At 71.9% G+C, this 53781-nt stretch carries 53 protein-coding genes, 1 pseudogene and 1 riboswitch; of the genes and pseudogenes, 23 read left to right on the top strand and 31 right to left on the bottom strand.

Annotated elements, in window-relative coordinates; translation table 11 throughout:
- A partial coding sequence (locus ACWD4B_RS19815) for a hypothetical protein (protein WP_451421952.1) occupies nt 1-274 on the top strand: 274 nt, incomplete at its 5' end.
- Here ACWD4B_RS19815 and ACWD4B_RS19810 read toward each other — a convergent pair.
- Complete coding sequence (locus ACWD4B_RS19810; RefSeq protein ID WP_451421951.1) at nt 271-750, bottom strand: hypothetical protein; 480 nt, start codon at nt 748-750, stop codon at nt 271-273. The genes ACWD4B_RS19815 and ACWD4B_RS19810 overlap by 4 nt on opposite strands.
- A 162-nt stretch (nt 751-912) precedes the next feature.
- On the opposite strand from ACWD4B_RS19810, the gene ACWD4B_RS19805 reads away from it, so the two are divergent.
- Nucleotides 913-1332 carry a YchJ family protein gene (locus ACWD4B_RS19805; RefSeq protein ID WP_451421950.1) on the top strand — a complete coding sequence of 140 codons (420 nt, stop codon included), beginning with the start codon at nt 913-915 and terminating at the stop codon, nt 1330-1332.
- On the opposite strand, the gene ACWD4B_RS19800 is transcribed toward ACWD4B_RS19805, so the two are convergent.
- The 9 genes from ACWD4B_RS19800 to ACWD4B_RS19760 form a co-directional block, all read right to left on the bottom strand.
- Complete coding sequence (locus tag ACWD4B_RS19800; RefSeq protein WP_451421949.1) at nt 1325-1780, bottom strand: C40 family peptidase; 456 nt, start codon at nt 1778-1780, stop codon at nt 1325-1327. The genes ACWD4B_RS19805 and ACWD4B_RS19800 overlap by 8 nt on opposite strands.
- Before the next feature lie 4 nt (nt 1781-1784).
- Nucleotides 1785-1938: riboswitch (cyclic di-AMP (ydaO/yuaA leader) on the bottom strand.
- A 201-nt stretch (nt 1939-2139) separates the two neighbouring features.
- Nucleotides 2140-2994, bottom strand: coding sequence for an endo alpha-1,4 polygalactosaminidase (locus ACWD4B_RS19795; protein ID WP_451421948.1), 855 nt, complete (start codon nt 2992-2994; stop codon nt 2140-2142).
- Entirely contained in the window at nt 2991-3662 is a 672-nt protein-coding gene (locus tag ACWD4B_RS19790; RefSeq protein WP_451421957.1) for a spherulation-specific family 4 protein, read from the bottom strand. The genes ACWD4B_RS19795 and ACWD4B_RS19790 overlap by 4 nt, the downstream gene beginning before the upstream one ends.
- Nucleotides 3663-3667: 5 nt before the next feature.
- Entirely contained in the window at nt 3668-4582 is a 915-nt protein-coding gene (locus ACWD4B_RS19785; RefSeq protein WP_451421947.1) for an NAD-dependent epimerase/dehydratase family protein, read from the bottom strand.
- Nucleotides 4583-4591: 9 nt separating this feature from the next.
- Complete coding sequence (locus ACWD4B_RS19780; protein WP_336410973.1) at nt 4592-5305, bottom strand: nucleotidyltransferase family protein; 714 nt, start codon at nt 5303-5305, stop codon at nt 4592-4594.
- Between the two features lie 77 nt (nt 5306-5382).
- On the bottom strand, nt 5383-6384 hold the full coding sequence (locus ACWD4B_RS19775; RefSeq protein WP_451421946.1) for an SDR family NAD(P)-dependent oxidoreductase: 1002 nt from the start codon (nt 6382-6384) through the stop codon (nt 5383-5385).
- 69 nt (nt 6385-6453) lie between these two features.
- Nucleotides 6454-7899, bottom strand: a complete 1446-nt coding sequence (locus ACWD4B_RS19770) for a hypothetical protein (RefSeq protein ID WP_451421945.1) — start codon at nt 7897-7899, stop codon at nt 6454-6456.
- The gene (gene pelF, locus ACWD4B_RS19765) at nt 7896-9413 is read right to left on the bottom strand and encodes a GT4 family glycosyltransferase PelF (protein ID WP_451421944.1); all 1518 of its coding nucleotides are present in this window, start codon (nt 9411-9413) and stop codon (nt 7896-7898) included. Before pelF ends, ACWD4B_RS19770 begins: the two co-directional genes overlap by 4 nt.
- A 65-nt stretch (nt 9414-9478) precedes the next feature.
- Nucleotides 9479-11671: a hypothetical protein gene (locus ACWD4B_RS19760; RefSeq protein WP_451421943.1), complete on the bottom strand. Its 2193-nt coding sequence runs from the start codon at nt 11669-11671 to the stop codon at nt 9479-9481.
- Between the two features lie 873 nt (nt 11672-12544).
- On the opposite strand from ACWD4B_RS19760, the gene ACWD4B_RS19755 reads away from it, so the two are divergent.
- Nucleotides 12545-13435, top strand: a complete 891-nt coding sequence (locus tag ACWD4B_RS19755) for a carbohydrate-binding protein (protein ID WP_451421942.1) — start codon at nt 12545-12547, stop codon at nt 13433-13435.
- A 71-nt stretch (nt 13436-13506) separates the two neighbouring features.
- On the opposite strand, the gene ACWD4B_RS19750 is transcribed toward ACWD4B_RS19755, so the two are convergent.
- Together ACWD4B_RS19750 and ACWD4B_RS19745 are read right to left on the bottom strand one after the other, a co-directional pair.
- Complete coding sequence (locus ACWD4B_RS19750; protein ID WP_451421941.1) at nt 13507-13770, bottom strand: hypothetical protein; 264 nt, start codon at nt 13768-13770, stop codon at nt 13507-13509.
- A gap of 141 nt (nt 13771-13911) precedes the next feature.
- Nucleotides 13912-14268: a DUF805 domain-containing protein gene (locus ACWD4B_RS19745; protein WP_451421940.1), complete on the bottom strand. Its 357-nt coding sequence runs from the start codon at nt 14266-14268 to the stop codon at nt 13912-13914.
- 345 nt (nt 14269-14613) lie between these two features.
- On the opposite strand from ACWD4B_RS19745, the gene ACWD4B_RS19740 reads away from it, so the two are divergent.
- Nucleotides 14614-15822 carry a multidrug effflux MFS transporter gene (locus tag ACWD4B_RS19740; protein ID WP_451421939.1) on the top strand — a complete coding sequence of 403 codons (1209 nt, stop codon included), beginning with the start codon at nt 14614-14616 and terminating at the stop codon, nt 15820-15822.
- Here ACWD4B_RS19740 and ACWD4B_RS19735 read toward each other — a convergent pair.
- The 4 genes from ACWD4B_RS19735 to ACWD4B_RS19720 all read right to left on the bottom strand — a co-directional run bounded on the left by ACWD4B_RS19735 (nt 15794) and on the right by ACWD4B_RS19720 (nt 19861).
- The gene (locus tag ACWD4B_RS19735; protein WP_451421938.1) at nt 15794-16702 is read right to left on the bottom strand and encodes an aminoglycoside phosphotransferase family protein; all 909 of its coding nucleotides are present in this window, start codon (nt 16700-16702) and stop codon (nt 15794-15796) included. The genes ACWD4B_RS19740 and ACWD4B_RS19735 overlap by 29 nt on opposite strands.
- A 167-nt stretch (nt 16703-16869) precedes the next feature.
- On the bottom strand, nt 16870-17799 hold the full coding sequence (locus tag ACWD4B_RS19730; RefSeq protein WP_451421956.1) for an NADP-dependent oxidoreductase: 930 nt from the start codon (nt 17797-17799) through the stop codon (nt 16870-16872).
- Nucleotides 17800-17923: 124 nt separating this feature from the next.
- Nucleotides 17924-18778 (bottom strand): SDR family NAD(P)-dependent oxidoreductase, encoded by an 855-nt coding sequence (locus ACWD4B_RS19725; protein WP_451421937.1) that lies wholly within the window; start codon nt 18776-18778, stop codon nt 17924-17926.
- Between the two features lie 180 nt (nt 18779-18958).
- Nucleotides 18959-19861 (bottom strand): SGNH/GDSL hydrolase family protein, encoded by a 903-nt coding sequence (locus ACWD4B_RS19720; RefSeq protein ID WP_451421936.1) that lies wholly within the window; start codon nt 19859-19861, stop codon nt 18959-18961.
- 188 nt (nt 19862-20049) lie between these two features.
- Between ACWD4B_RS19720 and ACWD4B_RS19715 the strand changes: the two genes are divergently transcribed.
- Nucleotides 20050-21252, top strand: a complete 1203-nt coding sequence (locus ACWD4B_RS19715) for a PucR family transcriptional regulator (RefSeq protein WP_451421935.1) — start codon at nt 20050-20052, stop codon at nt 21250-21252.
- 1 nt (nt 21253) lies between these two features.
- On the opposite strand, the gene ACWD4B_RS19710 is transcribed toward ACWD4B_RS19715, so the two are convergent.
- Nucleotides 21254-22531: an RICIN domain-containing protein gene (locus ACWD4B_RS19710; protein WP_451421955.1), complete on the bottom strand. Its 1278-nt coding sequence runs from the start codon at nt 22529-22531 to the stop codon at nt 21254-21256.
- Nucleotides 22532-23129: 598 nt separating this feature from the next.
- Between ACWD4B_RS19710 and ACWD4B_RS19705 the strand changes: the two genes are divergently transcribed.
- Both ACWD4B_RS19705 and ACWD4B_RS19700 read left to right on the top strand, forming a co-directional pair.
- Nucleotides 23130-24347 (top strand): DNA/RNA non-specific endonuclease, encoded by a 1218-nt coding sequence (locus ACWD4B_RS19705; protein WP_451421934.1) that lies wholly within the window; start codon nt 23130-23132, stop codon nt 24345-24347.
- A 31-nt stretch (nt 24348-24378) separates the two neighbouring features.
- The gene (locus ACWD4B_RS19700) at nt 24379-25413 is read left to right on the top strand and encodes a hypothetical protein (protein ID WP_451421933.1); all 1035 of its coding nucleotides are present in this window, start codon (nt 24379-24381) and stop codon (nt 25411-25413) included.
- Between the two features lie 537 nt (nt 25414-25950).
- On the opposite strand, the gene ACWD4B_RS19695 is transcribed toward ACWD4B_RS19700, so the two are convergent.
- Both ACWD4B_RS19695 and ACWD4B_RS19690 read right to left on the bottom strand, forming a co-directional pair.
- Entirely contained in the window at nt 25951-26493 is a 543-nt protein-coding gene (locus tag ACWD4B_RS19695) for a flavoprotein (RefSeq protein WP_451421932.1), read from the bottom strand.
- Nucleotides 26490-27737, bottom strand: coding sequence for a helix-turn-helix domain-containing protein (locus ACWD4B_RS19690; RefSeq protein WP_451421954.1), 1248 nt, complete (start codon nt 27735-27737; stop codon nt 26490-26492). The genes ACWD4B_RS19695 and ACWD4B_RS19690 overlap by 4 nt, the downstream gene beginning before the upstream one ends.
- A 518-nt stretch (nt 27738-28255) precedes the next feature.
- On the opposite strand from ACWD4B_RS19690, the gene ACWD4B_RS19685 reads away from it, so the two are divergent.
- From ACWD4B_RS19685 to ACWD4B_RS19660, 6 genes and pseudogenes are all read left to right on the top strand, one after another.
- Nucleotides 28256-28594 carry a hypothetical protein gene (locus ACWD4B_RS19685; protein ID WP_451421931.1) on the top strand — a complete coding sequence of 113 codons (339 nt, stop codon included), beginning with the start codon at nt 28256-28258 and terminating at the stop codon, nt 28592-28594.
- The gene (locus ACWD4B_RS19680; protein WP_451421930.1) at nt 28591-28800 is read left to right on the top strand and encodes a hypothetical protein; all 210 of its coding nucleotides are present in this window, start codon (nt 28591-28593) and stop codon (nt 28798-28800) included. Before ACWD4B_RS19685 ends, ACWD4B_RS19680 begins: the two co-directional genes overlap by 4 nt.
- 248 nt (nt 28801-29048) lie before the next feature.
- Nucleotides 29049-29816: a DUF2334 domain-containing protein gene (locus tag ACWD4B_RS19675; protein ID WP_451421929.1), complete on the top strand. Its 768-nt coding sequence runs from the start codon at nt 29049-29051 to the stop codon at nt 29814-29816.
- 10 nt (nt 29817-29826) lie between these two features.
- The gene (locus ACWD4B_RS19670; RefSeq protein WP_451421928.1) at nt 29827-30921 is read left to right on the top strand and encodes a glycosyltransferase; all 1095 of its coding nucleotides are present in this window, start codon (nt 29827-29829) and stop codon (nt 30919-30921) included.
- A gap of 319 nt (nt 30922-31240) precedes the next feature.
- A complete protein-coding gene (locus ACWD4B_RS19665) occupies nt 31241-32512 on the top strand; it encodes a serine/threonine-protein kinase (protein ID WP_451421927.1) in 1272 nt (423 codons plus the stop codon).
- Nucleotides 32479-33177, top strand: a pseudogene (locus tag ACWD4B_RS19660) (DUF6777 domain-containing protein); the annotation flags it as partial. The gene ACWD4B_RS19665 and the pseudogene ACWD4B_RS19660, both read left to right, overlap by 34 nt.
- Here the strand turns inward: ACWD4B_RS19660 and ACWD4B_RS19655 are convergent.
- The 5 genes from ACWD4B_RS19655 to ACWD4B_RS19635 all read right to left on the bottom strand — a co-directional run bounded on the left by ACWD4B_RS19655 (nt 33117) and on the right by ACWD4B_RS19635 (nt 38386).
- Nucleotides 33117-33584 carry a hypothetical protein gene (locus ACWD4B_RS19655; RefSeq protein ID WP_451421958.1) on the bottom strand — a complete coding sequence of 156 codons (468 nt, stop codon included), beginning with the start codon at nt 33582-33584 and terminating at the stop codon, nt 33117-33119. The pseudogene ACWD4B_RS19660 and the gene ACWD4B_RS19655 overlap by 61 nt on opposite strands.
- 80 nt (nt 33585-33664) lie before the next feature.
- Nucleotides 33665-34825, bottom strand: coding sequence for a ferritin-like domain-containing protein (locus ACWD4B_RS19650; protein ID WP_451421926.1), 1161 nt, complete (start codon nt 34823-34825; stop codon nt 33665-33667).
- On the bottom strand, nt 34822-36744 hold the full coding sequence (locus tag ACWD4B_RS19645) for a GMC oxidoreductase (protein ID WP_451421925.1): 1923 nt from the start codon (nt 36742-36744) through the stop codon (nt 34822-34824). Before ACWD4B_RS19645 ends, ACWD4B_RS19650 begins: the two co-directional genes overlap by 4 nt.
- Nucleotides 36741-37208: a hypothetical protein gene (locus tag ACWD4B_RS19640; RefSeq protein WP_451421924.1), complete on the bottom strand. Its 468-nt coding sequence runs from the start codon at nt 37206-37208 to the stop codon at nt 36741-36743. Before ACWD4B_RS19640 ends, ACWD4B_RS19645 begins: the two co-directional genes overlap by 4 nt.
- 206 nt (nt 37209-37414) lie before the next feature.
- Nucleotides 37415-38386, bottom strand: a complete 972-nt coding sequence (locus ACWD4B_RS19635; RefSeq protein WP_451421923.1) for a serine/threonine dehydratase — start codon at nt 38384-38386, stop codon at nt 37415-37417.
- A gap of 24 nt (nt 38387-38410) precedes the next feature.
- Here ACWD4B_RS19635 and ACWD4B_RS19630 point away from each other — a divergent pair, with 24 nt between their 5' ends.
- Both ACWD4B_RS19630 and ACWD4B_RS19625 read left to right on the top strand, forming a co-directional pair.
- Entirely contained in the window at nt 38411-39046 is a 636-nt protein-coding gene (locus ACWD4B_RS19630) for a TetR/AcrR family transcriptional regulator (protein WP_451421922.1), read from the top strand.
- Between the two features lie 579 nt (nt 39047-39625).
- Nucleotides 39626-39793 (top strand): hypothetical protein, encoded by a 168-nt coding sequence (locus ACWD4B_RS19625; protein ID WP_451421921.1) that lies wholly within the window; start codon nt 39626-39628, stop codon nt 39791-39793.
- Nucleotides 39794-39805: 12 nt separating this feature from the next.
- Here the strand turns inward: ACWD4B_RS19625 and ACWD4B_RS19620 are convergent, their stop codons facing one another.
- Complete coding sequence (locus ACWD4B_RS19620) at nt 39806-40396, bottom strand: TetR/AcrR family transcriptional regulator (protein WP_451421920.1); 591 nt, start codon at nt 40394-40396, stop codon at nt 39806-39808.
- A gap of 96 nt (nt 40397-40492) precedes the next feature.
- Here ACWD4B_RS19620 and ACWD4B_RS19615 point away from each other — a divergent pair, with 96 nt between their 5' ends.
- Both ACWD4B_RS19615 and ACWD4B_RS19610 read left to right on the top strand, forming a co-directional pair.
- Entirely contained in the window at nt 40493-40888 is a 396-nt protein-coding gene (locus ACWD4B_RS19615) for a nuclear transport factor 2 family protein (protein WP_451421919.1), read from the top strand.
- 128 nt (nt 40889-41016) lie between these two features.
- Complete coding sequence (locus tag ACWD4B_RS19610) at nt 41017-42000, top strand: DUF6528 family protein (protein WP_451421918.1); 984 nt, start codon at nt 41017-41019, stop codon at nt 41998-42000.
- 7 nt (nt 42001-42007) lie between these two features.
- Here the strand turns inward: ACWD4B_RS19610 and ACWD4B_RS19605 are convergent, their stop codons facing one another.
- From ACWD4B_RS19605 to ligD, 4 genes are all read right to left on the bottom strand, one after another.
- Nucleotides 42008-43159, bottom strand: coding sequence for a hypothetical protein (locus ACWD4B_RS19605; protein ID WP_451421917.1), 1152 nt, complete (start codon nt 43157-43159; stop codon nt 42008-42010).
- A 43-nt stretch (nt 43160-43202) separates the two neighbouring features.
- Nucleotides 43203-43394 carry a hypothetical protein gene (locus ACWD4B_RS19600; protein ID WP_171079496.1) on the bottom strand — a complete coding sequence of 64 codons (192 nt, stop codon included), beginning with the start codon at nt 43392-43394 and terminating at the stop codon, nt 43203-43205.
- Between the two features lie 199 nt (nt 43395-43593).
- A complete protein-coding gene (locus tag ACWD4B_RS19595; protein ID WP_451421916.1) occupies nt 43594-43974 on the bottom strand; it encodes an SH3 domain-containing protein in 381 nt (126 codons plus the stop codon).
- A 74-nt stretch (nt 43975-44048) separates the two neighbouring features.
- The gene (ligD, locus tag ACWD4B_RS19590) at nt 44049-45053 is read right to left on the bottom strand and encodes a non-homologous end-joining DNA ligase (protein ID WP_451421915.1); all 1005 of its coding nucleotides are present in this window, start codon (nt 45051-45053) and stop codon (nt 44049-44051) included.
- A gap of 90 nt (nt 45054-45143) precedes the next feature.
- Here ligD and ACWD4B_RS19585 point away from each other — a divergent pair, with 90 nt between their 5' ends.
- Complete coding sequence (locus tag ACWD4B_RS19585; RefSeq protein ID WP_451421914.1) at nt 45144-46208, top strand: ATP-dependent DNA ligase; 1065 nt, start codon at nt 45144-45146, stop codon at nt 46206-46208.
- Nucleotides 46209-46338: 130 nt separating this feature from the next.
- Entirely contained in the window at nt 46339-47346 is a 1008-nt protein-coding gene (locus ACWD4B_RS19580) for a glycoside hydrolase family 6 protein (protein WP_451421913.1), read from the top strand.
- 6 nt (nt 47347-47352) lie between these two features.
- Here the strand turns inward: ACWD4B_RS19580 and ACWD4B_RS19575 are convergent, their stop codons facing one another.
- Together ACWD4B_RS19575 and ACWD4B_RS19570 are read right to left on the bottom strand one after the other, a co-directional pair.
- A complete protein-coding gene (locus ACWD4B_RS19575; RefSeq protein ID WP_451421912.1) occupies nt 47353-49272 on the bottom strand; it encodes a galactose oxidase-like domain-containing protein in 1920 nt (639 codons plus the stop codon).
- A 12-nt stretch (nt 49273-49284) separates the two neighbouring features.
- Nucleotides 49285-51102 (bottom strand): glycosyltransferase family 2 protein, encoded by a 1818-nt coding sequence (locus ACWD4B_RS19570; RefSeq protein WP_451421953.1) that lies wholly within the window; start codon nt 51100-51102, stop codon nt 49285-49287.
- A 395-nt stretch (nt 51103-51497) separates the two neighbouring features.
- Between ACWD4B_RS19570 and ACWD4B_RS19565 the strand changes: the two genes are divergently transcribed.
- The 4 genes from ACWD4B_RS19565 to ACWD4B_RS19550 form a co-directional block, all read left to right on the top strand.
- Complete coding sequence (locus ACWD4B_RS19565) at nt 51498-51707, top strand: hypothetical protein (RefSeq protein WP_336411012.1); 210 nt, start codon at nt 51498-51500, stop codon at nt 51705-51707.
- 2 nt (nt 51708-51709) lie between these two features.
- Nucleotides 51710-52132 (top strand): ArsR/SmtB family transcription factor, encoded by a 423-nt coding sequence (locus ACWD4B_RS19560; RefSeq protein WP_451421911.1) that lies wholly within the window; start codon nt 51710-51712, stop codon nt 52130-52132.
- Between the two features lie 236 nt (nt 52133-52368).
- Nucleotides 52369-52695, top strand: a complete 327-nt coding sequence (locus tag ACWD4B_RS19555) for a DUF6233 domain-containing protein (RefSeq protein WP_336411014.1) — start codon at nt 52369-52371, stop codon at nt 52693-52695.
- 105 nt (nt 52696-52800) lie between these two features.
- Nucleotides 52801-53781, top strand: a 981-nt coding sequence (locus ACWD4B_RS19550) for a hypothetical protein (protein ID WP_451421910.1), incomplete at its 3' end; no start/stop codon positions are given.

Here is a 53781-nt window from a genome sequence, read left to right as displayed (position 1 = left end):
GGTCGTCACGGGCTGCGTCAACCCCATCGAAAGCTTCGAGGCCAGCCGGAAGTACGTCTGGAACACGGGTGACTCCAGCACCGCCGACATCGCCGGCAGCAGCACGGTCGTGGCCGGCCAGGTGGTCACCCCGGCCACCGGCACTGTCACCAACGGCCGTTTCCGGGGCCGGAAACTGCTCCAGCTCATCCCCATCCTCCAGCCGAACGCCCTGCAGTGCCTCGGGGAGGGCCTCACCCACGCAACCGGGGCGACCACCTTGACGATCTCCTAGGCCCCCGGCAACAACTTCGGCACCGACACCAGCAACGCCCGCTGGTCGGCGAGCACCGCCGCCACCCCCGCCGTGACCCCGGCCGCGTCCTCCGCCCCCACCGCCGTCCGCAACGCCGTCGCGTCGTCGTCCAGCTTCTTCAGCTGCGCCGGCACCTCCGCAGCGCGGTCCGTCGCCTTGACCGACCGCTGCAACCGCCCCGACGCAGCGCGCAGCCGTCGTTGCAGCTCCTGCATCTCCACCGTGTCCGGCGTCTTCGCGCGGGCCTCCGTCCCGATCCGGGACCCGAGCAGCAGCGTCTCGCCGAGGCTGCCGACCGTGTCGAGCGGGCCCGCCGCATCCGGCGCGGGTGCCTCGGCGGCAGGGGGCGGTGCGGAAGGCGGTCCGTCCGACGCGAGTGCGGGACCGGCGATCAGCAAGGCGAGCGAGCCGCACACGGCGGCCGCGGCAGTGGAGGGAATCGTGTTCAGGCGCATGCCGTCACCCTTGGCGGGCACCCGCCGGCCCGCAACCGGCGGGCGCCCCCGCGGGGGCCTCCCGGCACGCCCCCGCGCTAAACCTGACCTGCGAGTACGTCAAGCCGGGGAGCCGCGGGCCGGCGTGCGGCCGAACGGGTTCCCGTCCGGCACAATCGGGGGATGTCCAGATCCAGCGCACGCCCCCGGCCGGCCGTCGGCCCCGACTCGCCCTGTCCCTGCGGGCTCGGCGACACCTACCAGAACTGCTGCGGCGCCTTCCACAGCGGGCAGAAGTCCGCGCCCACGGCCGAACGCCTGATGCGCTCGCGCTACAGCGCCTTCGTCGTCCGCGACACCGCGTACCTGCTGCGCAGCTGGCACTCCAGCACCCGGCCCGGGCACCTCGACCTCGACCCCGGGATGCGCTGGACCGGGCTGGACGTCCTGGCCACGACGGGCGGCAGCGCGTTCCACCAGGAGGGCACCGTCGAGTTCCGGGCCCACTACAGCGAGCGCGGGCACCAGGACGTCCTGCACGAGGTGAGCCGGTTCGTCCGCGAGGACGGGCAGTGGGTCTATCTGGACGGCGCCATCAGCTGACCCGGCCGTACCAGACGCTGCCGGTCCAGATCTTCTCCAGGCGGACGGTCGTGCCCGGCTTGGGGGCGTGCCAGATCTTGTTGTTCCCGGCGTAGATGCCCACGTGGTAGACGTTGCTGCCGGAGTGGAAGAACACCAGGTCGCCGGTCTGGCGGGAGCCCGCGGAGAGGTGGCGGGTCGCGTTGTACTGATCGGCCGCGGTGCGCGGCAGGCGCTTGCCGATCCGCTTGAACGAGTAGAGCGTCAGGCCCGAGCAGTCGAAGCGGTTCGGGCCGGTCGCGCCGTACTGGTAGGGCGATCCCTGCTTGGCGGCCGCGACCTTGAGGGCCTGTTCGCCGGGGGTGGCGGCCTGGGCGCCGGGGGCCATGCCCGGCAGGAGGACCGATGCCGCCACGGTGGCGGCGGCAAGTACGGGGATGCGCGCAGGTATTCGAGGCATTGCAGACATGCCGAAGCCCTTCGTCAGCCGCCTGCGAAAGATGACCTGTCGGGTTCGGGCTGGACGAAGGTGCCCGGCCACGGTCGTGGCTTCACCCCAAGGACCACCGCCATCGTGGTCCGTCGTGCTCGGGTCTCCCGCTCCTGCCGGTCCGTCGAATCGGTTCCGCACCCGGTGCAGTGGCAGGACTCGGCGTCCGCCCGGGTGGCCCGCCTCGGTGACGGGGTCTCATGTTCGAGGGACGATCCTGCACCACCGGCCGCGCGAATTCAGCGTCGAATGGGGCTTCTGTGAACTTCTTCACTTCCGTCCTGTAACTGCAACCACGCCCGTATCTGCCGCCCCATCAGCACGGTGTCAGCATGGTGTCAGCACGGCTTGCGCCATGCGTCCAGGCCCAGTCGCTTCTGCATCGAGCTGAGTCCGAGCCGGGTCGTCCTGTCGCAGAACTCCCCGGTTTTCAGGTCGTATTCGACATGGAAGACCGCTTTGTCCGCCTTGATGAAGGGCGTCAGCCGCGCGCACTCGTCGTACTGCGCGCACTGCTCGTTCACCGCGAAGTCGAAGTCGCCCACCAGCTGCGGGATCTGTTCCAGGTCGTTCTTCAGTCCCACCGACATGCCCCGGTCGTGGGCGAGTTTCGCCAGCATCCGGTTGAAGGCCAGCTGATCGTCGGCGGTCAGCTTGAAGCCCGTCGAGTTGCGGAATCCCTCGGTCAGGTCCGGCTCCACGGCGTCGAAGCCCTTCTTCCGGCACATCTCGATCCGGGCCGCCATGATCGGCTTCAGGACGTCGAGACGGCGGATGTCCACCCACTTCTCGCCCTCCCAGCCCTTGTTCTTCGCGCCGAGGACGCCCTTGGGGAAGGCGTTCTTGTCGGGCCGGAAGTCCTCCCACGCACCGGCGTTGAAGTAGCAGATCACCTTCCGGCCGCGGGCGTGCAGCCCGGCGACCGTCGCGGCATCGTTCTCGAAGCCGTCGATGTCGTAGACGGGGACGTCCACCGAGGTGTCGACCTTGCCGTCGAGCTGCCACTGCCAGCGCGTGCCCGGCTTCGGCTGCCAGCGTTTCCCGGAGGCGGGCGGCTGTGCATCACCGGAACCGCCGGAGGGCGGAGCGGACTGCTGCTCGTCCGGATCGGCCCCCTCGTCCGAGGAGGACGAGCAGCCCGCGAGGGCGAGCAACGACAACACGGCAGCCGCCCCCGCCCGTATCCGCCTCATCGCACCGCTCCCGTCGTCAGGGGCGCGCTCTGCCAGGGGTTGGCACCGTCGCCCGGCACCGCGCAGTGCACCCCGGCGCCGCGCCGCTCCGCCGTGCGGGCCACCTGTTCCGCGCAGCCGTCCGGGACCGCGTAGACGAGGTGGCAGAACCGGCCCGGCGGATGGTCCGCTGTCCAGGCCGGCACCCCCGCCCGCCAGTACTCCTCCCAGCTGCCCTCGAAGGTGACCAGGAGGTCGGCGAGCCGTGCGTAGCCCGGGTCCGGATGGGTCCCCGGGTTGAGTGCGACGGTCCGCGCGCCCAGCGTCCGGGCGATCAGGACCAGCCGCCGGTAGTACGGCAACACCGCCGCCCCGGAGGGGACTTGGTCGAGGAAGACGCCGTCCACGTCGTACCACCGGCGGTGCCGGCGGATGTCCGCGGCCACGGCGCGCGGGCGGCGGCGGCCGTACCCGGTGTCGGTGTAGCCCAGCATCCGCACCCCGGCGCGGCGCAGCCGGCCGGCGGCCTCGGTGAAGGCCGGGTCGGGGCGGTGGCCGGGGCCGTCCGCGGCGTTGAGCACGACCCCGTACACCTGCGGGGCCGCCGCCTGCAGTTGCGCCCAGGCCTCCGGGTGGGTGGCCGGGTGGGCGTAGAGCGGGACGAGCAGCCGCCGTTCGCCGTGCGGCATGTCCGTCATCGATGGGTCCCCTCTGTTTCCGGTGCTTCCGCGCGGATCGCGCACCACATGTCGGAGAGACTCTCGGCCAGCGGGTACCGCGGTGTCCAGTCCAGGGCGCGGGCGGCCGCGGTGATGTCCGCCTGCTGCCAGGGGACGGCGGCCGAGCGGGGCGATCCGTCGCCGTCCTCCTCGATGGTGCCCCGGAAGCCCGCGGCGCGGGCGAGGCCTTCGGCGAGGTCGCGGACGCGGCGTGCCGTGCCGCTGCCGATGTTGAGGACGGGAGGGAGCGGCCCGGTCGCGGTGACGGTGCGGACGACGGCTGCCGCAACATCCCGTGCGTCGACGAAGTCGCGGTAAGAAGACAGGTCCCCGGTCCGGATCACGCCGTCGGGAGCGGCGCGGCGCAGCTCGGCGGCGAGCCGTCCGGGCAGGGAGGCGAGGGGCTGGCCCGGTCCCACGGGGTTGAACACCCGCAGCACGACGGCGTCAAGGCCGGAACCGGTCACCGCGAGGGTGCCGGCCAGCTTGCTCGCGCCGTACAGGCCCAGCGGGCGGGCCGGGCCGGACTCGGCGGCGGGGCGCTGCCCGTCGGCGGGTCCGTACTCGGCGGCCGAGCCCAGGTGGACCAGGCGGGCCCGGGGCGCGGCCTGGTGCAGGGCCGCGCACAGGACGGCGGGGCCGAGCGCGTTGGCGGCGGTGAGCTCCACCGCGCTGCCGCCCACGGCGCCCGCGCAGTTGACGACCGCGTCGGGGGCCGCCGAGCGCAGGACGGACGCCAGCCGTTCGGCATCACGAGTGGCGATGTCGAGAGGGAGGTCCGCGGCGGGCGACCGGCCCGCGCAGAGCACCCGCGCGCCCGGGAGGGCGCGCAGCTGCCCGGTGGCGTGCCGGCCGAGGAAGCCGGTGGCGCCGAGAACGAGGATGCGCATGCGGGCCGTTCACGCTCCCTTGATCAGCAGGTCGCGGCGGAGGGAGAACTCGGCGTTGGCCCGGTCGTAGTCGTCGGGGCGGCCGATGTCGAGCCAGTAGCCCTCGAACTCGTAGGCGTGCGGCGGGGTGTCGTCGCGCAGCATGTCGAGGACGAGCTCGTCGAAGCCGAGCGGGAGGCCGGGGGTGTAGCGGGCGAGGGCCTCGCGGGAGACGCCGTAGACGCCCATGGAGACGCGGTAGTCCATGCTGGGCTTCTCGGCGAAGCCGACGACGCGGCCGGAGTCGGTGGTCAGCACGCCGAAGTCGATGCTGACGCGGCGGGGGTAGGTGGCGATGGTCAGCGGTGCCGCGGAGGCGATGTGCCGCTGGAGGACGTCGCCGAAGTCGAGGTCGGTGAGCACGTCGCCGTTCATCACCAGGAAGTGCTCGGGCAGCCGGTCGCGCATGGTCAGCAGCGGGCCCATGGTGCCCAACGGGCTTTCCTCGGTGGTGTAGTCGACGCGTAAGCCCCACTGGGATCCGTCGCCCACATAGGCTCTGATGATGTGGCCGAGGTGACCGATGGCCAGGGTGCAGCTGGTGAATCCGGCGCCGGCCAGCTGGCGCATCACGATTTCGAGGATGGCGTGCTGGTCGCCGATCGGCACCAGCGGCTTGGGCAGGGCGGTGGTGTACGGGCGCAGCCGGACGCCCTTGCCTCCGGCCAGGATGACTGCGTGCATGGTGCCGTTCCTCTCTGCTCCCGGTCCGGGAGCGGTGGGCGGTGGAACGTCAGCTGTGGAACGTAAGCGGTGGAACGTCAGACGTTGTAGATGCCGGTCTTGTAGCGGGTGAGGTTGGCGGGGTCGCGGAAGAAGGCGACGGTGGCGGCGAGTCCCTCGTCGAGGGTGTGGGCGGGGGCCCAGCCGGTGGCGGCCCGCAGCCGGGAGGCGTCGGCGAGCAGCCGCATCACCTCGGAGGCGCCGGGCCGGACGCGCTCCCGGTCGGTGCGGATCTCCAGGTCGGCGTCCATGAGCTTGCCGATCAGGTGCACCAGGTCGCCGACGGAGATCTCCTCCCCCGTACCGGAGTTGAAGGTGCGGCCGACGACGTCGGCGGCGGGCGCGGTGCCGACGGCGAGGAAGGCGGCCACGGTGTCCTTGACGTAGCTGAAGTCCCGGGTGGGCCGCAGGTCGCCGAGGGTGATGGTGCGCTGCCCGGCCGCCACCTGCCCGATCACCGTGGGGATCACGGCGCGCATGGACTGGCGCGGCCCGAAGGTGTTGAAGGGGCGCAGGGTGACCACGGGGAGCCCGAAGCTCGCGTGGTAGCTGTCGGCCAGCCGGTCGCCGCCCGCCTTGGACGCGGCGTACGGGGACTGGGTGTTGATGGGGTGGTCCTCGGTGATGGGCACGGTCTGCGCGGTGCCGTAGGTCTCGCTGGTGGAGGTGTGCACCAGGCGCGGGATGCCCAGGTGGCGCACGGCCTCCAGGACGTTGAGGGTGCCGGTGACGTTGGTCTCCACGTAGCTGTGCGGGGCGCGGTAGGAGTACGGGATCGCGATGAGCGCGGCCAGGTGGTAGACGGTGTCGGCACCGGTCACCAGCGACTGGACGGAGCCGGGGTCGCGGACGTCGCCGAGGACGACCTCGACGTGGTCCATGACGTCCTCGGGCAGGTCCTCCAGCCAGCCGAAGGACGAGAAGGAGTTGTACTGCACCATGGCGCGGACCCGGTGGCCGCGCGCGACGAGCGCCTCGACCAGGTGCGAGCCGATGAATCCCTCGGCGCCGGTGACGGCGACGGGTGCAGGTGCGGACATGCGCGGTTCTCCCCTTTTTCAGGAACGCTCTCAGGAGCGTTCTCGGCAACGGGCGTTCTGGTGCGGTGCTCAGCGGTGCGTGGTGATCCGTCCGAGCAGTGCGGTGGCGACGGCCAGCAGGGCGGCCGCCGCGCAGGTACACGTGACGAGCTGGTCCTGGGCGGGTGCGGAGATGCGCAGGACGAGGGCGGTGGTCTCGGTCCCGGCCGCGGCGAGGCACAGCAGGGCCGGGGTCCAGGCGATGCCGTAGGCCTGGAGCATCAGTCCGGTCCACAGCACCGCACCGAGCGCGAGCAGCGCCGCGGTGCGGGTGGGGTCCGGCAACGAGGCGTGGGGCCACAGGAGGGCGACGGCCAGGGCCAGCAGGGCCAGTGCGGCGAGATAGGCGGCGACGCACAGGGCGAGCACGCGGGCTGCGCCGAGCAGCATGCCGGGGAAGGTCGTCGCCCGGGCGAGAGCGTCGAGGGCTCTGCCCCGGCAGCGGTAGAGCAGCCATTCGGCAACACCCATGCTGAGGGTGAGGGCGAGGACGGCGGGTCCGGCGGTCCCGGTGCCGCCGGTGTGCCGCAGGGCGTCGCCGAGTGCGGCGACGGTCGTCAACACCCCGCAGCCCAGGCCGAACAGGCCGTACGGGAGCGAGGCGAGCGGCGAGAGCGACGGTGGCTGGCCCTCGGTGCCGCGGGTCTGCAGGACGGTGCGGACGGCGGCGGCGACGGCGCCCCCCGCCGTGCCGAGCAGCAGCGCGACCCCGGCCACGACCGGCGGTTTCTCCACCAGGGTCGCGGCTCCCCCGGCGGCGGTGGGCAACAGGGCGTACAGCAGCAGCCGTTCACGCCCCAGCACCAGCAGCGTGGTGGCCGCCGCCAGGTACAGCGCCTGGCCCGCAGCGAAGGCGTGCGCCCCGGCCGGGCCCGGCAGCAACAGGGCTGCGGCGGTGGCGAGCAGTGCGCCGAGCGGTGCGCCGACGGCCAGGCAGCGCCCGGCCGCGGGGCGCCCGCCGGCGGCCAGCCGGAGATAGGCGCGGTGGGCGAGGCCCTGGTTCCAGGCCCAGGCCAGCAGGGCGGAGGCGGCCAACGGGCCGGTGCCCGCGGGCAGTCCGCCGTCGTGCCGGCCGCCGGTGATGAGAGGTGCGGCGAGGGTGTAGCCGAAGCCGGGCAGAGTGAACACCAGGGAGCGCAGCAGGCAGGCGCCGGGCGACACCCGCCAGGGGTCTGTGCGGGGCGGGGGCTCGGGGTGGCTGCGCGGCACCCGGGCGAAGAGCTCCGCGGCCAGCTCGAACGCGTCGTTCCTGCCGTAGCGTTCGGTGATCTGTTCGCCGGTGAGGCCGCCGGCCTCCAGGACGGCGGCGATCTCGTCGGGGTGCACGGCCGTCGCGCAGACGTCGGCCATCTCCTCGGCGAGGTCGTCGAGCGGGTCGGCCGCCCAGCGCGGCCGGTGCCGTGGCGGGGCGGGGTCGGCGAGCTGGTGCGCGGGTTCGGGCTCGTCGGGCGGTACGAGGCGTAAGACTCCGCTCATCCCGCACCCCCGGCGGCCATGGCCATGACGGGGGCGGACTCCCGGCGCTGCCGGGGCAGTTGCTGCACCGGGCGGAGGCCGCCGAGGTCACGGTAGATGTCGCGGAAGGCGCTGATGGTCTGGCGGAGGGTGAACTGCTCGACCACGCGCAGCCGTGCGGACTCCCCCATCCTCGCGCGGGTCTCGGGGTCGCCGAGCAGCTGCAGTGCGGCCTCGGCCATGCTCTCCGGGTCGCGGGGCGGTACGACGATCCCGCTGTCGCCGACGGCCTCGCGGACGCCGCCGACGTCGGTGGAGACGGTGGCGCGGCCGCAGGACATAGCCTCGATGAGGGTGAAGGGGAAGCCTTCGCTGATGCTGGAGAGCATCACCACGTTGCCCGCCGCGTAGGCGTCGCGGATGTCGTCGACGCGCCCCTCGAAGGTGACGGACCCGCCGACGCCCAGGTCCGCGGCGAGCTTCTCGCAGGCGGTGCGGTAGCCCTCGCCCCCGCGCGGGGTGCCGCCGAAGAGGCGCAGCCGCGCCTCGGGTATCTCCCGGTGCACCAGCGCGAACGCCCGGATCAGGGTTTCCAGGCCCTTGATGGGGTCGACGCGCCCGGCCCAACTGAGCGTCGGCGTCTCCGGTTCCGGCCCGGCGGGCGGGAACGCCGCCGGGTCGACGCCGTTGTAGACGGTGCGGATCCGGTCGGGCGGGGTGCCCCCGTGCTCCTCCCAGCGCCGGTTGTAGCGATTGCCGGGGGTGACGAGGGCGGCGCACCGGTAGCTCTCGATCGCGAGCATCCGGAACAGCCCGAGCATCAGTGCCTTGACCGGCCAGCGGTAGGGCTCGCTGCGGAAGCCCAGGTAGCGCTCGCGCAGATAGATGCCGTGCTCGGTGAGCAGGAACGGGGTGCCGTGCCGGTGGTGGGCGACCAGCCCGGGCACGGCGGCCAGGCCCCCGCTGACCGCATGGGTGATCCCCTCGGCGGGGACCCGTGCGGCGAGCGGGCGCAGGGCGTGCTCCAGCAGGTCGGTGGCGGTCAGTGCGTCGTGCAGGGTGGGGCGGGCGGCGGCCGTGCCGAGGCGGGGCCGGTTCCAGAGCCGGGCCAGGAGGCGGGCCGCCGCCTCCCCGCGCAGCGCGGGGAAGAGGGTGCCTTCGGTGGCGTGGTCGGCCAGCCGGTGGAAGGTACGGGCGAAGTGCTGTTCCTCGCCGGGGTCGAGCAGGGCCAGGAGGAACTGCTCGTAGCAGGTGAGGAATTCGCGCAGGGCCCGGCCGCGGGGGGCGCGGCCGGCGGGCGGCGGTCCCCACAGCGGCAGGGTGTCGACCTCCCGGACGTGCCGGGGCAGTTCCCAGGCGAGCTGCTCCCGGCCGGTTCCGGTGACGGCGATGACCCGGAAGTCGACGTCCGGCATCCCCTGGACCAGCTGGTCGCACCACACGCTCACCCCGCCGTGACTGTGCGGGTAGGTCCCTTCAGTGAGGAGGGTCACCGAAGGGATGTCGGATGCCCTTGCGGCATGCGGTCCGTGCATGAAAGTCGGTTTCTCCAGAGACATCAGGACTTGGGCGGAATCTGCACGGAAGTACGGACGCCGGGTCAGCGCCGGGCGGTTGCAGCGGGCCCGTAGGGAACCGGGGGGCGCACGCCACGCGGCACGGGCAGGGCGGCTGCCGGTGCCGGCACGGCGGCTGCAGTACCACCGGCCTTGTGGTGAGCGGGAGTTGCCCCGGCGGGCAGGGTGAAGTCGAGCCGGTTCTGGCCCGCGACCGGTGCGACCCAGGCCGAGCGGCTGCCGGCGTAGGCGGTACCGAAGGCGGTGCCGCCCTGCAGGGTGCCGTCGGGCAGGGTGGCGAGGGCCTGAACCCCGGCGGGTGCGGTGACGGTGACGGCGTTGCCGATGCGGTAGGCGGTCACCTTGCCCGCGGCGAGGGCGGTGTTCCAGGCGGCGCGCTTGCTCAGCTCCGTACCGATGTCCCGCATGCGGAGGTTGACGATCGGCGTGTTGTCGGCGAACAGCCCGGCGTAGTCGGAGAGGACGCTCTCCAGGACCTTGTAGCCGATCCGCTCCTCGGAGAGGTTGGACTGGTGCATGAAGTGCGGCCGCGGGTCGTTGGCGAGGACGTGGCTCAGGGCGATGCGGGTCTCCAGCGGCGTGATGTACGTGCCGAACCCGGTCTTCACGTCGAGCGGCTTGGGCAGGCAGGTGGTCACCTTGGAGTTCTCACAGGTTCCGCTGCCGCCGTCGGACTTCTTGGTGTAGAGCCAGTTGTACTCGTCCGTCTCCTCCTGCGCCGTACCCGCGTTGTAGAAGACGTTCATGGGGTAGCGGGGCACGGTGAGGGCGGGGCCCACCGGGCGCTGCTGGGGTTCGCGCGAGGTGTCGCTGCCGGTCCAGGCGATGCCCAACTTGGCGTAGACCGGTCCGAGTTCCGGGTTGTCCTGGGTCTGCTGCGGAAGCATCTTCAGACCGGAGTGCTCACCGGTGATGAGCTCGTCGTTGTCGACGGCCAGGCCCTCGCGGGCGGCCCAGGCACGGTTGTTGGTGATCTCGTCGCTGATCTCCTTGCCGCTGACCCACTGGGTCTTCCCCGCGGCGTCGGTGGCGCACTTCCAGGGCACGACGGTGGTGTTCTGCTCACAGCCCAGGAAGGCGTGCGTATAGGTGTGGTTGATCCACCGGAAGGACTTCTGGTCGGCGGTGAGCTGCTGGAGCAGCGGGTCGGGCAGGCCGCCGTGCTCCGAGCGGTACTCCTCGCTGCCGACGCCGTTGAAGGCGAAGTCCAGCGGGAGACGATGGCTCTGCGACCACTGCTTGGCGTACTGCGCGTCGGCGGCCGTCATCCGCAGCGGCGGGTGCTCGGGGCTGGGGTTGCCGGGGCAGTCGACGTCACCGGGCGTGCACTTGAGCTTCGTGTCCCAGCGGTCGTCGGAGGCGAAGACGTCGTCGACGTGCACGCCGAAGTAGTTGCGGGAAGCACCCAGGTGGACGCCCTGGGTGAGCCACTCCATGATGCCCCGGGACACCAGCCGGTACTGCGACTGGTACTGGTTGGCGACGAAGGTGACGACCAGCTCGCTGCGTCCGTCGTGGTTGTACTGGCCGATCAGCGACCCGCGCCCGGTGCCGCCGGGGACGGCGGCGTCGAGGAGGGTGGTGTAACCGGCGCCGTCGGGCTGCTGGGCCAGCGGCGCGGAAATGTATCCGTAACTCTCGCTGATGTTCGGGTCGTTGTCCTCGAACGGAACGTTTTTTCGGAGGTAGCCGAAGGGACCGGCGGCCCCCGCCGAGGTGACCTGGGCCGTCTTCCCGTCCAGGGTGCCCGCGTAACCGGAGTCGGCGGGAACGTTCAGGCCGACGGCCGGACGGGCGTAGGTGTAGGCGTCGACCTGGCGGATGCCGAATCGTTTCTCGTAGCCGGCCAGCGCGGCCATCTCGGCCGAACCCCCGCCGAAGGGGTTGTCGTTGGGCAGCACGATGCCCTGGTACTTGGCCCGGGCCCGCCCGTCCACGGTGTCGGCGAGGAAGGCGTCGTCGACCTTCTGCCGCGCGGGGTCGGTGAGATCGACCGTGGTGTACGGGGTCCCCGCGGCGTCCAGCGTGCTGCGGATGGCCTCCACCGAGGGCCCGCCGTCGTCGACCACCAGCACCTTCAGGTCGATGCGCGGCGCGGCGTCGGCGTCGGCCGCGTGCACGGCCCCGGCCGGCAGGGCCATGCCGAGCAGAACGGCCGCCGCCCCCGCCGCGACCGGACGCGCACTGCGTCTGCTTCCCGTTCTTCCCGTTCTCATGACGTCAACTCCCCCCGGGACGCAGGCCACGCACGGGGTGCGCGCCGCCTTGTCGTCCAGGACAAGTGCGAGCAGCGCCGGGCTCGTTCCGGATGCCGCACGCACAGCGAATGATCCCCACCATTCGGCCCCGCATCAGCCGGACTCCCCATACCGGCTGCGACCGCTCCTGCCCTGAAACGGAAGCGGACGCCGATTGCCCGGATCCGGGCCGCGCGGGCGGAGCCGGGACCGCGCGGCAGCGATGCGGCACCGGGGCACGGCCGCGCCCCGGTTCCGGAGGCTCCACCGCCTCCCGACCGCTCAGCCATATAGTGCGCCATGCCCGGAGGCCGCGCGGGGCGCACTGGGCAGGTGCCCAGGGGCGTTCATGAATTCCTGTCCTGTTTTCGCTGTAACCCCTCGCGGCTCTTTGCCGTCCGCGCTTCGCTCGTATGCCCGGGCATCGCCAGGGTGACCTGTGTCGACATTGGTATACAACGCCTCTGGACCATCTCTGCCGGAACCCCGTCGCACCTGCCCTTCCCGTATCCGGACGCCCCGAGATCGGCCTGATGCGAGCTGTCCGATATGCCTGTTGCGCACCGCATGCGGCGAGAGCGTCTGGCATCTGCCGTTACCGGAAGGCGAATTGGGGCCGTCCGGAGACCGGACCGGTGATGTCGACCCCGTGAGCCCCATGCGAACCGGACGACTCCGAGGGGCGGTTGAGTTCTGCTGCGGCAGCTCTTGACCGAAAGTCAGGGGACATGGACGTTGAGATTTGTCATGAGCACAACGTCACATGGCATTGGCGCTCCCACCCCCCATGATCCCCGGAGGAGCCACGTGAGAAGACGTCGAACTCCCCTTGTCGCACTGGTGACGACAGCCTTGGCCGTTCTGACTGCCCTGCCCGTTCTGGGTGCCGGTCCCGCAGCGGCCCACGGCGCCGGCACCGCCCCCTCGCCCGACGCACCCCACCGCGGAGTCGTCACCGCCGCGCACGCCCCCGGCCACTCCCCCGGCCGTGACCGCGCGGTCCGCGCCTTCGCCGAGGGCCGCCGGGAACGCAGCGCCGCCGGCTGGACGCACCGGCCCGGGACCGCGGCGGACCTGACCCACAACTGGTGGGGCATCTTCCCGCAGCCCGGGACGTACGACGGCATCACGGCCACCCACTCCGTGGACCCCTCCTACCGGGTCTCGGCCTCCGACAACTTCACGTACGCGCCCACGACCAAGGCCCAGAACTCCTGCATGGAGGTCGTCACGGCGTACTCGAACAGCGGCAACGAGATCTGGGCCTGGGACTGGTGCAGCGACCCCGGCGGCCCGGCGAAGGTGCTCGCGATCAACGCGGACTTCCTGGCGAAGTACACGGCGAACAGCGGTGGCCGCACGGTCTACGGCGTGCAGCTGGCCCGCGACGACGCCGGAACGAACAGCTGGTCGTCCTACCTCTACAACTACCGGACGGCAGCCTGGGAACTGCTCTTCCGCCAGTCGGGGCAGGACCGGAGCGGGCTGGCCCACGGCTGGGACATGTTCGAGATCTACGCGAGCACCAACCCCGCGACGGGCACGGGCTATTACTGCACGGAGGCGGCGAACACGATCTTCGACAGCTCGTCGATACAGCTGCGGAGCGAGGGCGCATGGAAGGCGGCGAGCCCGTCGGACTCGCCGTGGACGGAGCCGAACCCTGACGGCGCCGCATTCCTGTGCCCGGGGCTGAGGTTCGTCCAGGCGGGGGCGAACGACCACTGGACGGTGCGGCAATAGCCGGCCACAAACGCACCGGCCCCCGCCGGAGGTGGCGGGGGCCGGTGGTTGCCGTCATGTGTAGGGACGCCCTACGAAAGGCACTTCTCCATCCACATCACCGAAACCTTGCGCCACTGCGCTGTGTTCGCGTTGTGGTGGTCCAGCCAGTTCTTGAGCGATTCGCAGGAGAACGCCGGAGACTTGGGGTGCGCGGCAGTGGCCGTGACCGTGACCGCTTTCGGTTCGGCCGACGCGCCGACGGCCTGCGACGCCGCTCCGGCCGAGAGCAGCAGGAAGGGCGTGGTCATGACGGCGACCAGCGCCCGGCGCCCGTGACCAAGAGAATTCGACATGATGCAGCTCCCAGCGGAAAGACGCCCTGGCGCCGCATACGTCGGGGGGCTGCCCTCAACCGTCAACGGCACCCGTTTTCAGACTGGCGCCGCGATATCCGGCTGTCAATGCCGCCTGCCGGCCCGCCGGCCTTTGCCGGCTCAGTACGTCGGAAGCTGCTTGGGGCTGAGGCCGTACTTGTTGTGCTGCGGGACGGTGTCCAGGCACATGAACACCAGCAGGACGATCCAGCCCACGACCGGAATCAGACCGAACAGCACCCACCAACCCGAACGATCAGTGTCGTGCAGACGCCGGACGGTGACGGCGAGCGAGGGAAGGAGTATGGCCAGGCTGAACACGGTCCCGATGACCGAGTTCGTGCCGAGCACGGCGTCGGCGACGGTCAGCACGATGCTGATGACGATGCTGATCAGGGTGAACATCCAGTACTCCTGGCGGCGCGCACGCCCGCTGAACACCGCGTATTTCTTGAGTACATCCACGAACCAGTGCACTGGGTCTCCCAAAGCAATGGGCCCCGGAGGGCCCGTTTGTTACGTAAAGCCGGAGTAAAAACTACACCATGTCGGTGGGGTGTGGATACCAGGGGGGAGTACGTCGCAATTCACCCGCGCAACGCGACCGAGGTCCTGCGGCCCACCGCTCAGCGCCGTCGGCCCTAAGGCCATCGGAGGGCTGGATTCCGGACTGTGGGCCGACGCGGGAATCGGGTCCGTTTCCTAGGTTCGTAAACCAGGCGCCGCACGAGGATCAACCGCCACAGGAAAGCGCAGCCCAGGCTGTTGACGTGCGGTGCTCGCTGCGCGAGTTCTTCTGTGGAGTTTCCCGCAATGCCGGTGATGACGGCAGCCCTCGTGCTGCTTGCCTTCGTGACGCCTCTGGCCACGGACATGTATCTTCCTGCGTTCCCCCGCATGACGGGGGACCTGGGCACCGACGCCTCCGGTGTCCAGCTCACCCTCACCTCGTTCCTGATCGGCATGGGCCTGGGCCAGTTGATCCTCGGACCGCTCTCCGACCGGTTCGGGCGGCGCAGGCCGATCCTGATCGGCTCGGCGGCCTGCGTCGTCGTCACGGCGCTGTGCGCGCTCACGCCCTCGCTCGGCTGGCTGGTTGCGCTGCGCTTCCTCCAGGGCTTCACCGGTGCCGCCGGTGTCGTCATCGGCCGAGCCGTCATCTCCGACGTCGCAACGGGCAAGAAGGCGGCGAGGCTGCTCGGCATCCTGATGTCCCTGCTGGGCGTCGCCCCCGCCGTCGCACCGGTCCTGGGCGGCGTCGTGATCGAAGCCGCCGGCTGGCGCGCGGTGTTCTGGGCCCTGGCCGCCACCACGCTCCTCGCGCTCGTCGGCGCACTCTTCGCAGTGCCTGAGACCTTGCCGGCCGAACGACGGCAGGCGGGAGGAGCCCGGTCAACTGCCCGGGCGGTGCGCGAGGTTCTCACCAACCGGCCCTACCTCGGACACACGCTCTGCTTCGGAATGTCCCTGGCCGTGCTCTTCTGCTACCTGGGCGGCGCGTCCTTCCTGTTCCAGAATCTGCTCGGCCTCAGCATCGGTCAGACCTCCGCAGCCTTCGGCTCCGTCGGCGCCGTCAGCGTCGTATCCGGCCTCGTCATCACCCGGCTCGTCGGCCGCTTCGCTCCCCGGGCACTGCTGCGCACCGGCCTCGGGGTGATGCTCGCCGGCTCGGCCGCCCTGTGCGTGCTCGCACTGGCCGGCGGGCTGAAGCTGCCGGTGGTGCTGGCCCTGTTGTACGTCACCTTCGTCGGCATCGGCCTGGTCAGTATCAACGCGGCCGCACTCGCCCTGGAACGCGTACCCCGGGCCGCCGGAACCGGCTCCGCCCTCCTGGGCACCGTGCAGAGCGTCCTGAGCGCCATCGCCGCCCCTCTTGTCGGCCTCGGCGGCGAGCACACCGCCCTGCCCATGTTCGCGGGCATGACACTTTCCGCCGCTCTCGCCGTCCTCGTACTGGGGCTGACGAAGCAGCCCGTCCAGCGCGCAAGCCTGATCGGCGGCCTCAACTCTCCCCCAGCACCGCCCGGATGACGTGCCGGGCGGTGCGCGCCATCGCCGGGTTCGTCGTCCGGTAGTACGGCAGCGCGATCAGCGCCTGCGAGAGCGTCCGCCCCCGGCCGCGCCGCCACGTCGCGTCGTCCACGCCGAGCGCCTCGCGGAAGATCTCCCGCGCACCGGCGGGGAGCAGGTTCCATGCCGGGAAGAGGTCGCAGGCCGGGTCGCCCACTCCCGTGCACCCGAAGTCGATCACCGAGGTCAGTCTGCCGTCGCCGTCCACCAGCAGGTTGCCCGGCATGAGATCGGCGTGCAGCCACACCGACGGCTCGTCCCGGACCGGGGCCCGCAGCGCGTCCTCCCAGACGGCGGTCACGGCGTCGCAGTCGATGTCCTCCTGCGGGATCCTGCGCAATTCCCCGATCGCCGCCCGGGTCTCCGCGTCGAGCGAGGCGACCGGCCCACCGCGGTGTGCCGTCGGCGCGCCCGGCAGGGTGATGCTCCGCATCGCCGTCACGAACCCGGCCAGATCCGCGGCAAGTTGCCCGGGCGCACGCAGCGCCCCCGCCTCGGGGTTCTCCCCCGCCAGCCACCGGTACACCGACCACGGCCACGGGTACCCCTCGGCGGGACGGCCGGCCCCGAGCACCTCGGGAACTGCGGTGGGCAACCGGGCCGTCAGGCGAGGCAGCCACTCCCGCTCCAGCTCCACGTCGCCGGCCCCGCCCGCCACCAACGGCAGCCGGACGACCATGCGGTCGCCCAGCCGGTACATGGCGTTCACCGTCCCGCCGGACGGAAACCGCTCGACCGTCAGCCCCGCCCATTGCGGGAACTGCCCGGCGACCAGCCGGCGTACGAGGTCGTCGTCGATGGGGTGCATACCGGGATGCATCTGCATCTGCCCTGTGCTCATGGGGCGCCAGTCGACCGCCGGGGCGGAGGGGCGTCAATCGCTTTTCTCACTGCAGTGCATAACGGCACGTGAGGCCCGGCGAGTGAGGCCTCGTGAGCCCGCTCGGCAGGTGCACGGTACGCCCGTACCGGCTCGTACCGCCCCCTCCAGTACGTCCGTACCACCCCTCACACCACCGCCAGCACGATCTTCCCGGTCAGATGCCCCCGCTCGCTCTCCCGCTGGGCCTCCGCCGCCTCCGACAGCGGGTAGAGGCGGTGGATCGGGAGTTGCAGGATGCCCGACTCGAAGAGGCCGAGGGCCGCCGTGAGGGCGGGCACCGTGCGGGACGCGCCCGGTTCGGCGCCGGAGGAGAAGTGGACGCCGTGGCGCAGGGCGCCCTCGCTGTCGGCGATCGTCACGACGCGGTCGGGGCCGCCCGTCAGCTCGACCGAGACGGCGACGGCGTCGCCCTTGCCCGACGCGTCCAGGGCCGCGTCCACCCCGTCGGGGGCCAGCGCGCGGACCCGGTCGGCGAGACCCTCGCCGTAGGTGACCGGGTGGGCGCCGAGCCCGCGCAGGTACTCGTGGTTGGCCTCGCTCGCGGTGCCGATGACGTGGACGTCGCGGGACCGCGCGAACTGTACGGCCATCGTTCCCACTCCCCCGGCCGCGCCGTGGATCAGCAGGGTCTCGCCCTCGCGGAGCTGCAGCGGTTCCAGTGCCCGCCAGGCGGTCTCGGCCGCGACCGGCAGTCCGGCGGCCTCCTCCCAGGGCATCGAGACGGGCTTGGCGGCCAGCCGGCTCGCATCCGCCAGGGCGCGCTCGGCGTACGCGCCCGTGACCGTGGGGCCGAGCACGGCGTCCCCGGCCCGGACCCCGGTGACGCCGTCGCCCACCGCTTCCACCACACCGGAGGCCTCCCGGCCGGGGACGCAGGGGAACTCGACCGGGAAGAACCCGGCCATGTCACCGCTGCGGATCTTGTGGTCGATCGGGTTGACCCCGGCGGAGCGTACGGCGATCCGCACCTGACCCGGCCCCGGGACGGGCAGGTCGAGTTCGACGGGCTGCAGCACGTCGGCGGATCCGTAGGTGCCGAAAGCAATGGCCTTGATCTTGGTCATGGGTTCACGATGCCTTGAAGAGGGTGATTCCGCGCCTCGAGCCCGCGCCTGGGCGCCCTACTGTACACCTGTACAGTAAGGGCCGTTGCCGGTACTCCGCCGAGGAGTTGAACCCTCAGCCCTGCGGCTGCGCGACGGCGCACTCGGCGGCGCGGCTGACCTCCTCCCAGCCCTGCCAGGTCGCGATCCGGTCGCGGCAGATCGCGAGCGCCCCGTCGAACACGGCGCTGCCGAGGATCAGCCGGAGCGGCGGCTCCTCGCTGTTCACCAGCTTCAGCAACGCCTCGGCGGCGAGCCGCGGTTCACTGTCGACCGAGCCCTCGGCGTGCAGCTTCGCCAGCTCGGCGCGCATCGGCTCGTAGGCCTCCATGGGGGCTGCGGTGGTCATGTTGCTCCACAAGTCGGTCCAGTAGCCGCCGGGTTCGACGATGGTGGTCCTGATGCCGAAGCGCGCGGCCTCCATGGCCAGCGCCTCGCTCATCCCCTCCAGCGCCCACTTGCCGGCGTTGTACATCCCCGAGGACGCGTGGGCCGCGATGCCGCCGATGCTGGAAATCTGGACGAGGTGACCGGAGCCCTGGGCTCTCAGGTGCGGCAGGACGGCCTGGCTCACCCACAGCGGGCCGAAGAAGTTGACGTCCATGTGGGCCCGCGCCTCGGCCTCCGTGAACTCCTCGACGGCGCCTGCAGCAACGGTTCCCGCGTTGTTGACGACGACGTCGAGTCGGCCGAACGCGGCAACGGCCTGCTCGACTGCCGCGAAGACGGCGGCCCGGTCGGTGACATCGACGCGCACCGTGACGAGTCGGCCGGGGTGCGCGGCGGCCAGGTCGTCGAGAAGCTCGATGCTGCGGGCGGCGCCGACGACGCGGTCACCCGCGTCGAGGGCGGCCTGAGTGAAGGCACGGCCGAGGCCGCGGGTGGCGCCGGTGATGAACCAGACGCGGGAGGAGGGTTCGGGGACGGACATGAAAAGCGGTCTCCCTTCGGACGGTGCACGACTCTCGCGAACGAGACGGTTCGTCTCGTATCACTGTCATGAGTGTGCACCGCCCCATCCCGAAGATCAAGGGAATAAAAGGAATAGGGGAATTGCGATGCCGCCCGGCCGGAACCCCGGCCGGGCGGCACGCACACACCGGCAACTGCCTCAGCCGCGCAGCGCCTTCATCACCGCATCGGCCATCACCCGTTCACCCGTGGCGTTGGGGTGCAGCGACAGGGCCGGCTTGGTGGGCAGGATGCCCTCGATCCAGCGGTCCGAGGAACAGGCGTCGTGTCCCTTGGTCGCGCTGAGCGTGTCGACGTACGTGGCTCCGTTGGCGGTGGCGGTCGTGGAGACCATGTCGTTCAGCTTGCCGATGACAGAGCGCAGGTAGGTGAGGTCGCCGGTCGTGGCCGGCATCTTGAACAGGCACGTCCTCGCGTCGTCGGGGAGCACCGCCGGGTAGCCGGGGACCAGCACCTTCGCCCGCGGCGCCTTCGCGTGGATCCGCTGCAGCGCGGCGGCGAGTTGGGGGGCGGCGGCGTCGAGGCGCTTGTCGAGCGTGTCCCCGTAGTGGTCGCGGCACGGGGCGCCGAACGGGTTGGTCACGGAGAGGGTGGCGCAGACGGCGACGACGTCGACGAAGCCGAGGTCCGTGGTGCCGAGGTTGTTGCCGCCGATGGTGAGGGTGACCAGACCCGTGTCCCGTGTGACGGCGTCGAGTTGGGGACCGTTGACGGGGATCCCGGCGTCGGTCTGGGTGGAGGTGAGCGCGCCCACCTTCGCGGCGGCGCAGGTCACATCCTTGTACGAGGACACGGACGCGGCCGACGAGGCGTCCCGCGCGAGTGTCTCCGCCACGATGTGGCCGTAGTTGCGGGACGAGCGCATGCACAGGCCCGCCGACTGTGCGGGGACTCCGGCCCCGGCGGCGTAGGAGTCGCCGAGGGCCACGTACGTACCTGCCGGGACACCGTCGGCGTCCGCGGCGTGCGCGGGGGCGGCCACGGTGACCAGGGAAGCGGCGAGGAGAGCACAGGCGGCGGTCGTCGGGACGGCTCTGGACACGGTTCCTCCCGTAAAGGGGCAGCCCGTAAACGGGCAGAGGGGGTGAGGGAACGATTTCGAAACCGGCCGGTAACGTTGCCGGTATCGTCGCCGCCCGCCACCGCGCAGGCCATGTGCCGGCACACAACAGACCCGGAGGCGCATTGTCCCCGGGCACAACACCCGAACTGGTCGGTAACCTGCCGGACATGAGCCGCGCCCCGTCACCACCCGCCGAAGTCGCCCCCGTGGCGGCCCTGCTGCTGCAGCGCACGCAGGAACTGGGCGACCGCATGGCCAAGCGGATACGGGCCGAAGTGGCCTACTACACCAGCGAGGAGCGCGTCTCCTCCGCGCTGCTGGGCGACTCGTGCCGGCGCAACGCCGAGCTGGTCTTCGGGCACCTCGCCGAGGGCTGCGTGCCCGGCATGGCCCAGGCGCAGGACACGGGCCGCGAAGCGGCCCACATGGGCACCCCGCTGGCCGAGTTGCTGCACGCCTACCGCGTCGGATCCGAGTTCCTGTGGACGGAGCTGGCCGCCGCGGCGGGCGCCGCCGACGGGGTCAGCGCGGACACGATCGTGGCCCTGGCCGGCTGGTGGGTGAACCAGGGGCTGGCGGCGGCGGCCGGCGACGCCTATCGCGAGGCGGCCGCCGAACTCGCGCTCCAGCACGAGCGCGAGCGCTCCGCGCTCGTCGAGGCCCTCTTCACCGGGATGCTCACCGACCACACCACCCTGTGGGAGGCCGCCGACACGCTCGGCCTGCCGACCGAGGGGCCGTACGTCGTGGTGGCGGCCGAGGTGCCCGCGCCGGGCCGGGAGGCGCTGCCCGGCATCGAGTCCCGGCTGCAGGCCGAACAGGCCCGCTCGGCCTGGCGGTTGCTGCCCGACCTCCAGGCCGGCGTGGTCGCGGCCCGCGGCCCGGCCGCCGAGGAGACGGTCCTGCGCCTGCTGGAGAAGTCCACCGGCTGCCGCATCGGCGTCAGCCCTGCGTACCGCACGCTCCAGGGCACTCCGCGGGCCCTGCGCCACGCGCGCCTCGCCCTGGCCGGGCTGCGCGGCCGCCCGGCGGGCGTCGCACGCTTCGACGACAGCCCGGTGGCGCTGCTGGTGGCGGCCTCCCCGGACGAGGCCGTCCGCATCGCACGGACGGCACTCGCCCGGGTCCTGGAGCTGCCGTCCGACGAACGGGCCCGGCTGCTGGACACGTTGGAGCAGTGGTACGCGGCCGGCGGCTCCGCGGCCGGGGCGGCGCAGCTGCTGTACTGCCACCGCAACACGGTGCGGTATCGCCTGCGGCGGCTGGAGGAGCTGACGGGCCGCTCCCTCCAGGACCCGCGCGCGGTCGCGGACTTGGCGGTGGCGCTGCGGGCGCTGCGGCTGCTGCCGGGGACCGAGGTCAGGCCTTGATTCAGGCCTTGACCAGGACGTAGGTCCCGGTGCCGTCGGGCATGCCCATGCTGTACTGGCGCAGCGGCTGGCCGTCGGCCACGCGCTCCTGGCCGATCATGTAGCCGGTGAACTTGTTCTGGACACCGATCCTGTCCGAGCCGGGCAGGTCCCGGTAGACGTAGAAGCGCTGGAGGTCATCCGTCCTGCAGTCGGCCTGCTGCAGCGGGGCGCCTTCGGCGGCTGCGGTGCTCTCGGCAACGGCCAGGCACTTGTTGCTGGAGCGGTTGATGAAGATGTGCTCGGCGATGCCGCCGCTCTCCGGGCCATGGCACACCTGCCACTGGTTGTCGTAGCCGAACCAGCCGGGGTCCGCGCGCAGTTGGACGCCGTCACCGCCCAGGAAGCCGGGCGACGACCAGAACAGGGAGCGTTCCGGTGTGGCGATCTTGTAGTAGCCGTCGTCGCAGGTGAAGCCCGGGGGCACGGCCGGGCCGGGGGGCCAGCCGATCGGGTCCTTCGCCGTCTTGACCCTATTGGCCGTCTTCGCCGGCGCGGACGCCTTCTTCGCCACCGGCGCATGCGCGGCTGCCCGGGCAGCCGAGGTACCGCAGCCGAGCAGGTCCTGCGCCTTCCTCATGATGCTGTTACCGGGGACGGCGTCCTGGCACCGGACCGCGCCTTCCTCAAGCGTGGTGAAGGTCGTGAAGCTGCCGCTCCCGGGCCCTTCGACCCAGCGGGTGCCGACGGTGCCGCTGCCCAGGTCGACGCGGTTGCAGTTGAGACTGCCGTACTGGCCGGTGACCTTGCGGGTTCCCTCGTAGAGGGCGTAGTAGCCGGGCCTGCGGAAGTCCCAGGTGATGGACTTGGACTCGCTGCTGGTGTGGCTGGAGGACATCTGCACGTTCAGGCCCAGACTCCCGCCCACCTGACCGAGCACTCCGACCTGGAAGTTGCCCTGGATGTTGGCGGAGAGGCCGACCTGGACCGTGACCACGTCCTGCGTGCTGGTCTCGACCGTCTGGGTGGTCGCCGACCCCTCGGTGACGTACCAGCCCTTGAAGTGGGTGATCGTCGGCACTACTTGTGCGCTCTTGATGAACGGGTACCGCTTGCCGAGGTCGGCGGAGGTGCACACGTCGCCGAGCTTCGGGTTGTCGGCCGCTGCGACAGGCTTCGGATGACCGGCCGCAACGGCCGGACCGGCCACGGCAGTCACGGCGGCGAGCGTGGATGTGGCGGCCACTGCGAGGGTGACAAACCCTCTGGTCCAGCGGCCGGGCGATCTTAAGTGTCTCATCATGCCCTTTCCCTGGCCGGTCCCGGATGCGTCGCAGGCCGGAACCCTGCCGATGATGCGGTGGGTGATGGTGCCCAATCGCGGCGAACATAGCGTCGCCAGTGACGACGGGACGATCCCGGAATCAGCCAGGCCCGCCGAACCTGTGGCCCATGCACGGGCATTCGGCATTTCTGCCCGGCTCGGTTTCATCGGAATTTCATGGGCGGAGCCATAATGGTCCACCCCAGCGGACTTCTTGACGGTGCACCCGCTGCCTCAACCCCTCGTGGCCACCGAGTTCGGGCCGGCATCTGATCGTTCACCCGCAATCCGTTTCGCCTCTCTGCCGGGCGCGATTCCGACCGGCCCGGCCGGTTTCCGCCAGGACGGTTGCGACATTCAGCCAAAGTGCGCAGTCCAAATCTGAGTGTCTTCCACGGGTTCTGACATCCCAGCGGATTGAACACCTGCACCAGCAGCCCTATGAAGCATCAGGACGGACAATCACCGAGGCGAAGGAGAGGGAACGAACATGCCCTTACCAGGTTTACGTCGTGACCACGGAGGACGGCACCGAAAGCCGAACAGGCTGCGCCGCGCCCTGTCAGGAGCGACGGTGGCCGCGACGGCAGCCGCTGTCGCATTCAGTGGCGGCACAGCGACGGCGGCCTCCGCGCCCGTGCATCCTGCCGATCGCGGGAGCGCCGTCACGAAGGGCCCGGCGGAACATACCGTCACGTCCGAGATGACCACGGTGCGGGTGACGGAGCTGGTCACCAGAACCCCGGACCACGCGGGCAACGTCACCGTACGGCTGGCCAATGGGAAGACCATTCCCATCCCGGCGGCCGACAAGGACCTCGTGATGCGCCGCGCCGCCCAGCAGACCAAGGCCCACCTCAAGGACACCGACGACGTGTGCGGCCTCGGTGAGATCAGGCTCTACAACAAGTCCAACGACCGCCCGGTCGCCATCCGGACCGGGTTCGCGCTGGACAAAGTGGAGGCCATCGACTTCACCTGGATCGTCACCATCACGGGACCGAGCTACTCCCACGAGTACAGCCCCGTAGGCCCCCATTCCCGCAGCGACAGATGGGAAGGCCGCTACGAGAGTGAGAAGGACCAGGACGATGGAACCTACAGGGCCGTGATCGACGAACGAACCAACGTCGTGCTGTCGAACGGTGAGGTCTGCAACGCCTTCGGGGGGTCGGCCACGCGGTACCTCAGCAAGCCGAAGGCTGCATGCCTGAAGTGGGCGGAGGCCAATTCCGGCGACGGGTGGATCCATAACAGCACCGAGAACGTCGACCACGTCAACAAGGACATCACCCCGAAGGGTCCGGCCGGTACCCGGGCAGCCGGGGCGCAGGCTTGCCTGCGGCAGAAGCTCGGCTCCGGCACCCCGGCTACGAAGAAGGATTCAGTCACCGGCTGGCTGGACGCAAAAGATTTTGTAAGCAAGAACTCGCCTGCAACCACACTCGCCCGGTGCCATCTGATCGCCAGGTCCCTCGGCGGGAAGGGGCAGGATGATGACGGCGGCCTGAACAACCTCGTCCCCTGCTGGCAGGTGGGAATGAACACCGGTCCTAACAACATGTGGACCTTCGAGAAGCAGGTAAAGGACACGGTTGAGGACCCCGCCAAGGTGGGTCCGGATGATGCGGTCTTCTACATGGTGACGCCCCTCTACCGGGACAAGAACAGCACGATCCCCACAGGCGTCACCATGAGCGCCGCGATTCAGCGGGCGGACGGAACGCAGAGTCTGCTGCCCATCACCGGCGTCACCAACACAGAGGCCAGTGGACTCAACCTCGGAAACTGATCCGAACTGACGCGCATCACAGGGAGCCAGGATGAGCCGTACCACCCCGCCGCGGCCGGTCGACGTCACGGCTGTCTTTCCTCAACTGGCCCCGCTGGCACGCACGGCAACCCGGTTGCATCCACACCCCGGGTCGCCGTCACCGCACGACAGCTCGGTCGGCGGGCCGCTGCTGTGGCCCGCCGACGAGCCATGGCCGTACTGCGACGGCCCGCACGTACCGGACGGGAATCCCGCCACATCACCGCAGGACGTGCGACTGCAGCGGCGCATCCGAGCGGCAGCGGCAAGCCGACCGCCCGGCCACCCTCGCGTCACACCCGAGGAGGTGGCGATCCTCGAACGGATCAACGCTGGCCGCCCATGGCTCAAGGACCCGGTCGCCATGCTGCCCGTGGCCCAGCTGTACGTACGCGACATCCCCCTGCTGCGCACGCCCGGGCGGGCCGATCTGCTCCAGGTGCTGTGGTGCCCCTTCGAGCACCCGCCGGAGCCCAAGCCCAGGACCGCGCTGTTCTGGCGGTCCGCCGCCGCAGTCACCGACATCCTCATCACACCTCCGGAGCCAGCCGTGGTTCAGTTCAACGGCTACGTGCCGGAGCCGTGCCTGCTCGACCCGGAGCAGACCACCGAATACCCCGACCCCATGGAGCTGACCAAAGAACTACGGGACCAGATGCAGGACTGGAACACATGGCAGGCAGCCGACGCCGCTCCGGACAGCTCCTACGAGCTCGCCCCGGAGGAGTTCTACGGGCGCGTGCTGTCCATCGCTCCCGGCTGGAAGGCCGACGGCTGGACACGCTGGGGCCTCACCGACCCCGTCCCCCGCATCTGCCCAGCCTGCGACACCGAGATGAACCCGCTGCTGACCATCGCCTCGACCGAATGGGATGCCAGCACCCGCAGTTGGATCGCGTACGACGAGCAAGCCCAAGCCACACCCTCCACCGCCAATCCTCACTCCGTGAACCCGGCCATGGTCGAGATCGCCGGAGGCTACGATCTGCAGCTCTACACCTGCCCGGCATCGCCGGACCATCCGCATACCGACCTGATCCAGTGACACTTTCTCCACGCTAATCACCGCTGGTTCGACCTCATCGACGACGCGCTCCGGAGTACCTGGTTCGGAGAGGTCCGCCTGCACGGCCGCCGTCTCGGCGCCCCGTTCCGTCAGGGACTTGGCGCTGACGTCCGCCGCATCAGCCTCGACGCCCCAAGCCATCCGCGCGTCGTATGGCGTCCAGTACGTGAGGGCGACGTTCCAGCCAGCCTGGGCCAGCTGGCAGGCAATACCCGCACCGATCCCGATGGAGGGGCCGACGCCGGTCACCAACGCAACCGCCCTGGCGACATCGGACAACGGCTTCTCCCCTTCGGTCGTCACAAAATGTCATCGTTCGGCCTGTGGTGCGGGCTTGGCAACTGATACTCCTCCAGCGGATCCACGAGGCTCGACAATTACTCTTCGGTGACCAACAAGAGGGCATAGGCAGCTCACTTGACCCCGTCCGGCTGGTGCCGGGCGAGGTCACCCACTTCCTGTTGACTTGAGGCCCGCATTCCAGCGCTTCCGAAGAGAATCGCCACTGGGGAAGGGCTACATCGAGAGAGCCTCGATGGCAGCCTGCCACGGATACGCGTCGAGATTGCCCTGCCTCGGCTTGTGGGGTACGAATCCGCCTTCCCCGAGCAGGACAGTGACACCCGCGGCGCGCAGGGTCTCGACGTTGCGGGGCACTGCGGGGTGCAACCCTTGGGCGTCGTTCCAGTGCGGCAGAGCGACGATGGGGACTCCCAGACCGATGCCCTCGGTGATGAGTCCGAGGGCAAGGGTGTCGCTGATTCCGGCCGCCCACTTGTTGAGGGTGTTGGTTGTCAATGGCGCGACAAGCATCGCGTCCGGTGCGGGCAGCACGTCCTCTTGCGACGGCAACTTGTACTGGTACCGGACGGGGTGGCCGGTGAGCTCGCTCAGCCGGTCGATCTCCCCCTCGGCGTCCTCTGTCGCCCACCGGTAGGCCGACGGGGTCAGGATCAGGCAGACATCCCAGCCGACCGCCTGCGCAGCGCGGATGGCGACGTCGATCCGGCGGGCGGGCGGGGCGGCACAGGCGATCAGGTACAGGGTGCGGTTGGTCATCCCGGCAGTCCACATCGTTCGGCCAGCGCCCGCAAGCGTCCGTCGGCCGACCCTGCGCCGAGCAGTCGCAGATCCTCGACGAGCGCGCGGGTACGTGGGCGGCAGCGGACCTCTTCGGCTGCTTCCTGCTCGGCCTCGAGCAAGGTGTCCACCGCCTCTGCTCGGCGACCGGCTTGGGTGTACGCACGCGCGAGGTCGGCGAGGTGGTGAGCACGACGTTCACGTGGGAGGGCCGCGCGGGCAGGGTCGGGGATGTTCCGGGCGACGGCCACCGCATCGGTACCTTCGGACAGTTGGACGTGGGAGGCGACGCGGTAGAGGCTGACATTCGTCGGGCCGAAGGCGGTCCACACCGCATTGCCGTCGCCACCCAGGAACACGGCATGCTCGTCGGCTTGGTCGAGCAGAACGGGGACGGCAGCCTTCGCCGAAGCCGCATCCCATGCGCCGGACTCGCCAACCGCGGCTTGTGCCATCGCTGCCTTGAGGTACAGCATGCCGAGCACGCTGAGCCCGTCCGAACCTCGGGTCAGCAATTCTGCCTCCAGCCGGCCTGCCGCCGCCACGGCGAACTCGGCTGCTGCACGAGCCTGCCCGTGATGGGTCATCGCATCTGCAAGGTGGCGGGCCGCTGACGCGATGACCACTGCGTCACCCGACCGCTCAGCGGCCACCACCGCCTGCTGCCCAGCCTGCCACGCCAAGTCGCTCACGCCGTACTTGATCGCGGCAGCCTCGGCCAGCTCCAGCGTCAACGACAGCACTCGATACGCAGCCAGTTGGTCATCCCCCTCGTGCCGTGCTGTCGCCCGGTTGGCGTCGACGAGCAGCTCGGGCACCAAGCGGCCGAGGCTCGCGAAGTGTCCCGCTTGAAAGGCAGTGCGGCTATAGACCAAGTTGCGATGGAGCTGCTCGAGGGGAAGTGGATCGGCCCCGCCGTCGTCGCACGTACCCGTGATGACATCATGGCGCTGCAGAACGGCCCGTAGTGCTTCGATCTCAGCGGTATCGGCGCACTCACCACCACCGGCGTCCGTGTCGGACAGCAGTCGCTCCAAGGGGATTTGGAGCACTTGCGCGGCGCGCTCCACCACTGACAAGCGTGGATCCTGCTGCCGTTGACCGCCCTCAAGGTCCTGAACCCAACGACGTGACTGCCCCATCAGCGCGCCGAAGTCAGCCTGCGTCATGTTCCTGCGCCCGCGCCAGTAGGCAATGCGCCGGCCGATGCCCCTTGTGTCCACCACGCCTCCGGTGAGTTGGGCCCACAACGCACGCACATCGCGTGCCCACTCACTGTTATAGCGCGCCTACGTTGAAGCACCCCCGCGACCGCGCATACAGCCCGGGGGCATGGCCAACGCTGTAGAGGAGCCCCAGCAGTGCATGACCCCATCCGCCGGTTCCTCTCATGGGCGAGAGCAACCTCCCAGCCGGAGACCTCCAGACACGTGCACGTCGGCTGTCGCACCGCCCGCGCGCCACAAACACCTGCACCACACCTCCTCTCGTCCCGGGCGCCGATGCGCCTACGGCATTGCGAGCGAGTCGCTCATCCGCACCTTCCACCAACGTCAACGCTGAAAGCACAGACATGACTTACCCGAACCCCACAGACCCCATTTCTCACCTCCCGGCAGCCCTCTGGCTCGTCTCCCGTGAGCGGCGCCCGAGCGATGCCCGTGAGTCGTGGACGAGGGGAGCGCCGGCCACGCTTATGGTCGGCTTGCATTTCGACGTCGTCCACCTCCCCTCAGGGATCGTGGACAGAGGCATCGACGGCATCACCGACCTGGACGCGATCCACAACCACTTCCGGACGGCCGGTCTCACCAGCGCCGTCATCGCCTCCCGCTCACAGACCCGGTACAGCGTGCTCGTTCCGCCGGGCACCTCCCGTGACTGGGTGGAGCCCGGCATCCCGTGCATCGGGATCGAGTCCCCCATCAACTACGTCGGGGTTCCGGTACCCACGCGCAGGGAACCGCCCGGTTCCTACTGGCTGATGCCGGCCCCGGACGATGCCTGCATGCTGTGCAACCCGGTGAACATTCGCATGCTCATCGGCAAGGCCCGGGCGCGCCAGGGGCGGACGCGATGAGCAGATTCTGTTCGTGGTGCAAGGAGTCCGCGCACCGGGCCACGGTGATCGACGTCGTCGAGGGCGACCACGTGGCCAGGAAGATCTACGCCTGCGCCGAGTGCTGCGAGAAGTACCGCCTTGTGCCGCTGAACAAGAGCAGTAGGGCGACGTCAACCGAGGCTCCCGGGCCCGTCCAGGTCGGCCCCGATGCCTGGAAGCGTTAGGGCGGTCCCAGCCGACCGATTGCCGGCCCAGTACGCCCTGCCCCGCACCCACAAGGTGCGGGGCGGCCTACCTTTGTACGCAGGCGCGCGACGCGCAACACCGCCGTCCCGTGTGCTCCCGTGAGCCTGCCCGTCCGGGAGGGACCCGGCGTACTCGGCCGACGCGCGGGGAAAGTGTGAAACGTGTGTGACAGCGGGCGGCGCACCGCGCCGCGCAAAGGAGCTTGCGTGTTCGCGCAGTTGGCCCGGTGAACGCCTCGCAGAGCGGCAGCGGCGGCCTGGGGGCGCCCTTCGTCGTCTCGGTGCACGACGTCGCCCCCTGGAGCTTCGAGCAGAGCCGGCACTGGCTGCACGACCTGGACGAGCGCGGCGTGCCGGCCACGCTGCTGCTGGTGCCCGGCAGTTGGCGCGGGGCCCGGCTGCCCGACGACCCGGTGCTGGTCGAGTGGCTGCACGGGGCGCGCGGGCGGGGGCACGAGCTGGCCCTGCACGGCTACGTCCACCAGGGCGTGCCCGGCGGGCCGTTGGCGCGCCGCTGGGTGAACGCCGTGGTCTCGCGCGGCTGTGCGGAGTTCTGTGCGCTGGACGAGGAGGCGGCGCGCCGCCGGCTGGAGAGCGGGCTGACCGCGCTGGCCTCGGTGGGGATCGTCCCCGAGGGCTTCACCCCGCCGGGCTGGCTGGCCTCCCCCGGCGCGATGGCGGCCCTGCGCCGGCTCGGACTGGAGTACACCACCAGCCACTTGGGGGTGCACGACCTGCGGACGGGGGCCCGGCACGGGATGGTCGCCCTGTCCAACCGGCCCGGCGGGCTCGGCGAGCGGGCCGGGGCCCGGCTGATGCGGGCGGCGGCCCGCCGCTGGGCGGGGCACGGCAGACCCTTCCGGATCGCCCTGCACCCCGCCGACCTGGCCCGGCCCGGGCTGCGCGCCTGTGCACTGGAGGCCATCGACACGGCCCTGGTGGCGGGCGCGCGGCCGTGCACGTACGCCGGTCTGGTGCGCACCCTGCGAGGGTGAGGCGGGACGGATGCGGATCGTGCAGATCGCCAACTTCTACGGCGCCTCCTCGGGCGGCCTGCGCACCACGCTGGACGCGCTCGGCCGGGGGTATGCGGCCGCCGGGCACGAGCGGGTGCTGGTGGTGCCGGGACGGCGGTACGCGGCCGTGCGCAACCGGGCCGACGGGCTGCGGGTGACGCTGCCGGGCCTGCCGGTCGGCGGCGGCTACCGGATGATGTGCTCGCCCCGCACGCTGCGTCGCCTGCTGCTGCGGCTGGCGCCGGATTCGCTGGAGGTCTCGGACAAGCTCACGCTGGTGCACACCGCCGCGTGGGCCCGGGCGCGCGGGGTGCGGGCGGTGCTGTTCTCGCACGAACGGGCCGATGCGATCCTGGCGCCCCGGCTGCCGGGGTGGGTGCCGCTGGCGCCGCTCGCCGACGGGTGGAACCGGCGGCTGGCCGCGGGGTTCGACGCGGTCGTCGCGGCATCGGCCTTCTCCTGCGCGGAGTTCGCGCGGGTGGCGGCACCCGCTGTGCACCGCATACCGCTGGGGGTGGATCTGCGGGTGTTCGCCCCGGGCCGCACGGGCGGCCCTCCGGGCGGGGGCACGCGGCTGGTGTTCGCGGGGCGGCTGTCGGCGGAGAAGTCCCCCGTGCTGCCGCTGGAGACGCTACGGGTGCTGCGGCGGCGCGGCGTGGACGCACGGCTGGACGTGCTGGGCGACGGCCCGGAGCGGGCCCGGCTGCAGCGGCGGGCGGCGGGCCTGCCGGTCCGCTTCCACGGTCATGTGGCGGACCGCCGGGCGGTGGCGGGGCTGTTGGCGCGCGCGGACGTCGCCCTGGTGCCGTGCCCGGTGGAGGCGTTCGGGCTGGCCGCGCTGGAGGCCCTCGCGTGCGGCACGCCGGTGGTGGTGGCCGATGCGGGGGCGGCGCGCGAACTGCTGGCGCCGGGGGCGGGGTTGGCGGTGGGGGCGTCGCCGGGGGCCGTGGCGGAGGGGGTGAGCACGGTACTGGGCTGGCCGGAACGGGATCGCCGGGCCGCTGCGCGGGCGCGGGCGGAGGAGTTCCCTTGGGCGCGAACCGTGGCCGGAATGCTGGCCGTTCACGCCGGGGGCGCCCCGTAGGGGGGCTCCCCCACGACGCGCCGGCACCGGGCGCCCTGTCAGGGGCGCGGGGAACTGCGCGATCAGCCACGATGCGCCCGCAGTCGACGTCCTCGGGGCTGCGCCCCGAACCTCCGGCGTGGTACGTCGACTGCGGGCCGGTGGGGGCTGGTCGCGCAGTTCCCCGCGCCCCATACAGGGCGCCCGATCGCGCCCACGCGGCGGAGCCGCAAAATGTCACAGCCCCGCGCCCCTTACGGGGCGCATACGCATCCGCGGAACGGAATGACGGCCGCCCCCGTCTCAGCCGGTGTGGCCCGGATGGGGGAGGGCATGCGACGTGGACACGGACGGGCGGGCTCCGTTGCTGGCCGGGCGGTACCGGCTCGTCGCCCGGCTGGGCAGCGGCGGCATGGGCGTGGTCTGGCGCGCCTTCGACGAGGTGCTCGACCGCGAGGTGGCGGTCAAGGAGGTGCGGGCGCCGGACGTGTTGCGCGAGGATGACGTCCGCATCCTCTACGCGCGACTCAAGCAGGAGGCCCGCGCCGCCGCCCGCATCGCCCACCCCAATGTGATCACCGTGCACGACGTGGTCGAACAGCAGGGCCGGCCCTGGATCGTCATGGAGCTCGTGCGCGGACAGTCGCTCGCCGACGTCCTGGAGCACGAAGGAGTGCTCGACCCCAAGGAGGCCGCACGCGTGGGCGCGGCCGTCCTCCGCGCGCTGCAGGCCGCGCACGCGGCCGGAGTGCTGCACCGCGACGTCAAACCGGCGAACGTCCTGCTGGAGGACACCGGCCGGGTGGTGCTGACCGACTTCGGCATCGCCCTGGTCGAGGGCGCGGGCACGCTCACCCGCACCGGGGACCTGATCGGCTCGCCCGACTACCTGTCCCCGGAACGGGCGTTGGGGCAGCGTCCCGGCATCCCCTCGGACCTGTGGTCGCTGGGCACGACGCTGTACGCGGCCGTCGAGGGCGTCTCGCCGTTCCGCCGCACCTCGCCGCTGCTCACCCTGCACGCCGTGGTCCAGGACGAACTGCCCCCGCCGCGGCGCGCCGGTGCGCTCACCCCGGTGCTGGAGGGGCTGCTGCTCAAGGACCCGCAGGCGCGGGCGGGTTCGGCCGAGGTGTTGCGACTGCTGGACGCGGTGGCGGCCGGTACGGTCACGCGGGTGCCGGCGGCGCCGCCGGGATACGTGCCGACGATGCCGGCAGGTGCGGCACCTGTGTTGGTGCCGATGCCGGTGGCCTCGGCTCCGTCGCTCCCGTCCGTCACCACGGCCCCGCCCCCTGCCCCGCCGCCCGTGGCCGTCCCTCCCCCGGAGCCGGAACGGCCGCGGCGCGCCTGGCTGTTCGCCGCCGTGCTGGCCCTGCTGCTCGTCGGCGGCGGAACGGCCGCCGCGGTGATCGCCTCGAACGGCTCCGGGGGCACACCGGGGGGCACGGGGTCCACGACCGATGCCCCCGCCACGAGCCCTCCGGCCACCGGACCGGCCTCGTCCTCACCGTCCACCGTCCCTGCTCCGCCCCTGGGTCCGGGCCCCTCGGACTACCCGACGTCCTACCCGACGTCGACGTGCGGCGGGGGCTGGGTGACCAACTGCGGCTGAACACCGGGGGGTACATCGTGCGAAGGGTTTCTGTCCGGCTCCGTCTCGTATCGCTGCTGGCGGTACCCGTGCTGATCGGCGGCGCGGGGCTCGCGGCCTGTTCGTCGTCCGGGGGGAAGAAGGCTGCGGACGTGCAGCTGGAACCGGTGGGGGTGGCGGGCGACAAACCGTTCCTCGACGCCCCGGGCAGCGACGTCACGAACGTCGACCCCGCCTACCGCAGCGGAGGCACGACCGCGGGGGACGCCCGCGGTGCCTTCGGCGGCACCCGCAACGCGACCCAGTGCGACAAGGCCCAGCTCGTCAAGAACCTCACCGCCGACCCCGTCAAGGCGAAGGCCTGGGCCAAGGTGCACGACCTCGACTACCGCCGGATACCGGAGTACATCAACGGCCTCACTTCGGTGGTGCTGATCCGCGACACGCTGGTGAAGAACCACAACTACGACGGCGGCGGCGTGACGACCGCGTACCTGTCGGTGCTGCAGGCGGGCATGGCGGTGCTCGTCGACGGGTACGGGCAGCCGTCGGTGAAGTGCAACTGCGGCAACCCGCTGCTGAATCCCGACGACATCGACCGCAAGGCCTCGACGTACAAGGGGAGTCACTGGGAGGGGTTCAGCAGCATCGAGGTCACGGTCGTGGTGGCGCGCCCGCAGAGCGAGGGGCCGATGACGAAGATCCCGCTGGTCGACGCCCGGCAGAGCGGGAAGGGGTTCGACCGGGAGGTCGGCAGCGGTGACGGCAAGGGGGACTCGGCCGTGGTGCCGGTCCCCAAGCCGAGCCCGCCCCCGGGGGATTCGCGGAGTCCCGGGTCCGCGCCGCCGGAGTCGGGGTCGCCGGGGTCCGCGTCCCCGGAGACGTCCTCGCCCCCGGCACCGGGCACGCCCTCGACGCCGTCCCCGTCGAAGGGGTCGCACGCGCCCGGGACCACGGCCCCGGCCACGCCCTCGGCTGGCGCGCCCGGCACTTCGCGCACGCCCGCGAAGCCCACGGAACCGGCGGAGCCGACCGCGCCGACCCGGGCGCCCAGGTCCGCCGCCCCGGTGGAGCCGACGGCAACGCACGCCACCGAGCCCGGCGTTACGACCCCCGACCTCCCGTCCGAACACCCCAGGGGCACGACGGCGCACCCCACCGCGTTGTCCTCCCTCACCCCGGGCTCGGCGCCCAGCCGGCCCGCGCCGCCGCGAAATGAGCCTCCGTCACCTCGTATGTCGCCGACGCATGCAGTCCCCGAGCCGCCTTCTCCGTATCCGGGTGCGGATTCCGGTACAGCCGCTCCGACAGATCCCGCAGCTCCAGCATCACCGGAACGGACTCCCGCAGCACCGCCGGACGGCCACCGTACGCACGCTCCAGCACCCACAGCAGCCGCGCATACACCGAGTTGAACCGCTCGGCGGCCTCCCGCACGGCGCTGCCCTCGGGGTAGTGCCGCACCTTCGCCTCGGGGTCGACGGGGTACGCGTCGGCCCAGCTGACCTCCATCGCGGGCCCGCTGGGCCCCGAGGCGGGGGTGTCCTGCGGCCCGTACGTGCGCTGCTGCAGGATCTCGTTGAAGCGGAAGTAGTGTGCGGGCTCGCGGACTTCGCCGAAGAACCGGTCGTCCGTGTTGAAGATCGTCCGGCTGACGCCCTCGCCCTGGTCGGTGATGACCTCGACGGCCTTGAGGGCCGAAGCCAGATCCGTGACGGGGAAGACCTCCCCGCCCGAGTTGTAGAAGTCCTGCGGGCCGACCTGGCGGGCCGGGTCGCCGGTGAAGAGTGCGCACTCCCCCGACGCGCGGGCCAGGCGCACCAGGCCCTCGCGGATGGTCGCGTAGAACTGCCCGACCGAGGTCCAGCCCTCGTCGCCGGCCACCGACGGGTGGCCGGGCGGCTCGGCCACGTATGCGGGGTGCTCGATGCGCAGGAACGTCTCCAGCGCCGTGACGCCGAAGTGGCGCAGGGCGACGGGGAACCGGTCCCGGCTGTAGGGCAGCCGGGCGGGATAGCCGGTCACGAAGCGGGAGTTCGCCACCAGCGGGCGGCCGCCCACCGCGTTGAGCAGGTTGGCGACCAGGGTCATGTGGAGCATCTCCTCCAGCACCACGGCCCGGACGGCGTAGAAGGCGGGCCGGTTGGTGCCGGGCCTGAGGGTGTACATCGCGGTGAGGTACGGCGGGATCGTCAGGTGTTCGAGGGTCAGCGCGGCCTGCAGGAAGAGGTGCAGGTCCGCCGGGTCGCGCGGGACGCGGAACGGCGGCTCGTCGACGACGGCCAGCTCGCCCGCGATGTCGGTGGGCGCCGTGGGCGGTGCGGGTGCGGTCATGTGCGTCCCTCTCCGGTGCGGGCCTGGGCCACGGGGACCGGGCGGATCACCCTCGGCCGGTGCAGTTCCATCAGGTCGCGGTGGATCTGCTCGCAGCTGCGCAGCGCGAGGGCGGCCATGGTCAGCGACGGGTTGGAGGTGCCGACGGAGGGCATGCTGCCGCAGCCGACCGCGTACAGGTTGGAGTGGTCCCAGCAGCGCTGCCAGGAGTCGACGACGGAGGTCTCGCGCGAGTCGCCCATGACGTGCGTGCCGGCGCCGTGGCCCGCGCCGTGGAAGACGAAGTCGCGGCCGTCGTGGCGGAAGTGGCCGGGGGCGAAGGGACCCGGGGCGTAGGAGGTGCGGTCCTCGGCCCCGAGGATGCCGAAGATCCGGTCGGAGACGGCCTTGGCGGCGGCGATGCCCCGCTTGACGTGGTCGGAGAGGTCGTAGGTGATGACGGGCCGCGGGTTGCCGAGACGGTCGCGGAGTCCGGGGTCGACGGTCACCCGGTTGCGGCTCTCGGCGTCCTGCTCCACGGCGAACTGCAGGGAGATCTGGCGCCCGATCTGCCGGCCCAGCGCCTCGCGCAGTGCGGTGCCGAACCGGCCCTTTTCGCGCGGCTGTCCGGAGTCGCCGGTGATGCCGAGCATGCGGGCGACGTCGCCGGAGGGGGAGCCGGTGGGCCAGCTCCAGCCCCAGTTGCTGATCTCGATGCGGAAGGGGGCGCGGTCCCGGCGGGCGGGCCCGGTGCGGAAGCACTCCAGTCCGGACGTCGAACCGGGGCCGCGGAACGGGCCGACGGGCTCGTCCAGCAGTCCCCAGGTGAGCAGGACGGGGTGGTCCATGAGGTTGCGGCCGACCTGTCCGCTGTGGTTGGCGAGCCGGGAGACCAGCAGGAGCTTCGCGTTCTCGACGGCGTGGGCGGCCAGCACGACGATGTCGGCCTCGGCGGTGCGGGTGGTGTGCACGGGGGACGCGGGGTCGTCGTACTGCTGGTACTCGACGCCGAACACACGCCCGTTGGCGTTGGCCAGGACCCTGCTGACCACGGCGCGCGGAACGAGGTCGACCTTGCAGGACCATGTGGCCTGGGTCTTGAGGGGGTTGTACTTGGCCTGCACCGGACAGATGGGCGTGCAGGAGGCGTTGCCGACGCAGCGCTCGCCGTAGTTGGGCAGCCCGGCCGCTCCGGCGGGGCGGTAGCCGCGGCCCCCGTCGTAGCGGAGGTCGGGGGTGCTGTTGCGGGCGTGCGGGGTGGTGACCACGCGCAGCGTGGTGGCCGGGGCGTCGTCCGACTCCCGCACCGGGATGCCGTCGAGCCGGGCGGCCAGGACGTTGTCGAGGTGGCTGCGGGGGATCGCGTGCATGGGGTAGCAGTAGCCCTCGGGGAAGGGCAGGCCGATGGCATCGCGCTGCTCGGCGGCGTCGCCCGCGACGCCCAGGACCCGCTCGGCGGTGCGGTAGTGGCCCTCCAGGTCGGCGTAGCCGAGGGGCCAGTCGCGGCCGTAGCCGAAGGCGGTGCGCGGGGCGAAGTCCTCGGGGTGCATGCGCGGGGTGAGGCCCATCCAGTGCAGGGCGGTGCCGCCGGCGGCACGCAGGTAGTCGCTGGAGTAGGGCAGGTTGCCGTTCTGGACGAAGTAGCCGTTCGCGCGGTATCCGCCGCCGGGCAGGCCTTCGAGGTCCAGGAGGTCGGGCGAGGGGGCGGCGGTGTTGCCGCGGTAGGGCGCGTTGGGCACCTTGGCCAGGGAGCCGTAGTAGGCGTTCATGGCGTCGAGGTGGCCGGGCCAGGTGTCCAGGGTGCGGGTCCCGGCCTCCAGGACGAGGACGCGCCAGCCGTGGTCGCCCAGTTGCTTGGCGACCAGGGAGCCGGCGAGTCCGGCGCCCACCACGATCACGTCGTAGTGGAGTCCGTCGAGCTGTGGCGAGGGGCTGCTCATGCGGCGCCCTCCGCACGGTGGCCGGTGTCCTGCCGCGGCGCGGCGCCGGGCGGCGGGTCGGCCCAGGTGCCGAAGCCGGGGGGCTTGGCGCCGGGGGCGTGGCCGTGGAAGGTGCGCCAGACGAGCCCTTCGGTGTAGGCCTCGGGCGAGACCGTGAAGGCGACGTTGGCCTTCTCGCGCCCGAGTGCGGCGTGCACGGAGCGGGCGAGCTGGGGCCAGACGCCCAGGTACCACAGGTGGGTGATGGCGCGGGCGATGTCGCGCGAGGTCTCGTCGGCGATGCCGTCCGGGTCGCCGCCCGCGGCGGCCAGGTCGTCGATGAACCGCCCGACGGCCTCCCGTCCCACCTGTTCGACGGTGGTGTCGTGGTAGAGCCGCACCATGCCCGTCGCCCTCAGGTCGAACTCGTCGAAGCCGGTGAGGCGGACGGAGATCGCGACGAACCCCCGGCATTCCGGGGGCACTTCAACGGGCTCGGGCGAAGGTGCTGTGTGCCGGGAATCCATCCGTGACCACCCATCTGTGTGACTTCCGCTGTTCTATCGGAGAGTCCACGACGGGAGAAGGAGGCATAAACTCCCTTCACCTGTAAGGGTGTTGTCCGGGAGGTTTGAACCCGGTTCTTCGGTGGAAAGAGGCGTTCCCCGGTATGGGGGAGGGTCCTGCGGCCTCAGTGCTGGACGAGGTCGCCGGGGTCGGTGTTGGCGCCGCAGACCACGACGGCCACGGTCTCCCCGGCCTCGGGGGTGTATCCCCAGGAGCCGTCCGTACAGGTCAGCGCGGCGAGGGCGGCTGCCGCGGCGTGCTCGACGGCGAGCCTGCGGTCGTCCCACAACTGCTGCCGGGCGCGCACGATCGCGGCGTCGGGCACGAGGGCGGAGCGCACGTCCCCGTGCCGGGCGGCGGCGAGCGCGAGCGGGGTGGCGCGCCGGGCGCCGAGCGCGTCGGCGGCCACCGAGTCCACCTCGACGTCCACGATGCGCCCCGCCTGCAGGGCGGCGTGCAGGGCACGGCAGTTCTCGGGCTCGACGGCCACCGTGCGCAGCCCGTGGTGCCGGGCCGCGGTGGCGACCCCGGCGAAGAGCCCTCCCCCGCCGACGGCGACCACCAGGGTGTCCAGCCCCGGCACCCGGGCGCGGATCTCCTCGACGAGTGTGCCCGCCCCGGCGGCGATCAGCGGGTGGTCGTAGGCGTGGCTGACCAGCGCCCCGGTCGAGGCGGCGAACTTCTCGCAGGCCTCCGCGGCTTCGGCGTACTCGCTGCCGACCAGCCGGACGTCGGCCCCGTAGTGGCGCAGCCGGGCCACCTTGACGTGGGGTGCGTTCTCGGGGAGGAAGACGGTGGCCGTGACGCCGTGGTGCTGCGCGGCCCAGGCGCAGGCGAGCCCGGCGTTGCCGCCCGAGGCGATGGTGACACCCGCGCCGGGCAGGGTGCCGACCTCCCGGTGGGCTGCGAGGAAGTTGTGCGCGCCGCGGGCCTTGAAGGAGCCGGTGTGCTGCATCTGCTCCAACGCGAGCCAGAGACCCGGGGTGTCGGTGCCCGCGACGGTGACCGGCCGGACGTGGCCGGCCACGCGGGCGGCGGCCCGCTCGATGTCGTCGTGGCCGAGTCGGTCGCCGAGCCGGTCGTTCCTATGTTCCATACGCTGTACGTTACACTGTCACACATGCCGAGGCACTCTGCGTCCCTGGACCGCGCGACCCCCGACCTCATCGCCCGCACCGCACTGGCGCTCATCGACGAGGAGGGCCCCGCGGCCCTGAGCTTCCGCCGCCTCGCGGAGCGGCTGGGCGTCTCCCACGCGACCATCCACCGCCGCTGCCGGGACCTGAACGGCCTGCTCGACCTCTGCACCGACCACCTGGCCACCCGGCTCCCCGACATCGCACCGGGCACCGACTGGGCCGAGGCCACCGAGACCCGCTTCCGCCGCCTGTACGAACTGCTCACGGCCCACCCCGGCCTGCTCGCCCTCCGCGGCGCCCGCCCCTGGCTGGGCCCCCAGCTCCTGGCCCGCCTGACGGAACCGGCCCTGGCGGACAGCCTCGCGGCGGGCATGACGCCGGAGCAGGCGATCCGCACGTACCGGCGGATGTACCTGCTGACGCTCGGCAGCGCGGCCTTCGTCGACCACCGCAGCCCGCGCGAGACGGTCGCGGCCACGCGCGGGGCGCTGGCCGCGCTGGACCCGGAGGACTTCCCGGTCCTGACGGGCCACCTCGGGGCCATCGCCCCGGTGATGGCGGACCACGAGGTGTACTACGGCGCCCTGCGCCAGCTGATCGCGGCGGCGCGGGGGTGACCGTGCGGGCAAGCCCTCAAGCCCCCGGGCTGAAATGCGGCCGCAGCCGCATCACTTCAGCCCGGTGCCGGGCACTTTCAGCAACCCTCAACCCGCCGGCATGGCGAGCAGCTCCTCCAACGCCCGGGCCGGCACGGCCCGTTCCCGGGGAGTGATCCCGTACCAGGCCGCAACCGCAGGCACCAGCCGGTGGATCTTCGCGCCCCGTCAGGGGCGCGGGGAACTGCGCGATCAGCCGCCGCCGGCCTGCAGCCGGCGCACCGCCCCTGGGGTCCGGGGCGAAGCCCCGAGAACCTCGACTGCGGGCGCGTCGTGGCTAGTCGCGCCCACGCGGCGGAGCCGCAAATCGATACAGCCCCGCGCCCCTGACGGGGCGCCGTGGTGCCGCGTGACGAAGTCCGATGGGCCAGGAAGCAACCGGCGCCCGTGAGCGGATCGTTGCCCGCGATCATGTACCCCTCGTGCGGCAGGATGCGCCGGATCCAGCATGAGCTCTCCGCGTCGAGCTCGGGCACCGAGCACCGAGCACCGGACCGTCTCCACATCCGTCGGCATACGCCCAGCGTGCACGCACCGGCCGTGTCAACCCCCGGGATCCCGGCCGCACTTCTGCCGGCCCTGGGGGCGACGGCACTCCCCCTCGGCCGTGGCCGGTCCCGCACCGGCGAGCGCAGAGACGACGCCGGGATCGACATGCGGAACTGCCGGCACGCCGACTGGCAGATGTGGCACTTCCGCGAGGTCTGATCCGGTGACGGATCAGCACGGCTCCGGCGCCGGGAGGGAGGGCGCCGGGGCCTCCAGCAGCACGCGAGCCGCCTCCCGCGCCTGCCGCGCAGGCAGCACGGTGCCGGAGACCGCCGCCAGCGCGATCGCCCCCTCGGCCAGCAGCGCCAGCTGCTGGCCGAGCCGCTCCGCCGCCGTCCGGTCCACACCGGTCTCGGCCACAAGCCCGGTGAGCCACGCACGAAACGTGTCCTTGTGGGCACGCGCCGCAGCGGCCACGGCGGGCGAACCGGCCCCCAGTTCGCCGAAGGAGTTGACGAACGCGCAGCCCCGGAAGCCGGGTTCGGCGAACCACCGCTCCAGCCAGTCGTAGACCGCCAGGATGCGCTCCCGGCCGGCGGGCACGGCGGCCGCATGGCGCTCCAGCTCCCCGCGCCAGCGCGCGTCCCGGCGCGCCAAGTAGGCCTCGACCAGGGCGTCCTTGGACGGGAAGAGCCCGTAGAGACGCTTGAGCGACACCCCGGCGGCGGTCCGGACCGCGTCCATGCCGACGGCCTGGATCCCCTGCCCGTAGAACAGCTCCTCGGCCGCGCCCAGGACCCGCTCGGTCCACTCCTCCGTCACCGCTACCTCTCCCCTTGCACGAGAACGATCGTTCTCCTAGGCTACCGCACACCCGGGAGAACGATCGTTCTCCCTTGTCGGAGGGAAGAGTTGACCGTGCTGTCGTTCACCGCCGAAACCGCCGAGGCCAAGGTCCGCGCCGCCGAGGAGGCCTGGAACAGCTGCGACCCCGAGCGGGTCGCCCTCGGCTACACCGAGGACTCCGAGTGGCGCAACCGCGACGTGTTCCTCACCGGCCGCGCCGAGATCACCGAATTCCTGCGCGCCAAGTGGCAGCGCGAGCTGGACTACCGCCTGCGCAAGGAGCTCTGGGCGTACACCGGCAACCGCATCGCGGTCCGCTTCGTGTACGAGTGGCACGACACCGCGGGCCGGTGGTTCCGCAGCCACGGCAACGAGAACTGGGAGTTCGCCGACAACGGCCTGATGCGCCGCCGCTACGCGAGCATCAACGACGTCGCCATCACCGAGGCGGACCGCCTCCTGCGCTGACGGTGCACTGACGACGCAATGACGATGCACTCGTTCGCCTGAGTGCCGGGCGTGGCGGCCCGCATCCCGCCCCGGTCCGGCCGATCCTGACGGCCCGTGCAAGGCGTGGACGTCAGGAGCGGTGTGTCGTGAGACGGGTGTGGGTCGTGATGCTCACGGCGATGGTCACGTTGTCGACCCCCGGAACAACCGTCACGGCCCAGGCAGGAGGCCGGGGCGGACGGGTCGCCTCCTCACCGATCGTGGCGGCCGACCAGGCCACCCGGTCCGTGTACGTGCTGGACGCCAAGCGCGCGCAGTGGGACGCCGGGAGCAACGGCGCGGGGGTGCTCTGGTCCTGGAGCGCCGACGGGAACGACGACCTCGCGGACCTCGACCCCGACAGCTCGTGGGCGAATCCGAGCGAGGCCAAGTTCCGTGAACTGGGCGGTCGCCGCTACCTGCTGGCCACGGCCTCCGGCGGGCTGGCGGCCGTGATCGGCTACCCGGGCCGCTCGGTGTACTGGGCGGCCGACACCGGCAAGGGCAATGCCCACAGCATCGAGCTGCTGCCCGACGGCAACGTGGCGGTGGCGGCCAGCACGGGCGGATACCTGCGGCTGTACGCGGCCTCCCTGGGCTCGCGGGCCACCGAGCACGTGCAGGTGCCGCTCCCGGGGGCGCACGGGGTGCACTGGGACCCGCGCACACGGCTGTTGTGGGCGCTGGGCAGCCGGGAGCTGGTCGCGCTCCGGGTGGGCGGCTCGCCGGAGGACCCGTCCCTGACGGTCGTCCACCGCCGCGCCCTGCCCACCCGCAACGGCCACGACCTGGCCCCCGTGCTCACCCGGCCGGGCCGGCTGTGGGTGACCACGGCCTCGGCCGTCTACCAGTACTCGACGACCGAGCAGGCCTTCGTGTCGTACCCGCAGCAGTCGCGGATCAGCGGCCCGGACGTCAAGAGCATCGGCGACGAACCGAGGACCGGCCAGGTGCTGGTCGCCCGGCCCGAGCGGGGCCACGCCTGCAGCTGGTGCACCTCGACGCTGACGCTGTACCGGCCGGACGGCACCCGCACCCTGCTGCACGGCGGGATGTACAAGGCCCGCTGGTGGACCGCCGGCCGCGGCTGACCGGCCGTCACCGCGACGGCGTGCGCGCCGTCTCCCGCATCCTGGCCCGCACGGCGGCGGCGGCCTCGCCGCCGTCGGGGACCTGCTCCCACAGGGCGAGCAGGGCGGGCGCCAGGTGCGGCGCCCGGTCGCCGCTGTGCTGCCAGCAGTAGTGCGCCCGCTTGAGCGCCTCGACCGTCTCGCCGTCGGCGGCCCCGCCCCGGGCCAGCCGGTGGGAGGCGGCGGACAGCCAGAGTTCGGCGGCGCGCGGGTGGTCGCCGGCGAGCCGGGCGAGGTCGGCCCGCACCTCGACCCACAGCCCGGCCTCGGGACTGTGCGAGCCGTGCCGGCGCAGCGTCTGCTGCTCCCAGGCGGCGGCCATGGCCGCCGCCTCGTTGTGCCGGCCGGCCTGGGCGGCGGCCAGGATGCCGGGCAGCGGGTCCTCCTCGGGCGGGGCCGGTGCGGGAGCGGGAGCCGGGGCCGGTTCGGGTGCCCGGGGCGCAGGGGCCGCGACGGCCGGTGCGGCCGGGTTGGCGAGGACGGGGCCGGCGTCGCCCTCCTGCACGCTCAGCGCGCCGTCGGGCAGCGCGGCCTGGGTGAGCGCGAGTTGGTGGAGCAGCACGGGGTCGAGCACGGGCCCCGCGGCGGGGTGGCCGACGGAGAGGGCGGTGAGGAAGGCGCGGGCGTAGGGCCCGGCCTCCGTGGCCGGCTTGTCGGCGGTGGGGCCGACGACCCCGCACACGGGCACGCCCCCTCCGAGGTGCCCCGCGCGGACCGCCGCGGTGACGTGGGGCAGGGCGGCGGCGTCGGCCTCGGCGTCGATCACCAGCAGGGTGGGGCCGGGGTGTTCGCCCAGAGTGCGGGTGAGCCACTCCCAGGGCAGGCCGGTATAGCGGACGGTGGCGGGGGTGCTCTCGCGCAGCGCCAGGTGCAGCTGGGTGCTGCGGCGGGCGGGGATCATCAGGTGGCCCGTCACCCACACCAGCAGCGGGCCGGGCACGGTGACGGCGTCCTGGAGGTAGGCCAGGACGCTCTGCGGGCCTGCCATGGCGGGCAGTTGTACGACATCGGACGAGGCTGCGGCGAGGAAGCGGCGCGGGTTCGCTCCGGCGACTGCGTGCGCGGTCGGGTTCGGCAGGGTGCCCCGCCGCCGGTCCGGGGTACCGTCCAGCAACAGCACGCAGCCATGGTTCGGGTGGTCCAATGCGTTCTTCCTTCTCCGGTCACAGACCTGTGCGGGGCACGCGGGAACGGCGCTCCTCGGTGCGGATCCGGCGCTCCTCCGCGGCCTTCTTCACACCCTCGGCCCGTCGCTCGGCATAGCCGTTGGGCTCGACCACGTGAAAGCACTGGCCGCAGACGTAGCCCCCCTCGGGGCCCTCGATCACCGGGTTCAGACAGTCTTTGCAGAGCATCGCGGCAGCATTCGTCTGGGGGATGTCGGTGCTGTCCATTATTTACCGGCGGCCCCGCAGTTGTTGCACGACCAGCCGCCGTCCGACCCCTGTATCACGGGCGCGCCGCAGCGAGTACAGTTCACCGGCCCTACCTCCCCCTGCGCTCATGATGGCACCCGCCGGATCCGGCCGGAAGGGAGGGGCACTTCGCACTTCGTCACCCCATGGCGGCGCGGGACTCCACACTGTCGTCGAGGGAGCTGTGCCCGAGGTTCCGGCACAGCGGGACCTCGCCGGCGTTGTCGATGTAGCGCGCCGCGATCCAGTCGTTGCGCTCCCGCAGGAGGTACCACAGGGGGTTGCCCCCGACCTCCTGCGCGTGGGCCTTGCAGCGCAGGCCCACCTGGGCGCGGTACTTGAGGACCCCGCGCACGGAGGAGTCGGTGCTCGGGTAGGCGCGCTCGTTGAGCCCCGAGGGGGCGGTGACCGTGCCGTGCGCTCTGGCGGGGGCGGCCGTGGGGACCGCGGAGGCGGCGGGTGCGACGAGGAGCAGCGCTCCGCCGAGTGCGGCGGCGGTGGCCAGGGTGGTGGTGGACACGGTTTTCTCCCTCGGTGCGAAGTGGGTACGGCATTGCCCCAGTTCCACGGGGAATCGCAGGATAAACGCGGCGGTTACTTCTTGGCCCTGCTGGGCTGCACCCGCTTCGGCTCGCCCTTCATCTTGGGGTGTTCGGGCGGGTAGGGCAGGTCGCCCAGGCCGTGGTCGTGCTCGTCGCGGTCGGCCAGTTCCAGCGCGGCCTCCATCCCGCAGGGCCGTTCATCCATGCCGGCGTGGACGTCGCCGAGCGCGGCGAACCGGGCGGGCATGGTGGCCAGGTCGAAGTCCTCGGGCACGGCATCGGGGACCTCCTCCCAGCGCAGCGGTGCGGAGACGGGTGCGTGGGGGCGGGGCCGCAGGGAGTAGGCGCTGGCGATGGTGCGGTCGCGGGCGGTCTGGTTGTAGTCGACGAAGACCTTCGCGCCGCGCTCCTCCTTCCACCAGGCGGTGGTGATCCGCTCCGGGGCGCGCCGTTCGAGCTCGCGGGCCACGGCGATGGCGGCGCGCCGCACCTGGACGAAGGTCCACACGGGCCGGATGGGGACGAAGACGTGCAGCCCCCGTCCGCCGGAGGTCTTGGGCCAGCCGGTCAGCCCCAGTTCCCGCAGCACCTCGCGCAGTTCGAGGGCGGCCCGTACGGCGTCGGCGTAGCCGGTGCCGGGCTGGGGGTCGAGGTCGATGCGCAGTTCGTCGGGGTGCTCGGTGTCCTCGCGCCGCACCGGCCAGGGGTGGAAGGTCAGACAGCCGAGGTTGGCCGCCCAGAGCACGGCGCCGGGCTCGGTCGGACAGATCTCGTCGGCGTGCCGGCCGCTGGGGAAGGAGATCCGGCCGGTGGGGATCCACTCGGGAAGGTTCTTCGGCGCCCTCTTCTGGAAGAACGACTCGCCCTCGACGCCGTCGGGGTAGCGCTCCAGCGTGGTGGGGCGGTTCCGCAGCGCGCGCAGGATGCCGTCGCCGACGCTCAGGTAGTACTCCGCGACGTCGCGCTTGGTGAAGCCGCGCTGCGGAAAATAGACCTTGTCGGGGTTGGACAGCCGGACCGCGCGCCCGCCGACCGTGAGCTCCAGGGCCTCTGTCATGCGCTCACGCTAAGGGTCTGTCCGACGGATCTTCGTCATGCGGCACCACGGCGCGCCCCTGACGGGGCGCCGCAAGCGCACAATTCGGGCATGGATCTTCCCGTGATGCCGCCCCTGGCGCCGATGCTGGCGAAGTCCGCGGCCGCCATTCCGCCCGGCATGCAGTACGAGGCCAAGTGGGACGGTTTCCGCGCCGTCGTCTTCCGCGACGGGGACGAGATCGAGCTGGGCAGCCGCACGGGCAAGCCGCTCACCCGCTACTTCCCCGAACTGGTGGACGCCCTGCTCGCGCAACTCCCGCAGCGCTGCGTCCTGGACGGCGAGATCGTGATCGTCCGGGAGGGCCAGCTGGACTTCGACGCGCTGCTGGAGCGCATCCACCCCGCCGACTCCCGGGTCCGCATGCTGGCCGGGGCGACCCCGGCCTCCTTCGTGGCCTTCGACCTGCTCGCCCTGGGCGACGAGTCGCTGCTGGCCACGCCCCAGCGCGAGCGCCGGGAGGCGCTGACGACCGCGCTGCAGGAGGCGGCCGACCCGGTCTTCACGGCACCCGTCACCTACGACCTGGACGTGGCCCGCGGCTGGTTCGAGCAGTTCGAGGGGGCGGGCCTGGACGGCGTCGTCGCCAAGCCGCCCGGACTGCCCTACCGGCCGGGCGAACGCGTCATGGTGAAGGTCAAGCACGAGCGGACCGCCGACTGCGTCGTGGCCGGCCTGCGCCTGCACAAGAGCGGCCCGGTCGTGGGCTCGCTGCTGCTGGGGCTGTACGACACCGCGGGCCGGCTCCAGCACGTCGGGGTGTGCGCCGCCTTCCCGATGGCCCGGCGCCGGGAGCTGATGGACGAGCTGGCACCGCTGCGCATGGAGTCGCCCGCGGGACATCCCTGGGAGTCCTGGGCGGACGCGGAGGACCGGGCCGCCGGGCGGCTGCCCGGCGCCCCGAGCCGCTGGACCGGCAAGAAGGACCTGTCCTGGATCGCCCTGCGCCCGGAGCGGGTGTGCGAGGTCGCCTACGACCACATGCAGGGCGACCGCTTCCGGCACACGGCCCGGTTCCGGCGCTGGCGCCCGGACCGGGAGCCGCAGCAGTGCACCTACGCCCAGCTGGAGGAGCCGGTGGGCTACGACCTGGGCGAGGTCCTGGGCGCGACCTGACGGCCCGTCACCCCGCTGCCTCCGGACGGGGCACGCGGGTACCCGTACGGCGCAGCAGAACAGGACCTGACGGGGCGACACATTCCAGCCTGGGAAGAATCTTCTACCCCGGCCGGAAGGGAAGACGCCCATGCAGACGCTCATGCACAGGAGACGTACGCGACAGAGAGCCGCCGCCCTGGCCTGCTCGAGCGCCGTGTGCCTGCCGCTCTGCGCGGGCGTGGCGGCCGCCACGGACCCCGGGGACGGGCCCGGATTCCCTTTCTGGTCCGAGCCGTTGGGCCGGCCCGCCCGGCAGGAACGGGTCTGGCAGGAACGCGGCCGCGACCGGGACGCGGTCTCGCTGCAGCGCATCTCCGAGGAGCCGACGGCCGTCTGGCTCACCTCCGGCGACCCGCAGGCCCAGGCCGCCGAGGTCACCGGCGAGGCGGCCCGGGCCCACCGCATCCCCGTCCTCGTCGCCTACAACATCCCGCACCGGGACTGCGGACAGTACTCCTCCGGCGGCGCCAAGGACGCGGCCGCCTACCGCGCCTGGGTGGCCCGGGCCGCGGCCGGGATCGGCGACCGCAAGGCGTGGGTGGTCCTCGAACCGGACGCCATCGCCCAGTGGGCCACGCACTGCCTCCCCGCCGACGCCGCGGCGGAACGGCTGGGCCTCCTCGCCGAAGCCGTCCGGGCGTTCAAGGCGCTGCCGGGCACCTCGGTGTACGTGGACGCGGGCAACGCGGGCTGGATCTCCGACCAGAAGATGCTGGCCGACGCACTGCAGCGGGCGGGGGCCGGCCAGGCCGACGGGTTCGCGCTGAACGTCTCCAACTTCCATACGACAGAGGCGACGCGCACCTACGGCGACCGGCTCTCCGCACTGCTGGGCGGCACGCACTACATCATCGACACCAGCCGCAACGGCAACGGTCCGCTGCTCCCTGCGGAGAACGAATCCTGGTGCAACCCGCCGGGCCGGGCCCTGGGCACGCCGCCCACCGCGGCGACGGACTCGCCCCTCGTCGACGCGTTCGTCTGGATCAAACGCCCCGGGGAATCGGACGGTACCTGCCGGGGCGCACCTCCGGCGGGGTTCTGGTGGGCGGAGTACGCCTTGGACCTCGCGAGGGCGGTGCCGGGGCGCCCGTAAGGGGCGTTACCGCACATGCACCCACACACTCCGCGACGGGGTCCCCGTCCGGTCCACCAGGAACAGCATGTACCAGCCCCCCGGCACCAGCGCCGGATCCTCCGGCACCCGTACCGTCGGCACCCCGCCCCGCACCGCGAACCCCAGCGCGATCGAGCGCTGTTCCACGTCCGTCGCGTGCGTCACCGCGCTCGGCCGCATCAGCCGCACCGCGGCCACCCCGCGCGACGACGCACCCGGCAGGGCGACCAGCGCACCCCGCCGCACGTCCAGCGGTTCCGAGCGCAGCGACGGGCGGTGGTCGCGGTAGAGGTACGGCGGGGTGTAGACCTCGATGCGCTGCTCGAAGGAGCCGGGGCGGGTGTCGTCCTTGTCCGCGAAGAGCGGGTTGGAGCCGAAGACCGCGATCCGCCCGTCGGGCAGCAGCAGCGCCTCGGAGTGGTAGTCCCGCCCGACCGTGGGGTCGGCGGCGGTCGTGAACGCCCGCGTGTGCGGGTCGTAGAACTGGGCGCGCAGGATGTCGGAGGCGTGCTTGCCCCGGTAGTCGCCCGACCCTCCGGTCGTGAACACCCGGTCGTCGGGCGTCAGTACGGCGTTGAGGTACCGCGTGCCCCGGGGCAGGTCGGGGCCGGGCGCGTAGCGCGGACGTACGGCTCTCAGGTCGACGACGGCCGTGCGCCGGGTCGACTGCGCCGACTCCCCCACCCCGCCGCCGCCCAGGAGCATCACCGTGCGCTCCTGCGCGGGCGGCAGCAGCACCGACGCCGAGGTCTCGGTCAGCTGCGGGTCCGTCAGCCCGGGGACGGGGGCGAAGGTGTTGTGCGCCACGTCCCACAGCCCCGGCGTTCTGCCCTTGTCGGCGGGCCCGTAGCCCGCGTTGGAGCCGGAGTAGAAGAGCTTGCCGGTGCCGGTGAGGAAGAGGGCGGGGTAGGTGGGGAAGTACCGGTCGGGCGCCCGGGACCACCTCCGGGTGACCGGGTTGAAGAGCTCGTTCCTACCGGGGATGATCTCGCCCATGTCGTCCAGGCCCGAGACGGCCAGGACCCGGCCGTCCTGCAGGGTCACCAGCGTGGGGTACCAGCGGGCCTCGGCCATCGGGTCGACGGGCACGTAGCGCTCGGCGACCGGGTCGAACTCGTAGGCCTCGCGCAGCCCCTGGAAGTCCTTCTTGTCCAGGCCGAGTCTGGCGGCGAGCCCGTAGAAGACCTGGGAGTCCTTGCCGCGCAGTCCCTGGATGCGGTACTGGTCGGCCGTGTTGGCGATGCCGTCCTCGCCCTCGGTGACGGACTCCACGTAGACCCGTTCCTGGGAGGCGGTCACCGTGGCGCCGCCCTCGGTCGCGGTCTTCTTCGCGCGCGGCAGCAGCACCGGGAACTGTGAGCGGTACTGCAGGCCGGTGGAGCCCTGGAAGACGGTGCCCGCGGGGAGGACGCGGGACCGGTCGGGGTCCTCGTTCTTCACCAGCATCGCCCCGCCGGCCCGCCGGACGTCGCCGGTGAGCTTCTCGTACCGGGCGGTGCCGCCCGCGACCAGCAGTTTCCCGTCGGTCAGCTGGGCGTGCCCGGCGCAGAACATGTCCTTGGGGGTGGGGATCTCCTTGAAGGTGTCGTCCGACGGGTCCCACAGCACGCTCTGGAAGGTGCCGGCCCGGAACTTCCGCTCGTCGTTGCCGGATCCGGCGATGAGCAGCACCTTGCCGGTGTGCAGCAGTGCGGCGTGGATCGCGTTGATCCGGAACCGGCCGGGGACGTCGACCACGTCCCAGTGCCCGTAACGGGCCTTGTACGACTCCTGGTTGACCGTGTACTCGTGCCAGGCGCGCTCGGCGAATCCGGTGGCGGCCGGCGCGTTCGCGGCCACCAGCGCCAGCACGGCCACGGCGCCGAGCACCGTCTTGCGCGACTTCGCCGTCGGGCGGAACGTCACGTCGTCCTCCGCTCAGTGTCCGGTCCGCTGCCCCACCGGCCGCGGCCCGGGCCCGGGTTCGGTGCCCTTGGCGGCGGGTCCCGGCGCGGGGATGCCGGTGCGCAGCGCGCGGCGTTCGCGCGCCAGGCCCGTCTGCCACACACCGACCGGGCCGAGCGCGGTCGCCAGTGCCAGCAGGGCCCAGATCCGCATGGCGGTGTGGTCGTGGCCGAGCAGCGCCGAGGCGCACAGCGACAGGGCGAACAGGGCCGCCCACATCAGGTGGGTGCGGAAGGTGGCCACGCAGTCGGCGCTGGCCGAGTCGCCCTTGGGGGTCACCACGAACCGCGAGGTCCGCCGCAGCAGCGCCTCGCCGAGGGAGCGCGCGTAGAGCGGTGCCGAGAGGGCCGACATCACCATGCCGGCCGTGCCCGAGGAGCCGGCGGGCTCGTGGGGGCTGACATTGTGGCGGCGGTTCCAGATGTAGAGGCCGATCTGCAGGGCCGCGGCGTCGCAGTAGAGCATCAGCCACAGCCGCGGATCGATGGTGATGCCCGCGGCCCCCAGGCCCAGGAAGAGTGCACAGCACAGGGCGCCCAGCACCCAGTTGAGGGCGGCCATGGGGTAATAGGTGACCATCAGCGTGTAGTTGAGCAGCCGCCCCGGCGACAGCGACCACGGCGCGCGCCAGAACTGGCGCAGCAGCGTCTCGTACGTGCCGCGGGACCAGCGCAGTTGCTGGGAGAAGTAGTCGGTCCAGGTGGACGGCCCCTCGCCGACGGCGAGGACGTCCGGGGTGTACACCGAGCGCCAGCGCCGCCCGGTGGCGGGGTTGCGGCGGCAGTGGATCTCCAGGCCGGTGGCCATGTCCTCGGTGATCGAGTCGTAGAGCCCGCCGACCTGTCGCAGCACGCTGATGCGCACGCAGTTGCAGGTGCCGACGAACATCGGTGAGCCGTAGGCGTTGCCCGCGCGCTGGATCAGGGCGTGGAAGAGGAACTGCTGGCTCTCGGCCGCCTTGGTGACCGCCGTGGTGTAGTTGCCGTAGACCTGGGGGGCGACGACGAAGGCCACGTCCGGGTCCCGGAAGTAGCCCATCATGCGCTCGAGGAAGTTGGGCAGGGGCACGTGGTCGGTGTCCACGCAGGCCATGAACTCGTAGTCGTCGCCGTGCGCGTCCAGCCAGGCGTTGTAGTTGCCGTGCTTGGTACGGGCCCGGAAGCGCCCGGACGGCCGGTTCCAGCGGTCGACTCCCCTGCGGCTGAAGTGCCGTACGCCCAGCCGCTCGCACAGCCGCCGGGCCTCGGGGTCGTCGCCCTCGTCCAGCAGCCACACGTCCAGCAGGCCGTCGTGCTCGATGCGCACCGCGCCCTCCAGCGTGGCGCGCACCATGGCCAGCGGCTCCTTGCCGGGGACGAAGCTGGTGAGGAAGGCGACCCGGGTGCCCGGCCGGGCCCGCACGGGCACCGGGTCCCGGGCCATGAGGGTGGCGTGGGCGTTGGAGACGACGTTGACGACGCGGAACAGTTCGATCAGCCCGATGGAGAGCATCATGGCGGCGTCGGCACCGCGCTCCCAGTCGCTCGCGTACTCGCGGTGCACCCAGTGTTCCGGCAGCATCAGCCACACCATCAGCGTCAGCGACACCAGGGGGGCGGCGCCGAGGAGCAGCCGGACGCCGAGGCCCCGGCTGATGCTCTTGCTCATCAGCCGCCGGTAGCGGACCCGGTAGGCGCCGGGCGGGGGGTCGGTCAGGCCTCCGGCCAGCCGGCTGAAGCGTGCGTAGTCGTAGTGCCCGGATCCGCGTCCGGCCGTGCTGCTGCCGCCGGGTCCGCCTCCCGGTTCCGGCACCCCGCCGGGCGGTCGCGAGCCGGAGGCGCCGGGGCGGCCCGTTTCCGCACTGTCGCAGGCCGTTGCCGACCGGGCATCGCTCGCCGAAATCGCCACCACAACACCCCCAGCCACGAACGGACACGGGATCAAGACGCCCAGGGGCACCTCGGGGGAGAAAAACTAACAAAACGGACCTACGATCATGTGACAAACGCACCGAAAGTGACTCCGCATCACTCACATGGCAGCGACGCGTGACCGGTTCCCGCACTTGGAGGGGGCCCGGCGGGCGGAGAGAATGCTCAGCCCGGCGACGCACCAGCGGCCCCGGGCGGCGGCATGTCCTAGAATTGCGGAATTCTTCAATTCACCAAGTGCGCGAACAGTCGGACGAGCCACACAGGGGGCTGACGGTGAGTGCGTTCGCCGAGGCGATGCGGGAGAGGGTGCGCGCAGCACGCGCGGCCCTCGCGGCGGCACGGGCCGCCGGGGACAGCTACGAGGCGGCCCTCGCGGAGGACGAGCTCGACGACGCGCTGCGGCTGGCCCGCGCGCACGGCGTCGAGACGGACACCGTGCCGGACCGGCCGGACGAGCAGGTGACACACGAAGACGGGAGCTGAACGTGCCGCGGGTGCCCCTGTACCAGGCGAAGGCGGAGCTCTTCCGCATGCTCGGGCACCCGGTGCGCATCCGGGTCCTGGAGCTCCTGCAGGACCGGCCGATGCCCGTGCGCGACCTTCTCGCCGCGATCGAGGTCGTGCCCTCCAGCCTCTCGCAGCAGCTCGCGGTGCTGCGCCGGTCGGGCATCGTGAGCTCCACCCGCGAGGGCTCCACGGTCGTCTACGCCCTGGCGGGCGGCGACGTGACGGAGCTGCTGGGGGCCGCCCGGCGCATCCTGACCCAGGTCCTCACCGGCCAGGAGGAACTGCTGACGGAGCTGCGCGACCGCGGGGAGCCCCCGGAGAAAGCTTGCGCAAAACCTTTTCCGGAATCGAGTATTCCGGAAATTCCGGCCCACGGAACGGCCGTTCACAAGGACAGGTGACAACGAAAGGCCCACGGTCCGGGAGTTCACCGAGGCCGTCGAATTCCGGCCGTAATACGCCGTTGTCCTATGCCAGTCGGGGCAGTGGCCGCCGGAGCTGCACGAGCGTTTCGGCACCCGTTCCCCGCAATTCCGGCAACACCCCCGGCTCTCCGGTCAACCCGCAGGTCAGCAGCGCCGGGGCATCCTGGGGAACGGGGGTCGCAGCAGGCTTTCCGCTGCTACTGTCCCGCGTCATGGAGCAGCTCTTCACCCCTGACGAACTCGCCCGTATCGAGGCCGCCGCACAAGAAGTCGGCCATTCTCCCCGCGAATGGGTCCGCGCGGTCGTGCTGCACCGGCTCAACGGCGGCCGGCGCGACATCGAGGACGCCGTCTGGCCGCTCACCGAACAGCGCCGCCCCGGCGGCGTCGTCCACGAACTGCACCACGCCGGCTGCTGGGTGCCCAAGGGCGGCGAGGCCACGCTGAGCACCGCCGAGGCCCGCTCCCAGGTGGCCCGGCAGGACGTGCGGCTGTGCGACGCCTGCCAGCCCGAAAGGTTCCTCGGCCCGGTGCGCTAGACCGGCCCGGCAGGCCGCTCCGGCGGACCTGCGGACTTCTGCCGCGAATGCCCCCATTACGCTGTCCCCTTGTCAAGATTTCGCAGGTGGCGGGGGAAGTACGAGATGAGGACGGTGACGCGGCTCACCGCGTGGGCGACGCTGCTCGTGGGCTATGCGACCATGATCGCAGGCATGATCCCGTTCCGGGAGCTGCCGCCCAAGCGCCAGCAGCTGTGGCTGCTCGGCGCGACCGCAGCAGGCGCCCTGTGCTGGGTGCTGGCCTCCCTGGCGGTACGGGCACGCAGGCGTGCGGTGTTACGCCGCAAGCAGTGGCGCAGGCGGTACCGGCCCTGGCCCGCGCCGCGCTCGTCGCGCCTGCTCTCCTGGGTCCTGGGCTTCGGCATCGCGTTCACCAGCGCGGCCGCCCTGTGCCAGGGCGTGGGCCCCGACGGCGCCTACGGCGCCTGGCTCGCCAAGGTCGAGCGGGCCGGGGGCGGGGTGTACGAGGTGCCCGTCCGGAGCGTCGTCGGCACGCCGCAACCCGTCGACACCGAGGCCAACGACAACGAGTACAGCTCGACGGTCGTCACCGACATCCCCTTCTCCGCCGGGAAGAAGGAGATCACCCTGCACGACGTGGTCACCCGCGGGCTGCCGGAGGAGGGCCGCACGCTCCAGCTGCGCTACGCCCCCGACCGGCCCGGCCTGGGAGTGCGGCAGGCACCGGAGACCGACATCGGCTTCATCGCGGGCCGGTACGTCGCCCTGCCGGTGATCTGGACCTCCGCGGTCATCGCCGGGTTCCTCACGGGCCTGGCCCTGCGCCGCAACGAACGGCGCGTCCGGCGGGCCCGCCGCTTCGAGCCCTGGGTCCATCTGCCGGCCGCGGCGCTGCTGCTGTGCGGCGCCGTGATGATCGTCCCGCTGCTGACCGCCTTCCCCACCACGGCGACGGGCTGGAGCCTGGCGGTCGCGAGCGCGGCCACCCCGTGGCTGGCCCTGGCCTGGGCACAGCCGCACCGTTCAGATCGGAGGACGACGCCCTTCGGCGGGGAGTTTCGCCGACCTTTCTCGGATTCCCCAAAGGGTTGGGCCGGAATTGGC

It is taken from the genome of Streptomyces sp. NPDC002536 (assembly GCF_053594995.1).
The sequence above is the reverse complement of the archived record's forward strand: the minus strand, read 5'-3'. Positions and strand labels throughout refer to the sequence as shown.

Bases quoted from the DNA above. Each gene is read 5' to 3' on its own strand.
- ACWD4B_RS19810 (WP_451421951.1), bottom strand. From the start codon at position 750: ATGCGCCTGAACACGATTCCCTCCACTGCCGCGGCCGCCGTGTGCGGC.
- ACWD4B_RS19805 (WP_451421950.1), top strand. From the start codon at position 913: ATGTCCAGATCCAGCGCACGCCCCCGGCCGGCCGTCGGCCCCGACTCG.
- ACWD4B_RS19800 (WP_451421949.1), bottom strand. From the start codon at position 1,780: ATGTCTGCAATGCCTCGAATACCTGCGCGCATCCCCGTACTTGCCGCC.
- ACWD4B_RS19795 (WP_451421948.1), bottom strand. From the start codon at position 2,994: ATGAGGCGGATACGGGCGGGGGCGGCTGCCGTGTTGTCGTTGCTCGCC.
- ACWD4B_RS19790 (WP_451421957.1), bottom strand. From the start codon at position 3,662: ATGCCGCACGGCGAACGGCGGCTGCTCGTCCCGCTCTACGCCCACCCG.
- ACWD4B_RS19785 (WP_451421947.1), bottom strand. From the start codon at position 4,582: ATGCGCATCCTCGTTCTCGGCGCCACCGGCTTCCTCGGCCGGCACGCC.
- ACWD4B_RS19780 (WP_336410973.1), bottom strand. From the start codon at position 5,305: ATGCACGCAGTCATCCTGGCCGGAGGCAAGGGCGTCCGGCTGCGCCCG.
- ACWD4B_RS19775 (WP_451421946.1), bottom strand. From the start codon at position 6,384: ATGTCCGCACCTGCACCCGTCGCCGTCACCGGCGCCGAGGGATTCATC.
- ACWD4B_RS19770 (WP_451421945.1), bottom strand. From the start codon at position 7,899: ATGAGCGGAGTCTTACGCCTCGTACCGCCCGACGAGCCCGAACCCGCG.
- pelF (WP_451421944.1), bottom strand. From the start codon at position 9,413: ATGCACGGACCGCATGCCGCAAGGGCATCCGACATCCCTTCGGTGACC.
- ACWD4B_RS19760 (WP_451421943.1), bottom strand. From the start codon at position 11,671: ATGAGAACGGGAAGAACGGGAAGCAGACGCAGTGCGCGTCCGGTCGCG.
- ACWD4B_RS19750 (WP_451421941.1), bottom strand. From the start codon at position 13,770: ATGTCGAATTCTCTTGGTCACGGGCGCCGGGCGCTGGTCGCCGTCATG.
- ACWD4B_RS19740 (WP_451421939.1), top strand. From the start codon at position 14,614: ATGACGGCAGCCCTCGTGCTGCTTGCCTTCGTGACGCCTCTGGCCACG.
- ACWD4B_RS19735 (WP_451421938.1), bottom strand. From the start codon at position 16,702: ATGAGCACAGGGCAGATGCAGATGCATCCCGGTATGCACCCCATCGAC.
- ACWD4B_RS19725 (WP_451421937.1), bottom strand. From the start codon at position 18,778: ATGTCCGTCCCCGAACCCTCCTCCCGCGTCTGGTTCATCACCGGCGCC.
- ACWD4B_RS19715 (WP_451421935.1), top strand. From the start codon at position 20,050: ATGAGCCGCGCCCCGTCACCACCCGCCGAAGTCGCCCCCGTGGCGGCC.
- ACWD4B_RS19710 (WP_451421955.1), bottom strand. From the start codon at position 22,531: ATGAGACACTTAAGATCGCCCGGCCGCTGGACCAGAGGGTTTGTCACC.
- ACWD4B_RS19700 (WP_451421933.1), top strand. From the start codon at position 24,379: ATGAGCCGTACCACCCCGCCGCGGCCGGTCGACGTCACGGCTGTCTTT.
- ACWD4B_RS19695 (WP_451421932.1), bottom strand. From the start codon at position 26,493: ATGACCAACCGCACCCTGTACCTGATCGCCTGTGCCGCCCCGCCCGCC.
- ACWD4B_RS19680 (WP_451421930.1), top strand. From the start codon at position 28,591: ATGAGCAGATTCTGTTCGTGGTGCAAGGAGTCCGCGCACCGGGCCACG.
- ACWD4B_RS19670 (WP_451421928.1), top strand. From the start codon at position 29,827: ATGCGGATCGTGCAGATCGCCAACTTCTACGGCGCCTCCTCGGGCGGC.
- ACWD4B_RS19650 (WP_451421926.1), bottom strand. From the start codon at position 34,825: ATGACCGCACCCGCACCGCCCACGGCGCCCACCGACATCGCGGGCGAG.
- ACWD4B_RS19645 (WP_451421925.1), bottom strand. From the start codon at position 36,744: ATGAGCAGCCCCTCGCCACAGCTCGACGGACTCCACTACGACGTGATC.
- ACWD4B_RS19635 (WP_451421923.1), bottom strand. From the start codon at position 38,386: ATGGAACATAGGAACGACCGGCTCGGCGACCGACTCGGCCACGACGAC.
- ACWD4B_RS19630 (WP_451421922.1), top strand. From the start codon at position 38,411: ATGCCGAGGCACTCTGCGTCCCTGGACCGCGCGACCCCCGACCTCATC.
- ACWD4B_RS19600 (WP_171079496.1), bottom strand. From the start codon at position 43,394: ATGCTCTGCAAAGACTGTCTGAACCCGGTGATCGAGGGCCCCGAGGGG.
- ligD (WP_451421915.1), bottom strand. From the start codon at position 45,053: ATGACAGAGGCCCTGGAGCTCACGGTCGGCGGGCGCGCGGTCCGGCTG.
- ACWD4B_RS19585 (WP_451421914.1), top strand. From the start codon at position 45,144: ATGGATCTTCCCGTGATGCCGCCCCTGGCGCCGATGCTGGCGAAGTCC.
- ACWD4B_RS19580 (WP_451421913.1), top strand. From the start codon at position 46,339: ATGCAGACGCTCATGCACAGGAGACGTACGCGACAGAGAGCCGCCGCC.
- ACWD4B_RS19555 (WP_336411014.1), top strand. From the start codon at position 52,369: ATGGAGCAGCTCTTCACCCCTGACGAACTCGCCCGTATCGAGGCCGCC.